The 57,671-nt window shown below is 36.9% G+C and carries 11 protein-coding genes (1 of these 11 cut by a window edge); 8 read left to right on the top strand and 3 right to left on the bottom strand.

From position 1 onward, the window contains the following. The 5 genes from F5ESL0261_RS04435 to F5ESL0261_RS04455 all read left to right on the top strand — a co-directional run. Positions 1–9,485 carry the 3' portion of an SLAP domain-containing protein gene (locus F5ESL0261_RS04435; RefSeq protein ID WP_122052309.1) on the top strand. It extends 682 nt beyond the left edge of the window, so the window shows 9,485 of its 10,167 coding nt (coding positions 683–10,167); the start codon falls outside the window, past its left edge; the stop codon is at positions 9,483–9,485. Between the two features lie 493 nt (positions 9,486–9,978). After that, entirely contained in the window at positions 9,979–20,154 is a 10,176-nt protein-coding gene (locus F5ESL0261_RS04440) for an SLAP domain-containing protein (RefSeq protein ID WP_122052310.1), read from the top strand. A gap of 552 nt (positions 20,155–20,706) precedes the next feature. Further along, the gene (locus F5ESL0261_RS04445) at positions 20,707–30,888 is read left to right on the top strand and encodes an SLAP domain-containing protein (protein ID WP_122052311.1); all 10,182 of its coding nucleotides are present in this window, start codon (positions 20,707–20,709) and stop codon (positions 30,886–30,888) included. A gap of 695 nt (positions 30,889–31,583) precedes the next feature. Beyond that, entirely contained in the window at positions 31,584–45,563 is a 13,980-nt protein-coding gene (locus tag F5ESL0261_RS04450) for an SLAP domain-containing protein (protein WP_122052312.1), read from the top strand. A 439-nt stretch (positions 45,564–46,002) separates the two neighbouring features. Beyond that, positions 46,003–50,253 carry an SLAP domain-containing protein gene (locus tag F5ESL0261_RS04455; protein WP_158595196.1) on the top strand — a complete coding sequence of 1,417 codons (4,251 nt, stop codon included), beginning with the start codon at positions 46,003–46,005 and terminating at the stop codon, positions 50,251–50,253. Between the two features lie 68 nt (positions 50,254–50,321). Here the strand turns inward: F5ESL0261_RS04455 and F5ESL0261_RS04460 are convergent, their stop codons facing one another. From F5ESL0261_RS04460 to rpsD, 3 genes are all read right to left on the bottom strand, one after another. After that, a complete protein-coding gene (locus F5ESL0261_RS04460) occupies positions 50,322–51,623 on the bottom strand; it encodes a replication-associated recombination protein A (RefSeq protein WP_122052314.1) in 1,302 nt (433 codons plus the stop codon). Further along, entirely contained in the window at positions 51,624–52,091 is a 468-nt protein-coding gene (locus F5ESL0261_RS04465; protein ID WP_122052315.1) for a YueI family protein, read from the bottom strand. 71 nt (positions 52,092–52,162) lie between these two features. Next, positions 52,163–52,774 carry a 30S ribosomal protein S4 gene (gene rpsD / locus F5ESL0261_RS04470; protein ID WP_109586202.1) on the bottom strand — a complete coding sequence of 204 codons (612 nt, stop codon included), beginning with the start codon at positions 52,772–52,774 and terminating at the stop codon, positions 52,163–52,165. Between the two features lie 421 nt (positions 52,775–53,195). Here rpsD and ezrA point away from each other — a divergent pair, with 421 nt between their 5' ends. The 3 genes from ezrA (at position 53,196) to thiI (ending at position 57,458) form a co-directional block, all read left to right on the top strand. After that, positions 53,196–54,914, top strand: coding sequence for a septation ring formation regulator EzrA (ezrA, locus tag F5ESL0261_RS04475; protein ID WP_122052316.1), 1,719 nt, complete (start codon positions 53,196–53,198; stop codon positions 54,912–54,914). Between the two features lie 161 nt (positions 54,915–55,075). After that, the gene (locus tag F5ESL0261_RS04480; protein ID WP_122052317.1) at positions 55,076–56,233 is read left to right on the top strand and encodes a cysteine desulfurase family protein; all 1,158 of its coding nucleotides are present in this window, start codon (positions 55,076–55,078) and stop codon (positions 56,231–56,233) included. Positions 56,234–56,240: 7 nt separating this feature from the next. Continuing rightward, entirely contained in the window at positions 56,241–57,458 is a 1,218-nt protein-coding gene (gene thiI / locus F5ESL0261_RS04485) for a tRNA uracil 4-sulfurtransferase ThiI (protein ID WP_122052318.1), read from the top strand. Positions 57,459–57,671 lie beyond the last annotated feature (213 nt).

Consider the following 57,671-nt stretch of genomic DNA (forward strand, 5'->3'; position numbering starts at 1 on the left):
ATGATATTGCTGCCCCAGATGGTGGTGGACGTAAGTCCATTGGTAGAGTTCCCGGAAGAACGTTGCGCATCATATCCGATGGGGATACGCGACATTTAATTGATTTTAAACGAAACCACCCTGAAATTATTCAGCGTAATTCCTTTGACGTAACTTTTGAAAATGTTGCAATGACAAGCACAGATTATTATGGCGTATTTGATACTGGTGGGCTAAATAATAATCAATATGCCAACATTACCTTTATAAATACAACATTTGAAGGTTCTCAGTTAATTTATTCTGGTCGGAACACTCACATCTTCTTTCGTGGTGATAACGTAATAAGAACGGTTAAAGGAAATTCTGACGGTGACAGCCAGCAGTTATTTCAGTTCACTGGTCAAAATTGTAGTGTTGAATTTGTAGACGGTACATTCACAGGCTCTACTTTTGGCGGTAGCGTGATTGAAATGGAAAACGATAATGACGTTGTTACGGTTGATCAAGGTGCCGTTGTTAATTTGACGCCGTTATTAGAGTATGACGGTTCTCATGGTTCAAGTGGTGAATGGGGTAGACCATTTACTGTTATTGCTATTACTGGTAAAGGCACCGTAAACGTTGCTGGTACACTAAATATTAATATGACTGATAACTCAAAGGCAAATCCATATAAGGGAACTCGCAATAACAATAAATGTAGAGCGATATATCTACGGAATTCTAACTCTAGTTTCAATATTGAAACCAATGGTACAGTAAATATTACTACTAACGGTAACATCAGTGACGCAAATGGTGGTGGCTACCTTATTTATGATGGTGGTAATTTTAACATTAAACCTAAGGGCACCTTAAATGTCAAAGGTCAGGACATGGGTGACTATGGTGGAACTTTAGTCTTGATTAAGGGCAAAGCTGATGTTGAAAACGGTGCTTTTAATATTGTTCTCGATGGTTCCACCGACATTGGTAACGGGACTGGTGCCGGAGACGGTAAAAAACCTATTACGTTAGTAGACGTTCAGGGTGGTACCTTAATTGTCAATAACCCCACCTCTCTAATTTTGAATGCGCAGGCTAACAAGAATTCAGATACCAGTATCGTTGGTGAAAATAATATTACTATAACAAACGTACGGCAACAATTCGATCTTACTAATTTAAACATTGGACTTGGCAAACTTACTTTACCGCCATTCCACGTTTTAAATGTTAGAAAACAAAGAAAAGGCACCATTCTTGTAGACAAACTTGAGCTATTGAATGGTAAAACGACGCTAACTAAAGATCTATTGGATCAATTAAAAGCCAAAATAACATCTGCTGGTATTAATTATGAAAAGTTACCAAATGATGTGAAAGAATCTTTAGAAGAAACTGCAGGCAGCAATAGCAATAATACTTTTGACGATCTTTTTATTGATATTATTCAAAGAGCATTCAACAATAGCGATAACTTTGGCTATAATAATATTGCCTTTATTCCTGCCAACCCAAGTGGTTTTCTGGATATTGACACTAGCAAGGTGACTGTCAAGAGAAATGACGATGGTTCAAATACTATTTCAGGTGCTGCAGGAAGCGTAATAGGTTATGATCCTAAAATAGATGGACCGGATGAAGATTTGAAGAATCTCAAGAATCCGTTTAGTTTGGTTATGCCGGTAGCTACTAAAGCTTACATTGCCGCCAATATTATTGACGATAAGGGCAAAAAAATTCCATGGCCAGATAAGGATGATAAGAATCATGGAGTTCCCAATCCTTATGCTGGAACTGATGATACGTATAGAGACTCTAAGAATAGCTCACTAAATCCTCTACCAACCCAGTACGCTGCTGTGGTCAATGACGATGGTTCATTTACCATTAATATTCCGGCAGATAAAACCATTAAATTTAATAAAAATTATAGTATTGAGTTGTCTCCGAGTGCTAATTTCATTGGATATGATCCGACTGATACCAGTAAGCCTGTCAGAGTAGGTTTGGATATTCTGACATTGAGTGAAGCTCGCGATCAAGCTGCCCAGGCTATTAATGATGCAATTAACACTGCTAAAAATAAAAAGCCTAATAATTTGACGGATGAGCAAAATAAAGCATTTAATGATGCAATGACTCAAGCTGCTGCTGCAGCTTCAAAGACCATCAATAGTGCTAATAAGGATACATCTGTTTACTCCTCTGATGCAAATACGATTTCGATTGTAAACAAGCGTCGGGATGCTGCTTTAAAGATTATTGATGATGCGATTAAAGCTGCTAATGGTTCAGCTCAAATTGAAACCAATAAAACTAATGCCATTAATGAGTTGAATAATGAGGCAAGCAAACAATCTGGATATTATCCTTCACAAACCCAGGCGATTAATCAAGCGCGAGATAAAGCAATTGACCAGGTTAAGGCTGCACAAAATAACGATGATGTTGCTAGTGCTAGAGACGAGGGAATAAAGGCAATCGATAAAGTTGCTCTTGACTATAAGGCTTCTATCAAATCTGATCTTAATAAGCAAATTGAACAGGTAAAAACCGATATAGCAGAAACTGCTAAAGATTCTAACTTAAGCGAAACTGAAAAAAAAGAGATTAACGGTTTAACTGATAGACTTAAACGTCCAGAAGCAATTGCTGCAGATCAAGGTGACATTGATAAGGATTCTGATGAAAATTCAGTTAAAGGTCACCAAAAAGAAGCTCAAGATACGATTGATGCTCTTAAGAACACTATCAGTGCAATTAAAAAATTGCAAGATGCCGCTAAAGATGAAATTTCTAAGCACAGCGACAAAACGACTGATATTCAAAATTCTTTAAATGATGCTGTACATAAAGTCATCAATGGCGATGACCCTGACGGCTCAGAAGGTCTTGAAGCGATCAAACAGGTATATGCAGATCAAGAAGCTGCCAATATTAATAAAGCAGCTGAAGCAGCCAAAAAGAGAGTGCAGAAATCAGGACTTGCAGCAGCAGATCAAGCAGATTACTTAAATGCAATCGATAATGCTGCTAAAGTTGCAACTGCTAAACCTGGCGCCCCAGGCTATGATGCAAGCAAATCTATTTACGGTACGTCAGATGGTGCGGCTATAAAGCAAAGAGAAGCTATAGCACAGACATCTTTTGATAAAGCTGCAGCAAAGGCTGAAGTTGCAGGTTTTGCTGTTACTAACCAAAATGATTTATCAGTTAACTCAAATAGCGATATTGCAAAAGCAATTAGTGATGGGTTAGCAAATATTGATAAGGCAGCGGACTCTAGCGCAGTAGCAACTGCAGAAGATACTGCTAAAAAGAATGTGCTTAAAGCAATTTCTAAGCAGAAATTAGCTGATGTCGAAGCTGATGTTGAAAATCAAATCAGCAACATTTCCGGCTTGACCGCTCAAAATATTGACGATGCCAAGAAGCAGGCCCAGAAGATTTTAAGCAATAATACCAATCCACTAGGATATACTCAAAGGGTTGATCAAGCTGACTCGCTTACAACAATTGACGGAGCCAGAAATGACGGTATCACTGCTCTGAACAATCTGTTGACTAAGCAGCAAGAGTTAGGTAAACGCAATAATCAGGTAAGTGACGCTGTTGCACAAATTAGGCAAAAGCAACAAAAAGCAAATGATGCTATTGACAATACGCCAAACCTAAGTGACGAAGATAAAAAGACATACCATGATCAAATTAAGAAGGTTGCTGACGACAGTATTAACGGTTTAAGCACTATTGACACTGCAAAGATAGATGATGCTGTAACAACAGCCAAAGGTAAAATTGATAGTATAGTTGCTGATGCTCAGAATAAGGGCGATAGTGTAATCAAAAAGGCTCGTCAAGAAGCTACTCAGGCAATTGACGATGCGGCAAAGGCTGCCAAGCAAAAGATTGAAAGCATACCTGACAGTCAACTTAGTCAATCAAACAAGAAACACTATGAAGATTTGATCGATCAAGATGCGCAAGCCGCTAAAGATAAGATTGCTGCTGCTCAAGATGAAGACACTGTTAAATCAGCTACTCAAGATGGTGCAAACAATATTACCAGGGACTTAAACGATGCACAGGTTTCTGCGGCACGCGCTAAAGCAATTTCTGATTTGCAAACTGCCAAGAATAAAGCCAGAGAGACCATTTCTGCAGCACATGATAAGGGTTCACTTAAAGACAAGGACTGGGAAGACAAATTAAACCAGATTGACAATGCCTATGACCAAGCTGTTCAAGCAGTAACAGGTGACCTTAATGTTTCAGATATTAATGATGATGCTGATAAAGGCAAAAAGAATATTCAAAGCATTGTTGACAGTATCTCGGATGACGAAGCAACAAAAGATTTGGTAGCAAAGCGTGATGATGCTATTAAGAAATTAAGACAGGCTCGCGATAATGCTAATACACAAATAACCACAGATCCTAATTTAAGTGTTACCGAAAAGAACGATTACTATAACCAAATCTCAAATGCCTTCAATAATGCTCAATCGGCTATTCAGTCAGCAGGTAAAGAAGACGATATCAATGATGCCCTTACAAATGGTACGAGGAAACTGACTGAGATTCAGGAAGCTGCAAACCTCCAATCTGCCAAAGATCAAGCTCTAAATGACTTGCTTGCGGAAAGAAGCAAAATTAGAGAGCAAATTGGCAATATGGATCAAGTTACGAGTGATAATAAGAATCAGTTACGTAATAAAGTTGAAGAACAATACAATCAAGCAGTCAAGAACATTAATTCTGCAAGTACATCTTCTATTCAACAAGTTACTCAAGCAGCTCAACAAGGCAAAGCAGCTATTGATGATGTCATCAGCGATGTAAACATTAATAAAGTTCTTAACAAGCAAAAACTTGATGAGTATGCTCAAAAAGCAATAGATCGCATTAGCAATGCAACTGATATTGCTCAGACAGTGAAGGACTCCACTATTGCCGGAATCAAAGCTGCTCGTGATGAAGCAAAGGCTAATGTCGATAATGCAGAAAAGATCCCAGCTTCTAATCTTGCAGAACAAAATGGTGAACTGGCAATTGATGCGGCAGAAGCAAAAGGTAACGGTCTTGACAGCTATAAGGAAAGTGCCATTGATCAAATTTCTACTGCTGCAGATGACGCTACTTCCCGTTTGACTGAAATTTATAATGGTCTTAGTGAAAGTGAACAAACAGCTGCTAAGGACGCATTTGATAACGCTATTAATACTATTCAGCAAAGTTCAAGCGATGCAATTGATAGTATTAGGAACGCAACTAATAAAGACCAAGTAGAAAAAACTACTAAAGATGCAATAGCTGCTATTAACAAGGCAGAAACAAGTGCTGACTTGGCTGCAGCCAAAGCTACCGCAATAACTGCAATTAAAGAAACGGGTGCTAAAGCAAATACCCAACTCACAAACCAAAAAGATAAGGATGCAGTCAAAGCTGTTACCGATCTTGGTGAGAAAGATATAAACGCAGCAAGTGATATTGCAACAGTTAATAAGATTAAAGGCAACACTATCCAAAGCATACAAAATATCCTTGATATTGCTTCTGCTTCTAATGCAGATGAAATAAGAGATCAACGTAATCAAGCAATTGATGAACTTGACCAAGCGCTTAATGGCGGCGGAAATTATGTTGGAGTCACTAATCAAATTGATAGCCTAACTGATCTAAGTAAAGACGAAAAGGATAAGTTTAAGAACCAGGCTCAAGAAGCGCATGATCGCGCTGTAGCCAAGGTTGATGGTGCCACTGCTGACCAGATAGATACGGAAAAGAATACTGGATTAGTCGACATTAACAAGGCACTATCTGATGCTAAATTGCAAGCAGCTAAAAACAAGGCTAAGTCTGACTTGGACCAAGCAGCAATTGATGCTGGTAAAAATGATCCAACTGACCAAGATGCTATTAACAACGAACGTGATAAGGCTAAAGACAAAATAGATCAATCAGATACTATTGACAAAGTTAATAAAGCTAAAGAAGAAGGCCAAAGTGCTATTACGGGTATAGAGCAGACAGGTAAGGATGCTCAACTTGCAAATGATAAAGCTGCAGCTAAAAATGATCTAAAAAGTGCTGCAGACAAGCTGCAACAACGGATTGATCAAGATTTAGCCGATAAGAAACTGGGTCAAGACCAATATGATAAGCTGAAAGAAAAAATTGATCAGGCTCGTTCAGATGGTGAAACTAGGATAAACTCGGCCACCGATAGAGGTAGTTTGTCTAATGCCCAGAACCAGAACAAAAATGATCTAAGTCAAATCGGCGCTGAAATTGGTAAAGAAGAATCACTGACAAATGCGTTAACTCAGTTGCAAGATGCCGTCAATAAGGCTTCTGCTACAGCAGACGAAATCGCTAAGGATGATCCAAATCTGGCTGATCAAATGAGAGATCAGATCAAAGCTGAACGCGATAAAGCTGCGCAAAACATTCAAAGTGCTAAAAATGATATAAACGATCCTAACAACGCTATGAATCAGGCCGCACAAGATGGGGTTTCAGCAATTACTGGTTTAACTGATCGCTTTGCAGCTAAGAATGAAGCTATTAACAAGTTGAAGCAGCATGCTCAAACTGCAAAGAACGGCTTGCAGAGTGATCATCTTGATGCTAATGAAATTAGCCAAGGCGAAAAAGATATCAATAACGCTCTGCAAGGCGCTATCAGCAACATATATGGCGCCAAAGATAGTGACAATTTAGATAATATTGAAAAGGCCGGCGAAAAGGCCATCGATCAAGCTAAGTTGCCAAGTGATTTGCTAGCTGAAAAGAACAAGCAGATTGCTGCTATTGATGATTATGTCAAAGGAAAAGATGATATCAGTTCAGTTGCCTCTAGTTTAAGTGATGAGCAAAAGGCTGATTTGCAAAAGCAACTTGATGAAGTTGTGCAAAGTACCAAAGACAAAATTAGCAAAGTTACCTTACCTGAGAATGCAACTGCATCTGACTTGGAGGCAGCAAAGAATAAGCTGTCTAATGTCGAAAAAGGTGTTCCAGAAAATAATGAGCCAATTAACTTCGGTGAAGCCGGTATAGATAAGATTTACGATATAGCTAAGAATAAACAGGATATCTACGAAGCTAAGCAAGATGCTATCAAAGAGCTGCAAAATATTAAGGATGAAGCTGATAAAAAGATTGAAGATTCTGGTTTATCGGCAGCTGATCAAGATACGGAAAAGCAAAAAGTACAGGATATCTTTGACAAGAGTAAGACAGAAATAAATGATATTCCTGTCAAAGGAGAGGATGGTACTACCGATAGAACTGCTGATGAAGTCAAAAACGATGCTCAAGCTATAATTGATAAGGCCAAGAACGGCTACAAAGATCCTTCAACTGGAAAAGATGTTCCTGGTATTTCAAATATTACTGATCAAGCAGATCTTGCCGGAGCCAAAACCCAGGCAGAAGGCCATTTGAAAGACAAGCAGAATCAGGCTCATGATATTATTAATAAGTCGCAGTTAACTGATTCTGAAAAGAAGGAAGCTATTAAGGCTATTGATGATGCTTATGATGCTGAAAAAGCAAAAATTGAAGCTATTAAAGATGTTGACAATGTTCCAAAAGATAAAGATCACGTTGGAACTAGCATTGATCAGATTTGGCAAAATTCTTCTGAATGGGTTGTTAAAGATAAGCATGATGCTGTAAATGGCACTAATGGTTTGCAAAATGAATATGACAAATTAACTAGTGACCAGAGAGCTAATCCAAAGTATAAGGATCATATTAAAGATATAACTGATGCTCTAGCCAGCATCAATAAGGCTGACAATATTCCGGATATCAGTTCTGCCTACGATAAAGGCATTACAGCTTTGAATAAACTTAAAGCTAAGGAAGAAATTAAAAATGCTGCTGACAAGGCAAAAACTGAGATTAACAATAATAAAGATTTAGACGATAAAACTAAGCAAGAACTTATTAATAATGTTGATAAGCACGTTACAGATAGCAACACAGCAGTTGATCAAGTTAATGCACCTAGTGATGATCCTGCTGGTAAGAAGACTAATATTGATAAGGTAGTTGACACGGCTAAAGACGATATCCAAGTTGAGATTAATAAGGCAAATAAAATCAGCAAAAACAAGGCTGATCAGGAAATTGCTGATAAAGCAAAAGAGGCTATCAACAAGATTCATAAAGAATTTGGTGAAGATGCTGATACTTCTTCAATCCAAAATGCTTTTGACAAAAACAAACACACTGAAGGCAATTCTTATGATGAGATTCAAAAGAATAAACTTGAAGCTGAAAAGGAAATTGCCAAAGGTGCCGTTGATGATGCTGCTAAGAACGCTAAAAAGGATGTTGACAATAATAAGGGCAAACACCAAGATGGCACTGACTTAACTGACGGTGAAAAACAAAAAGTTAAGGATGAGATCGACCGTCAAAAAGATAATGCCAAAGATAAAATTGATCAATCAAATAGCAGTGATGATATAGACAAGCATCGTGATGAAGGGATAGATACTATTCATCAAGACAGTTCTGATCCGTCAACAATCGACAAGGTTATTCAAAGCGGAAATAATAACGGTGGTGGTTCAGGTACTGGCGGTGGTTCTGCAGTAACTCCTGTAACTGATCCAAATAAGAAGCCTGACGACAATGCTAACAGCAATAAAGACGATGGCAAGGATAAAGATTCGGATGTTGATTTAAACAACTCTTCTGCAGTCGAATTGCTGCATAATGCATACCTGTACGACGAAACTGGCAAACGGGCTAACCAGATTACTTTAGGTGTTGGTTCAATCCTTACTATCTATGGTACTAAGACGATAAATGGTAAAGAATACTACATCTTAGTTGATCAAGGTGCCAAGAACAAGAAGTACTATGTTGCTGTGGGTAATGCACAGGCTACTAAGCAAAAGTTGACTCACAATGCGTATATCTATAACCAGCTTGGCAAGCGGGTTAAGAAGTCAGGCGTTTACAAGAAGGGGCAGACGCTGAATACTTATGGCGATGCCGTTAAGATCCGCGGTAAGAAATACTTTACTATTGGCAAGAACCGCTTTGTGAAAGCAGCAAACGTTAAATTGATAACTGCTTCAAAATCAGCAAATGAAGAAGTAGTACCAACAAATGTCAACACTGTTGAGAAACCTGTTGCAATAGTTGCTAAGAACTTGAAGCATAATGCCTACCTCTATAATGAAAGCGGCAAACGTGCGAATAAGCTGATCTTTAATGCAGGCTCGGTAGTTGAAACTACAGGCAAGAAGAAGATCAATGGTCGGACATACTATGCCTTACCTGATGGACTCTATATAGCCAGTGGCAATATTGATGCGAAGAAATTAAAGCTGAAGCATAATGCGTACACATACAACAAGTATGGTCATCGCGTAGGCAAGACAGTGCTGAAGAAGCGTAAGTCCGTTAAAACTTATGGTAATTCAGTCAAAATAAATGGTAAGAGATATTTCATTACTACAAAAGGACGTTTTGTTAAAAAAGCCAACTTTTAAATTGAAATAGCTTGAATAAAGTACCACAATTGTTGAAATAACAATTTGTGGTACTTTTTTTTAATGTAAAAGTATATTTTTCTTTTAATGAGTATATATATACTAAAACAATATCATTTTTCACAACTGGAAAAGTTAAAATCACAAATCAAGCTGTTAAGCAAATCACAATAATATCTGAATATATAAAATATTCATTTATTAAATGTATAGTATATGCAATTATATATTGAAATTAAAACTTAAAAAAGTTTATTATATAACACAAATTATATAAAAAATCAATATTTTTAATACTTGTTATTGTTATTTTTATTGCTATAAATACCGATTAGTTTTAACTTTTATGTAAACTGTTGTTATTTATAAAACTGATTTATACTGTTTTTGTTAATAAGTTATTTATGCAATACGTATAAACTATACTATATTGACATTTAAAATTGCTGGAACTAAAATTACCTCGTATTTAGGTTTTTGAGAAAGGACTATTATGCTAGGTAAAAATAATATTAAAGAAACAATTCGCAAGATGGAAATGCAATCAAAGCAAGACCATTTTTCAATTCGTAAATTGACAATTGGTGCTGCTTCCGTCTTGCTTGGTTTTACTTTTTTAGGTTTAAATAATCAAACTGTTAAAGCTGATACAGCTGCTCCAGCAAAAGAAGAAGTAAACTCCCAGTCGAATGAGAATCAAACAGCTAAGACAAAGCCAACACAAAGTGCTGCGAGTACAGTAAAGCAGTCTAGTCAACAGAAACAAGAACAAGATTTAAGCACTTTTTCAGGCTTAAGTTCGTTTTTAAAGGATAGTTCTAATACTAGCGTGACAAGCTCCACTGACTCAACTACCGTTGCTAACTCTGACTCTAAAGCTGAAGATAAGACTGATAATAAAACAAGTTCTAATTCGCAGGCTCCTGGCCAAGGAACTTCCAGTAATGATGGTCAAGATACTTCAGCAACGGGTGATAATGCTAAGACAGATGAATCCCAAAATAAAGTAGATCAGACTCCTGTTCTTAATGATCAGGATGTGAAAAGGGATGCTACTGCTAATGGCGCGGTTCAGGTTTCTAACTGGAAAGATTTTGTCGCAGCCTATCAAAATAAAAATGTTAGCGAAATAGATTTAACAGATAACATTACTGATGCTCCAAATGGCGATGATTTTGGTTTTGATGGCGGTGACATATCAGGTAGAAAACTATTAATTAAATCAATAGGGAACACTAGGTATAAGCTCGACTTCAAAGGTTATCATCCTCATCATTATGGTCCTACTTCAGCTGATATTACATACGAGAATGTAAGTATGTGGAGTGGTGACTACTATGGCGTTTATGATACTGAAGGTGTTTACAGTAATCAAAGCGTTAATATTACATTTATAAATACAGATTTTCACGGTTCTCAGATGATTTTTGCTGGTGATAATACCCACATCTACTTTTACGGTGATAATGATGCCGAAACTATTAAAACACCGTATTTCACCGGTGGACCCTATGATGGTAACGACCAGCAGCTTTTCCAATTTACTGGTCAAAACGATAGTATTGAGTTCGTTAATGGTACTTTTAATGGCTCTACGTACGGCGGCAGTGTCATTGAAATGACCGGGACTAACGATACTATTACGATTGATAAAAAAGCCACGGTTAACTTACAGCCCGTTAAGAACTATGATAATACTCACTATGCAACTGGTGAATGGGGCAAACCATTTAGTGCAGTATATATAGGTGGTAAATGTACTTTTGATGTGTATGGTTCACTTAACATCAGCTTGGGTGATAATTCGAGTGATTATAAATATAAAGGTACTCTTAACTACAGTAAATCCAGAGCTATTTTTCTAGCAGACGGTAATGCGACTTTTAATATCCAAACTAATGGTGCTGTTAATGTAACTACTAATGGTAATATTACTGACGCTGATTCAGGCAACCTCATTTTCGATAATGGTAATTTTAATATTTTGCCACAAGGTGCATTAAACGTCACTGGTCATGATATGGGTGATTATAAAGGTACTTTAGTACTAATCAAAGGCAAGGCAGACGTTGAGAATGGTGCTTTTAATATTAGTCTGAATGGTTCTGATAGCATTGGTAACGGCACTGGTGCTGGTAGCGGAGCAATAACTTTGGTAGACGTTCAAGGTGGTACTTTAATTGTTAATAACCCTACTTCTTTAGTTCTGAATGCTGCAGCAAATAAGAATCCGGCAACCAGTATTATTGGAACTATGCCAATTACCATTACTAATGTAAGGCAGGAATTTGACCTGAGTAGTTTAAATGCTGGATTAGGTATAGTTGATTTGCCGCCTTTCCACGTTTTGAAAGTAAGAAAGAATAATGGCACTATTACAGTAGACAGCATAGAACTATTGAATGGTAAAACAAAATTAACTACACAAACACTACAGGATATTGAAAATAAGGTTAAGGATGCCAAGATCGATCTGTCTAAGTTACCGTCTGACGTGCTTGAAGCCTTGCAGACTGCTGCTACTAAAGGCGGCACTTTCGACTCACTGTTTACTGATATTATTCAAAGAGCATTTAATAAGCAAAATAATTTTGGCTATAACAACATTAAATTGATTCCAGCCAACCCGAGCGGTTTTATCGACATTGATAGTACTAAAGTTTCTGTTAAAAGAAATGATGATGGTTCAAATACTATCATAGGAGAAGCAGGCAGCGTACTAAATTATGACAAGGTTAAAGATGGTCCAGATGAAGATCTGCAACATCCTAAGAATCCGTTTAGCTTGGTCATGCCAGTTGCTACTAAAGCCTATATTGTTGCCAATATAATTGATAATAAGGGTGCTAAGACAGCTTGGTCTGCTCAAGATAAGGACAACAAGCCTGTTATCGTAAGTCCGTATATAAACACAGATGACTCGCTGAGAGATACTACTAATAAAACCCCTTCTTTAAATCCGTTACCAACACAGTTTGCGGCTGTTGTTAATGACGATGGTTCATTTAGTTTCACTATTCCCGCGGATCAAACTGTCAAGTATAATAAAGGTTATTTCATAGAATTGTCGCCTAGTGCCAACTTTATTGGTTATAACCCCAATGAACTTAATAAAAATGGTCGTCCTGTCAGAGTGTCGCTGGATATTCTAACTTTAAGTGAGGCCCGCGATTTGGCAGCAAAGGCTATTAATGATGCAATTAATACTGCCAAAACTAATAAGCCAAATAATTTAACTACTGATCAAAATAAAGCTTTTACCGACGCAATGAATAAGGCAGCCGCTGCTGCATCAAAAACTATTAATAATGCCAATAAGGCTACTTCAGTCTACGATTCTAGTGCAGATTCCATTACAACTGTAAACCAACGCCGGGATGCTGCTTTAAAGGTTATTGCTGATGCAGTTACAGCAGCAGAAGGCTCAGCTCAAATTGAAACTAATAGAACTAATGCCATTAATGATTTGAATAATGAAGCAAGTAAACAATCTGGATATTATCCTTCACAAACCCAGGCAATTAATGTTGCACGAGACAACGCGATTCAGCAAGTTAACTCAGCTAAAACGACAGATGATGTGAATACTGCTAAGGGTAAGGGTATCACTGCGATTGATAAAGTAGGTCAGGACTATAAGTCCGGAATTAGAACGGACATTAATAAGCAGATTACACAAGTTAAAGATGACATAGCAGTTACTGCCAAGGATTCTAATCTAAATGACACTGAAAAAGCAGAAATTAACGGTTTAACTGATAGACTTAAGCGTCCAGAAGCAATTGCTGCTGACCAAGGTGACATTGATAAAGATTCTGATGAAACTTCAGTCAAAGCTCATCAAAAAGAAGCCCAAGATGATATTGATGCAGTTAAGAACACTATCAGTGCAATTAAAAAATTGCAAGATGCTGCTAAAGATGAAATTTCTAAACACAGTGATAAAACGACTGATATTCAAGACTCATTGAATAAGGCAGTTCACAGTGTTATTAATGGCGATGATCCAGATGGTTCAAAAGGTCTAGAAGCAATTAAACAAGTTTACGCTGATCAAGAAGCTACAAATATTAAAAATGCAGCTGCAGCAGCCAAAAAGAGAGTCCAAAATTCTGGACTGAGCGCTGAAGATCAGAATAAATATTTAACTGAAATTGATAACGCTACTCAAATTGCCACTGCAAAGCCTGGTAGTGCAAATTATGATGCTAATAAATCTATTTACGGCACAACCGATGGAGCAGTTATCAAACAAAGAGAGGCAATTGCGCAAACTGCTTTTGATAAAGCAGCAGCTAAAGCCGAGGTTTCTGGATATGCTATAACTGAGGAAAATGCTTTTGGAATCAGTTCAACCACTGATATAGAAAAAACTGTTAGTGACGGTATTGCTACTATTGATCAGGCTGCTGATTCACAAGCAGTAGCTACTGCAGAAGATACTGCCAAAAAGAAGGTTTTGAAAGAAACTTCCAAGAAGAAGTTAGTTGATGTTGAAGCAGATGTAGAAAATCAAATCAGCAACATTTCTGGTCTAACCGCACAAAATATTGACGATGCCAAGAAGCAGGCACAGAAGATTTTAAGTAATACCATTAATCCTCTAGGTTATGAACAAAGAGTAGATCAAGCTAACACGTTTGATACGATTGATGGAGCCAGAAATGATGGTATTACTGCTCTGAACAATTTACTGACTAAGCAGCAAGATTTGGGTAAGCGTAATAATCAGTTAAGTGATGCTGCTGCACAGATAAGACAAAAGCAACAGGATGCTGATAATGCTATTAACAATACGCCAAACTTAAGTGATGATGATAGAAAGACATATCATGATCAAATTAAGAAGGTTGCTGACGACAGTATTAACGGTTTAAGCACTATTGACACTGAAAAGATTGACGATGCCGTGACAACAGCCAAAGGTAAAATTGACAGTATAGTTGCTGATGCTCAAAATAAAGGCAATACAGTAATCAAAAATGCTCGTCAAGAAGCTACTCAAGCAGTTGATGCTGCTGCTAAGGATGCGAAAGCCAAGATTGAAAGCATACCTGACAGTCAACTTAGTCAATCAAATAAAAAGCATTTTGAAGATCAAATTGATCAAGATGCGCAAGCTGCTAAAGATAAAATTGCGGCTGCGCAAGATCAAAATTCAATTCAATCGGCAGCTCAAGATGGTAAGAACGAAATTACCAGAGACTTAAACGACGCACAGATTTCTGCAGCCCGTGCCCAAGCAATCAGCGACTTGCAAAATGCTAAGAATAATGCCAGAAAGACTATCTCTGACGCTCATAGTAGTGGTTCACTCGGCGATAATGATTGGCAGGATAAATTAGACCAAATAGATAAGGCTTATGACCAAGCGATTCAAGCTGTTTCCAGTGATCTAAATGCTTCAGACATTCAAAATGATGCTGAAAATGGCAAGAAAGCCATTCAAAGTGTTGTAGATAGTCTGAACCAGAATCAGGCAGATTTAGACTTGGCTAAACAGCGACAAGATGCTATTAAACAGTTGCAGACAGCACGTGATGCAACCAATAAGCAAATAACTAATGACCCTAATTTGGGTGTGACTGAAAAGAATGATTACTACAACCAAATAAACAATGCCTTCAATTCTGCCCAATCTGCTATTCAGTCAGCAGGTAAAGATGATGTCGATACGGCTCTTGCCAATGGTACCAGGAAGCTGACCCAAATTCAGGAGACTGCAAGCCTTCAGTCTGCCAAGGATCAAGCTATCAATGACCTGCTTGCTGAAAGAAACAAGATTAAAGAGAAAATTGGCGACATGGATCAAGTGACAAGTGCTTACAAGAATGATTTAAGAAAACAAGCTGACGACCAGTACAACCAAGCTGTGAACAATGTTAATTCAGCAAGTGCTTCTTCCACTCAACAAGTTAATCAAATTGCAAAAGACGGCAAAGCTGCTATCGATAATGTAATCAGTGATACGAACATTAATAAAGTCATTAACAAGCAAAAACTTGATGATTATGCTCAAAAAGCAGTTGACCGCATCAATCATGCAACTGATATCAGTCAAGATACTAAGAATAAAACTATTTCTGGAATAGAAGCAGCGCGTGACCAAGCTAAAGCTGATGTTGACAGTAAAGATAAAGTAGCTGATGCTAATACAGCTGAGCAAAATGGTGAACTTGCAATTGATGCGGCAGAAGCTAAAGGAAATGACTTTGACTCTTACCGTAATAGTGCTTTAAGCAAGGTTAATGAAGCTGCTAATAATGCTATTTCTCAATTAGGCAAAGATTATGATAAGCTGTCTGGTGATGAAAAAGATCAGGCTCAAAAAGCTTATAGTGATGCTGTTTCGGCAATTCAACAAGCAAATAGAGATGCAAGTACAAATATTAATAATGCAACTAATAAAGAACAGGTCGATAGAGCTTATAATGATGCAATAACAGCTATCAATAACGCGCATGCAAGTGCAGATCTGGCAAATGCCAAAGCCACTGCAAGTACTGCTATTAAAAATGCAGCTGGTAATGCCAAGGGTAAATTAAGTAACTCTAATGATCAAAATGCGGTTGATGCTGTTGGCAAGTTGGGTCTTAGCGATGTTAGTGTTGCTAATGATATTGAAACAGTTGGCAAAATTAAAGATAATACCTTGCAAAGTATCCAAAATGTTGTTGATAATGCAAATTCCACTAATGCAGATGCAATAAGAGATCAACGTAATAAAGCGATTGATGAACTTGACAAAGCACTTAATGGTGGTGGAAATTATATTGGTGTCGATAACCAGATTGATAGTTTAACTGATTTAAGCACTGACGAAAAGAATAAGTTTAAGTCTGAAGCTCAAGAAGCGCATGACCGTGCTGTAGCTAAGGTTGATGGTGCCGCTGCTGACCAGATAGATACAGAAAAGGATACTGGAATAGTCAATATTAATCAGGCATTATCAGATGCGAAATTGCAAGCAGCTAAAAACAAGGCTAAGTCTGATTTGGATCAGACAGCAAAGAATGCTGTTAATAATGATCCAACTGACAAAGATACTATTAATAACGAACGTGATAAGGCTAAAAACAAAATAGATCAATCAGATACTATTGACAAAGTTAATAAAGCTAAAGGCGACGGCGACAATGCCATTAAAGGTATTGAAAAGAATGCTTCTGATCAAATTCTAGCAAATGACAAAGCATCCGCTAAAAATGACTTTGAAAGTGATGTTGACAAATTACAAAATCAGATTGATCAAGACTTAGCTGATAAGAAACTGGGGCAAGATCAATATAATGATCTGAAAGACAAAATTAATCAGGCTCGTTCAGATGGAGAAACGAGAATCAATTCTGCCACAGATCAAACAGGTCTAAATAGTGCTAAGAGTCAAAATCAAACTGACTTGAATAAACTCGGTACTGAGATCGCTAAAGATGAGTCTCAAACAAGCGCATTAAAGCAGTTACAAGACGCTGTCAATAAGGCTTCTGCTGCAGCAGACGAGATTGCCAAGGACAATCCTGATTTAGCTGCACAGATGAGGGATCGGATTAAGGCTGAGCGCGATAAAGCTGCCCAAAATATTGAAAGTGCTAAGAGCAATACTCAAGATGCTAATAATGCCATGAGCAATGCCGCACAAAATGGGGTTTCAGCAATTACTGGCTTAACTGATCGCTTTGAGAAAAAGAATACTGCTATTGACAAACTAAAGGACTATGCTGAACAAGCTAAGAGTAGCTTACAAGGTAACAATCTTGATGCTAATGAAATTAGTCAAGGCGAAAAGGATATTACTGCAGCTCTGCAAAATGGCACCAGCAATATATACAGCGCCCAGGATAATGACAATTTAACCGAAATTGAAGCTGCTGGTGAAAAAGCAATTGACAATGCTAAACTTCCAAGTGATTTGCTTTCTGAAAAGAACAAGCAAATTGCCGCTATTGATGATTATGTCAAAGGTAAAGGCGATCTGAGTTCAGTAGCTAGTCACCTAAATCCTGATAAAAAATCCGATTTGCAAAACCAACTTAATCAAGTTGTGCAAAATACTAAGGACAAGATTAGCCAGGTTAACTTGCCTGAGAATGCCCAGTCATCTGATTTGGCAAATGCTAAGCAGCAATTGGCAAATATTGAAAAAGGTACTGCGGCAGATAACACAGCCAATAACTCTGGCGAAAGTGGCGTAGACAAGATTTACGACCTAGCTAAGAATCAAGAAGGAATTTACGAGGCAAAACAAGACGCAATTAAAGCGTTGCAAGATGCTAAGGATCAGGCTAATAATAATATTGAACATTCAGGTTTATCGGCAGCTGATCAAGATACACAAAAGCAAAAAGTACAGGATATATTTGACAAGAGTAAAGCAGAAATCAATAATATCCCAGATAAAAAAGCGGATGGTAGTGATCGTGATGCTGATGATGTCAGAAAAGATGCTAACCAAATAGTTGACAAGGCCAAGAACGGATATCAAGATTCTGGATCTGGCAGTTCAATGCCTGGATTCAATGATATTACTGCACAAGCAGCTTTAGCTGGTGCTAAAACCAAAGCTGAAAATCAACTCAAATCCAAGCAAAATCAAGCACATGATATTATTAATAAGTCGCAATTAACGGATTCTGAAAAACAAGATGCTAATAAAGCAATAGATGACGCTTATAATAAAGAAAAAACATCGATTGATACTATTAATGATATTAGTAAGGTTCCACAAGATTCGACAATTGGAAAAGATATTGATAATATCTGGCAAAATTCCTCAGACTGGGTTGCTAAAGATAAGCAGGATGCTTTGAAGGGAACTAATGGCTTACAAGACGAGCTTAATGGATTAACTGATAAGCAAAAAGAAAATCAAGATTACCAGGATTACATCAAAGATATTAACAATAGTATTGCTGCCATCAATCAGACAACTAATATTAAAGACATTAGTTCCGCTTACAATACTGGTATTACTGCTTTGAATAAACTTAAAGCTAAAGAAGATATTAATGTAGCAGCTGATAAGGCAATAACAGAAATTAACCATAACCCAGATATTGGAGATCAAACTAAGACTGAGTTAATTAACAATGTTAATAATCACGTTAAAGAAGGTAAAACTGCGGTTGATCAGGTCAATGCTCCTAGCGATGATCCTGCTGGTAAGAAAACTAATATAGATAAAGCGTCTGATACTGCCAACAATGACATTCAGTCAGAAGTTAATAAAGCAATTGATCAAAGTAAGAAGAAAGCTGACCAGGAGGTTGCTGATCACGCAAAAGACGCAATTGATCAGATTCACAAACAATTTGGTGATAAAGCAGATACTTCTTCAATCCAAGATGCTTTAGACAAACACCAACACACCGAAGGCAATTCTTATGATGAAATTCAAAAGAATAAACTCGAAGCTGAAAAAGACATCGCTAAAGGCGCAGTTGATGATGCTGCTAAGGATGCCAAAAAGGATGTTGACGATAATAAAGCTAAGCATCAAGATGGCACTGACTTAACGGATGCTGAAAAGCAGAAGATCAAGGATGACATTGACCATAAGAAAGATGATGCCAAAGATAAAATTGATCATTCAAATAGTGGTGACGATATTGACAAGAATCGTGATGACGGTATAAACAATATTCACCATGACAGTTCTGACCCGTCAACAATTGATAAGGTGATCAACGGCGGCGATAATAACGGCAGTGGTTCAAACACTGGCAATGGTGAAAATTCTGGAAACGCTGGTGGCGGTTCTGCGATAACGCAAGTACCTGATCAAAACAAGCAACCTGGTAATGATAACAATGCTAACAATTCAAACAACAATAATAATGATACAGATGTTAATTTAAACAACTCTTCCTCACTTGAATTGATGCACAACGCATACCTGTATGACGAAACTGGCAAACGGACTAACCAGATTACTTTAGGTGCTGGATCAACAATTTCCACTTATGGTACTAAGACAATTAATGGTAAAGAATACTATGTCTTAGTTGATCAAGGTGCCAATAACAAGAAGTACTATGTTGCTGCAGCTAATGTACAGGCTACTAAGCAGAAATTAACTCATAATGCTTATATCTATAATCAACTTGGCAAGCGAGTTAAAAAGTCAGGCGTTTACAAGAAGGGTCAATTGCTAAATACATATGGTTCAGTCCTTAAGATCCGCGGTAAGAAATACTTTACTATTGGCAAGAACCGCTTTGTCAAGGCAGCAAATGTTAAGATGATAACTAGTTCAAAATCAGCAAGTGAAGAAGTTGCTCCAACAGATACCAACACTAATGAACAACCTGTTGTAACAGTTACTAAGAGCTTAAAGCATAATGCCTACCTCTATAATGAAAGCGGCAAACGTGCGAATAAGCTGATCTTTACTGCAGGCTCAGTTGTTGAAACAACTGGCAAGAAGACGATTAATGGTCAAACTTACTATGTTTTGCCTGATGGACTCTATATAGCCAGTGGCAATATTGATGCTAAAAAATTAAAGCTGAAGCATAATGCGTACACATACAACAAGTATGGTCATCGCGTAGGCAAGACAGTGCTGAAGAAACGTAAATCTGTGAATACCTACGGTAATCCAGTCAAAATCGGTCATAAAAAATACTACACGTTAAGTAAGGGGAGGTTCGTTAAGAAAGCAAACTTTTAAATAACTAGAGCTTTAAAATATACAGCTTAAATATCACGAAAGAAGTGTCACATTTGTGGCACTTCTTTTGTATTTTCGGATAAAAGATAATAAAAGTCTTAATAAGTATTATAATTAGTTATTTTTAAAGGGGACGTGCTTTCTTCTTTTTCTGCAAAATCAAGTTAAAAAGCGTATAAGTAAAACAGATAAAAATGATATAAACAAGTCGGAGAAATGAAGTTTACCTAATTAATCGTGTTAAATAAATCACAAGCATATTCATGTATACACAGCAAAACACTATATTGTATATTATATATAAATATTATTTTTAAAATTAAATTGAATTTATAGATAAAATATAAAGTGTGTATTAATAAATGCAATTATTGTTATTTTAATCATAAATATGCCTATAAAACAGTATTTTATACTAAAGTATAGTTATTTAATAAACATAAGTTTTAAATTTTATTACATATTTAAGTGCATAATAATGTTACTAAATTGACAGTAAAAATAACAGGATTTACAATTAATATGTAATTATAATTTTGAGGAAGGATTATTATGCTAGGTAAAAATAACAATAAGGAAAGAATACGTAAAATGGAAATGCAGGCAAAGCAAGACCACTTTTCAATTCGTAAATTGACAATTGGTGCTGCTTCTGTCTTGCTCGGTTTTACATTTTTTGGCTTAAACAATCAAACAGTGAAAGCAGATACAGTTGATCCGGCAAATGAAGAAGTAAATTCTCAAAAAAATGAGAATGAAACAACTAAAACAGAACAAACTGGGGATACTGCAAAAACTGCAACTACAGAAAAGCAGTCAAGTCAAGATAATACAAAGCACGATTTAAGCACTTTTTCTGGCTTAAGTTCGTTTTTAAGAGATAGTGGCAGTGACTCAAAAGCTAGTCACAGTTTATCAACTGGTCAGAAAAAATCAGAAAAGACAACCTCTGAGCCAACAAATAGCTCGGAACAACAGTCTAGTCAGGATCAACAAGCCAATGATGTTTCATCTCCAAAAAAAGATACAACAAAGCCTGTTGATTCAACTGCTGTAGTAGATGAAGATTCAAATGCTGCTGAAAACACAGAAATAAATACTAGGGATGCTAGTGTAGCACAGGTCCATAACTTTACTGAGCTTATAGGTGCGTTTCAAAATAATAGTATTTCAGAAATTGACGTTATGAACGATATTACTGACGGATCAGAGAATGGATCACAAGCGTTCTACTTTTACGGCAGGAAAATGCTCATTAAATCCGCTGGTGACGGTAGTACTAGATATAAAGTTGATTTGAAAGGTAACCACCTCCAATTAAATAGTGGCAGTACGCAGGATTTAGATATAACCTACGACAACCTTGACTTATGGAGTGCCGATATCTGGGGCGTCATCATGACTGATGATTACAACCAAGATGGTCATTTTTCAAAAATCACATTCAATAATGTTAATTTCCATGGTTCGCAAATGGTTCACTGTGGTAATAATACTAAAATTTACTTTACAGGAACTAACTATGGTGAAGTGACGCACACGCCTTATCCAGGAATTACGATTTCAAGTGGCGATGTGCAACAACTATTTGAATTTACTGGTTCAAATAACTCAATCGATTTTAGCGGGACTTTTACGGGTAAAACCGTTGGCGGTAACGTGATAGAAATGGCTGGGAGCAACAATGTTGTTAACATTGAAAAGAACGCTAAGGTGTCCCTTTCACCGCGGATCTATATTCCTAATAATAATTTAGGTTCCAATGCTGCTGAACATACTGGGCTACCTTTAGCTATCGCCATGTTAGGTAATAATGAAGCCGTCAATGTTGATGGTGAGTTAAATATTATAACTGGTAGCGATCACTATAATGGTACAAATGACAATGATCAATCTAGTGCGATCCTGATCAATGATGGTAACTCTGTTTTTAATATTAATAGTGATGCAAAGGTCAATATTACTACTAACGGTGATATAGCTAATAACTGGGGCAACAGAAACCTGATTTATGATGGTGGAAATTTTAACATTTTACCACGAGGATCGTTAAACATTAATGGTTCAAATATGGGCGACTATTCTGGTACTTTAGTCCTAATTAGGGGTACGGCCAACATTGAAAACGGTGGTTTTAACATCATTCTAGGAACTCCAGGTCCAAATGGTAGATACGTAGATGGCGGTAATGGCCAAATACTTTTGGTAGATGTGCAAGGCGGGAAGTTATTTGTTAATAATCCTACCTCATTAATTTTGAATGTCCAGGGCAATACTAATCCTGCTACGAGTATTATCGGCACAATGCCGATTACCTTAACAAATGTGCGGCAGCAGTTTGATTTGAGTTCAACACAAACTGGGGTTGGTAAAGTAACATTGCCACCATTTCACGTTTTAACTGTTAGGAAAACTGACAATACAATTGCAGTTGATAATATTGAGTTGCTTAATGGTCAAGAAAAGCTAACTGCAGATAAATTAGCAGAAATTAAAGCACAGGCAGCAAAAGCTCATATTTCACTTGATAAATTGCCGGCTGATGTTCAAAATTCGTTGACTGATGGGATTAAGAACGGCTGGACTTACGACCAAATCTTTTCGGATATTATTCAAAAAGCATTCAATAATAGCAGTAATTTTGGCTATAACAACATTAGTTTTATTCCGGCCAATCCAAGCGGCTTTTTGGATATTGCTCCTGGTAAGGTCAAAATCACTAGAAATTCTGATGGTTCACAAACAATTTCCGGTGAACCAGGCAGCGTAATTAATTATAATTCTACTGTTGATGGTCCGGATTCAGATCCAGAAAATTTGAAAAACCCATTTAGTTTGATTCTCCCAGTTGCGACTAAAGCATATATTATGGCTAATTTAATCGATAGTATGGGAGTAAAAACTGCGTGGACACCAAAGGATCAAAATGGCAAGAATTTAATTGACAACCCATATTCGCAAACAAAAGACACCATAAGAGATTCAAGCAACAGTTCTTTGAGCCCTTTACCAACACAATTTGCAGCAATTGTAAATGATGATGGTTCATTTAGTTTTACTATTCCAGCCGATCAAACAATTAAGTTTGATAAGGGTTACTCTGTAGAACTAGCACCAAATGCTAATTTTGTTAGCTACGATCCATCAAGTGTAGCTGCAGGACGTCGCCCAATAATTAAAAACTTGGATATTCTAACTTTATCAGATGCTCAAGATCAAGCTGCTAAGGCAATTACTGACGCAATTAGTGATGCGAAAATTCATAGACCTAACAACCTATCTGAAGCTCAAGTTAAAGACTTTAATGAGCAATTAGATAAAGTTGCGGCCGCTGCATCCAAGACAATTGATATTAATAACGAAAAAACTTCAGTCTATGCTTCAAGTGCAAACACTTTAACAGAGATTAATAATCGTAAAAATTCTGCTCTTGCTGTGATTAAAAACATCGTAAGTCAGGCGCAAAATTCTTCAACGATTGAAGCATCTCATAATAATGCAATTACGAATTTAAATAATGAGGCCACATTGCAGTCAAAGAGATTTCCTACAATGATAGATGCAATTAATGCTGCACGTGATAAAGCTATAAATACTGTGAAAGCTTTTCAAACTGATAAAGGTATTTCAGAAGCAGAGAAGAATGGTATTAATGCGATTGATCAAGCAGCTTATGGCTATAAGGAGAGTATTGAAACTGATCTTAAACAAAAAATTGATCAAGTCTATGTCGATGCTTACAAGCTTTCAAGCGATCCTAACTTGAGTCAAGAAGAAAAGGACGAAGTAGTTAATTTACCTAAACGTCTGGCGCGCGCTCAGGCTATCGCTCAACCGGAAGGTGATATTGAAAAAGACCTTGATCAAGTATCAGTGGATGGACACCAAAAAGAAGCTCAAGATATAATTGATAAAGTTAACAAAACAATTCAGGCATTGAAAGACTTACAGGCTGTTGCTCAAGATGAAATTAAAAACCATGCCGATAAAACTGCAGAAATAAAAGATTCTTATAATCAAGCAGTTCATAACATTATTACCGGTGATGATCCTGATGGTTCCAAGGGTAAGGAGTCTATTAAGGAGATAAATGCTGATCAAGAAGCAAGTAAAATTAATGCTGCAGCTGCGGCTGCCAAAAAGCGAGTACAGAATTCAGGCATTAGTTTAAATCAACAGACTCCTTTACTAGATGCAATTGATCAAGCAACTGAAGTTGCAACTGCTAAACCAGGAAGTTCTAAGTATGATGAGCAAAAGTCAATTTACGGAACATCTGATAACACTGCGATCAAACAAAGAGAAGCAGCTGCACAAACTATTTTTGATCAAAATGCTGCAAAGGCTGAGATTTTGGGTTATGCGAGCGCTACTGAAAATTCGCTAGGCATCCCTTCAAACTCTGAAATTGAGAAAACAGTAGCTGATGGTTTGACTAATATTGATCAAGCCAGTGACTCTGCTGCTGTTTCGACAACCGAGGAGTCAACCAAGCGGTCAATTTTAAGACAACTTTCCAAGATCAAGCTTGCTAAAGTTGGAAGCGATATTGAAAGCCAACTGCGTAGCTTGCCTGGCTTGTCTGCAAATGATATTGACGATAGCGTGGCGGCTGCACAGAAACTGCTCAATAATTCAACAACTCCTCTTGGTTATAACCAGCGCATTGACCAAGCAGATAGTTTAACTGCAATTGATTCAGCGCGTAATGATGGTATTGCTGCCTTGAACAACTTACTGGTTGCAGCTAAAGCTAAAGGTGAGCGTAATAATTCCTTGGCTGATTCTATCAAGCAGATTAGACAAGAGCAAACTAATGCTGATAAACAAATTGACCAGACAAGCAATCTGACTGCTGAACAAAAGAAAGCATATCATGATCAAATCAGCAAGGTAGTTACTGACAGTATAGATACTTTAAACAAGGTCGATAGTTCTAAAATCGCTGAAACTGTAACTAACGCTAAAAACAGTATAGATAATATTGTTAGCGATGCCAAAGGTACGGCAAATAAGGAGGTAGAAGAAGCTAGAACAAATGCAACTCAAGATGTAGATACAGCTGTTAATGATGCAAAGGCTAAAATTGAAAGCATTGCTGATAGTCAACTCAGTCCTTCAAATAAAAAGTATTATGAAGACCAAATTGATCAAGATGCCCAGGCTGCAAAGGCGAAAATTGCTTCGGCTCAAAATGTTTCTGATATTACTTCGGCCAAACAAGAGGGTCAAAACAATATTCTTAAAGATTTAGGCGCTGCCCAAATTACAGCTACTAAAGCGCAAGCAATTAGTAAATTGCAACAGGCCAAAGCTAATGCTAAAGATGTTCTTACAAATGCGCAAAAGAATGAACAGCTTGATCCGGCAACAGTACAAGCTAAACGAGATCAAATCGATGACGGTTATGATCAAGCAATCCAAGCTATTAATAATGACCATACAGTAACCGATATTAACACTGATGCGCAGAAGGGAATTGATGCTATTAATTCTGTTATTAATTCTCTTTCGCCTGATCTCGAGGCTCAGGCTTTAACGAAACAGCGTCAAGCTGCAATCGAAAAATTAAGAGATGCGCGCGATTCTGTAAATAGTCAGATTACTAATGATCCTAATTTGGGCGTAACAGAAAAGAACGACTACTATAACCAGATTACAAATGCCTTCAATCAAGCTCAAACTGCCATTCAAGGTGCAAATAAAGATGATATAGATGCAGCATTAACTAAAGGCAAAAATGATTTAGCCAGCATTCAAACTGCAGCAAACTTGCAGTCTGCAAAAGACCAGGCTTTAGCAGCTTTAATGGATGAGCGCAATAAAGTAAAAGAACAAATTGGCAATATGGACCAGATTACAAGTGCCAACAAAGCTGACTTGCGTGCCAAAGTAGATGCTACTTATGATATTGGCGTTACTGGTATCAATAATAAAAACACAACTACTAATGAGCAACTTAATGCTATCGTCCAGAATGGTAAGTCATTAATTGACAATGTGATTAGTGACATAAATGTTAATAAGATCCTTAATAAACAAAAGCTTGATGATTATGCTCAAAAAGCGATTGACCGAATCAATAATTCGTCAGATATCACTAACGATGCCAAGACAACAGCTATTAATAATATTACTTCTGCACGTGATAATGCAAAATCCGTAGTTGATTCTACAGCTGCAGTTTCTGATGCTAATACAGCTGAGAAAAATGGTGAATCTGCTATTGACGCTGCAGAAGCTGCAGGTAATGGTTTTAATACATCTAAAACTGATACAAAAAATAGTATTGCCAATGCTGCTACCAGTGCCAAGAATCGCTTAAATGACATTTATAGCAAATTGTCGGAAGACCAAAGAAATGAAGTAAAGAAACAATTTAATGATGCAATTAGTCAGCTTGAGTCAATCCCAACGGATGCAAATAGTAAAATTGACGCAGCCACAAATAAAGAACAACTAACTGGAATTTATCAAGATGCATTAAATAAAATTAATAACATTGAATCTGCTGCCAAGTTAGCTAGTGATAAAGTTGTTGCCACCGATTTGATTAAAAATACAGCATATGCGGCTCGAGCTAAACTAAATGATTCACGAGACCAAAATGCAGTTTTTGCAGTGGCTGATTTAGGCATTAAAGATATTGGCGCGGCTAATGATAGCGCTACAGTTGAGAAAATCAAAAATAATACCTTACAGGGAATTAGTAACGTAGTTACTAATGCAAGTAAGAGTGATGCTGACGATATCCGTAACCAAAGAGATCAAGCAATTAAAGAACTTGATAAAGCTCTTGGGAAAGGCTCAACTGATACCGGTGTTCTACCAGAAATAAATGGTTTAAGTGATTTAACCTCTGATCAGCTGGGTAAGTTTAAACAACAAGCACAAGATGCTTATAATCATGCTGTTGCAAACGTCAGTGGCGCTCTATCTGAAAATATTGATACAGAAAAGAATACCGGTCTAAGCAATATTTACCAGGCTTTGGCTGATGCTAAACTGCAGGCGACTAAAAATAAGGCAAAATCTGCTTTAGATGATAAAGCCCAAACTTCAATTGATGGTGATGCTAAAGATAAATCTACAATTGAGAGCGAGCGGGATAAGGCCAAAGAGAATATTGATAAAGCTCAAAATCAAGATGATGTCCAAAAAGCTCAAGATGAGGGTGATAAAGCGATTAAAGCAATTGTTGATACAGCAAATGATGAAAAAATCACTAATGCTAAGACTTCTGCTAAAAATGATTTTGATAATTCAACTAATAAATTACAACAGCAAATTGATCAAGACTTAGCTGATAAGAAATTAGGTCAAGACCAATATAATGATTTGAAGAATAAAATTGATCAAATTCGGCAGTCTGGTGAAACCAGAATTAATTCTGCTACCACTCAGGATCAATTATCTGATGTTGAAGGTCAGAATAATGCTGATTTGGATAAAGTTAATAATGAAATTGTCAAGGCAGAGTCAGTCAATAACGCGTTAACTAAATTGCAAGATGCAGTTAACAAGGCAAATGAAGCTGCAGATAAGATTGCTAAAGACAATCCTAATCTGGCGGATCAGATGAGAGAGCGTATTAAGTCAGAACGTGATAAAGCTGCCCAAAATGTTCAAGCTGCTCAAAACAATGCGACTGACGCCAATAGTGCAATGAATCAAGCAGCACAAGATGGCAATGACGCAATTACTGGCTTAACTCAGAGATTTGAAGAAAAGAATCAGCAAATTAATACTCTGAAAGATTACGCTGAAGCTGCTAAGGCTAAATTACCAAGTTCAGGACTTGATCCAACCGAAATAAGCCAAAATGAAGCTGCAATAAGTGACGCAATGCAAAAAGGCATTAGCGATTTGTATGGCGCTGATGATAATGCAGACTTAGGTCAAGTTGAAAAAGCTGGTGAGGCCGCTATAGATCAAGCAGGTATTCCAGCCAATTTACTAAGTGAAAAGAATAAGCAAATTGTGGCTATTGATAAGTATGTCAAAGATAAGGGCAGTATTAGCCAAGTTGCCAGCGATTTAACTGATCAGCAAAAGGCTGACTTGCAAGATCAGCTTAATCAGTTAGTTCAAAAGACCAAGGATGAAATTAGTAAACTTGCTTTACCAAGCAGTCCGACAACAACAGATCTCGAAAATGCTAAACAAAAATTGCAAAACATTGAAAAGGGGCTCGATAGCGAAGGACACCCAATCAATTTAGGTGAAACTGGAATTAACCAGCTTTACCAAACTGCCCAAGATAAAGAAAAAATATATCAAATTAAGCAAAATGCTATTAATAATCTTCTTGAGCAAAAAGCAGAAGCTGATAAAAAGCTTGAAGATTCTGGTTTAGTAAACTCCGATTTACAAAAGCAAAAACAGAAGATTCAAGATATTTACGATCAAAGCAAGGCAAAGATTAACGCAGTTCCAACTACAGATAAGAACGGAAATGATCGTTCTACTGCTGACATCAAAAAGGACGTTGATCAAATTGTCAACAATGCAACCCAAGGATATTCTGATAGCGATTCTGGCAGTCACGTTCCTGGATTTACTGATGTTGAAAAAGATACTGATTTTGCTGCTGCCAAAGCAAAGGCAGAGGATATTTTACAAAGAAAATATTCAACAACTCACAATATTATTGGCTCATCTCAACTAACTGCTGCTCAAAAGAAAACATTAAACAAGATAGTTGATGATTTATATGCAACTGAAAAAGCAAGCATAGAGCAGCAAACTGATATCAATAAAATTCCGACTGATGAAAATCAAATTGGTACTAAGCTAACTGATACTTATCAAAATACTTCTGAATGGTTTGATTATAACCAAGCTAATGCCTTAAAGGGTGCTGGAAATGAAATAACAGGCCTGGAAGCTGGATACAATGGCTTAACTGAAGAACAAAAAGCAAATCCTGATTATCAAAGGAATATTCAAGCTATCCAGGATGCAATTGATGCAATTAAGCATTCAACAAATATTGGCTCTACAACCCAATCGTATAGCAAAGGAATCAATGCTTATAATGAGCTAATGGCCAAAGAACAAGTTAATGATATGTTTAATAAAGCAAAGGACACGCTTAACGATATAGATAGTCTACTTCCTCAGGATAGGGATCATTTCAAAAATAGACTTGATGGCATACACGGAAGTATCAATACTGTGCTTACTCAGGATGCTCAAGCTGATGCATCTTATGAAAATATTGCCAATCAGATGAACCATGATATTGACATGACAAGACAAGCAATTGATCAGTTAATGCAGCAAGCATTGTACACAGTTAAGAGTTCTGCCAATAGGGATATTGAGGCTGAGTACAAAGGTGCAGTTGCTCAGAATCAAAAATATTTTGGTGATTCTGCATGGATTTATGCAACTAACAGTGAGCATGACAAATATAAATATATCTCTGGTAATTCTTACGATGAAGTTTCGAATAATAGACTAACTGGAATAAGGGAAATTGCCAAGGCTGCTGTTTCTGATGCTGCTACTAATGCTAAGAAGAAAATTGATAATAACAGGGTCAAACATGAAAACGGTGATAACTATACTGATGATGAAAAAGCTGCAATTAAGACTGAAATTGATCGTATTTTAGCTGATGCTCAAACGAAGATTAATCAAAATGATAATCTATCTGATATTGACGGCAAGCGTGACGATGGCATTGATGCGATTAATAAGGCCTCGTCAGATTCAACTGTCATTGATAAAATTATTAAAGATAGTGCCGACAGCAATAATAATGGCAATAATGATAATTCCAATGGTGGTGGAGACAATTCTAATTCCAATGGTAATGGCAGTGCTTCATCTATTCCTACTAACCCTGCTGACCCAGCTAAGCAACCAACTACTGATAAAGAAAATGGAACAAATGGAACTCCAAATGATTTAGGTGAAAGCACTAATGTGACTTTAATGCATAATGCCTATCTATATGATGATTCTGGAAAACGGGCTAACAAAGTTACACTTGGTGCCGGCTCAATTCTTTCAACTTACGGTACAGTTACTATTGCAGGTCGCGAATACTATGTACTAGTTGATACACATGATAATAATAAGAAGTATTATGTTGCTGCAACAAATGGTCAGGCCACTAAGCAAAAATTGTCTCACAATGCGTATGTTTATAACCAGCTTGGCAAGCGGGTTAAGAAGACAGGAGTTTACAAGAGAGGTCAACTGCTTAATACATTCGGTGGAGTGGTAAAGATTCGCGGTAAAAGATACTTCACTATCGCGAAGAACCGCTATGTCAAAGCAGGAAATGTAAAATTAGTAACTGCTACGGGATCAGTGGGTGAAGAAGTTACTGCAGAAACTATTAATACTGCAGTTCAACCTGTTGAGACTACGACTAAGAAACTAATGCATAATGCTTATCTATATGATGAAAATGGCAAGCGTGCTAACAAGTTAATTATTAACTTGGGTTCAGAACTAGAAACAGTTGCTAAGAAGACTATTGGCAGCAAAATCTACTATGCTTTAGCAGATGGTTTGTTTGTGGATAGTGGCAACATTGACGCTAAGAGATTAAAGCTGAAACATAATGCTTATATATATAATAGGTATGGTCATCGTTTAGGTAAAAAAGTTTTGCGAAAACATAAGGCTGTTAAGACTTATGGCAATCCTATTAAAATTGGTCATAAGAAATTCTATGTAATAGCAAATGGTAAATATATAAAGAAGGCAAACTTTTAAACAGTTAATCTTTTAATACAGGCTAACTAATTGTTAAACCATAAAACACCTCAAATTTGTTTTAAATTTGAGGTGTTTTTGTGTATGAAGTTTTCGATTTAGACAATTATGTCGGTTGGTTTCTAAGAAATTCAGGTATTAAGCTTTAAAATTGAATATATCAAATCAAAAGATTACAGGAAAAATTTCGTGTTTAGCAATAAGTTTAATCATCATGTTGCACTAATAGTAAAGCTGTAAAATTAACTTTCTAAAAAATTTTTATTTAAAATAAATTACTCCTAAATTGTTCTAAGTTAGGGGTAATTTTTGTATTTAACATTTTTATTATTTTAAATAACAAATTAAAACTTATAACATTATTATAATTAATTTGCTTAAACTTTATTATAGTTATTTAATATACAAAAACATACCAGATAAATTTGTATCACAAATGTAATAAAAAAACATTTTTAAGTACATTTAAAAATATTTTTTCATTTTATATTTTTTAGTTATTTTTATTTTATTGGCTTAAATAGCTTAATAATTGCAATTTATACAAATAATAAAGTTATTATTAATAATAATTAATGTTTTTAAAAATAACAGTTATTTATAGCTTAACATATATTGCTAAATACTATATTGACAATGTATAACGCTAGTTATAAAATTCAAAGTGTATTTTTAAATTCAAGGAAGGACAACTTATGTTAGGCAAAAATAACTTTAAAGAACGCTTAAGAAAAATGGAAATGCAACAAAAGCAAGACCGCTTTTCAATTCGCAAATTGACAATCGGTGCTGCTTCTGTTTTGTTAGGATTCACTTTTCTGGGTTTAGGCAGTCAAACGGTTAAAGCCGATACTGAGCCATCAACTCAACAAGTCGATAGTAAAACTGAAACCAAATCATCCGAGTCTGATTTGAGTAAAGCTGCGTCAGAAAATAAGAAAGCTGATTCTCAATCAACTCAAAATGATAGACAAACCCAAAAGACCGAAAAAGAGCCAAAATTATCTACCTTTTCAGGCTTATCTTCATTTTTTAAAAGTAGTGATGAAGACTCGAAGTCTGTAAGCAAGGCTGGAACTACAAAAGAGCAGACAAAAAAGGATAGTAAAGAGTCTGATCAATCCACTGCTGTTAAGCAGCCGGAAACTGGTGCAAATGACGCAAACGCAGTCACACCGGCAAAGACTGATGCAACTGGTAAAGACACTAACACTGATATTACTTCAGGAGAGAATTCTGCAAATGATAGTAAATTGCCAGAAGATTCACAGGCAAATGTGATTAAACCAGAAAATGATGGTAATTCTAATAACGAACGAAATGGTGATATAGATGAAACAACTGCAGCAAATGATAAAATTCCAATATTAAAAGATGCTGGTGATGGAATATCATATCAAGTAAGTAGCTGGCAAGATTTAAAAAACGCACTAAATAATCAAAAAATTACTGAAATTGTTTTAATGAATGACGTTATTGCACCTTCAGGTATTTGGAACACTACATTTAGCGTTCCTGGACGTGATTTATTAATTAGGTCCGACGCTAATAACAAGTATACTCTGGATTTTGCTGGAAATGCGCCTATACAAACAGCTGGAACAAACGCAAATGTTACTTTTCAAAATATAAATATCAAGAGTAACGACTTTTATGGTGTTTGGGATACACTATATGTAGGCGGTTCTTTTCATACTAATATAATTTTTAATAATTGTACTTTTAGAGGTACACAATTAATATATTCAGGTGATAATACCCATATTTATTTCACGGGTAATAATGATTGTCGGAATATTAAGACGTCAAACATACTTAATAATCAGCAACAGCTGTTTGAATTTAGAAACACAAAAAATAATAGTATTGACTTTTTGGATGGCGAATTTACAGGTTCAACATATGGCGGAACTATAATTGAGATGAAAAGTAATGGCAACACTCTTAAAATTCATAGAGGCGCCACAGTAAATCTTATTCCTGTTCAAACCTATGATGGCAATGATGACGATGGTGAATATGGTTTCCCTTATAGTGCCATCTATATGGAAGGCGCAGGAACTGTACAGGTTGCTGGCATCTTAAATATTAACATTGGTGATAATACAGTCATGCCTTATAAAGGCACGAGAAATGGTGCTAGATCAAGAGCGGTATATTTGAATGATGCTAGTTCAACTTTTAACGTTATGCAAAATGGTCAAGTTAACATACAAACTAATGGTAATATTGCTGATAAAGGTTCCAACAATTTATTTTTTGACAACGGTAATTTGACTATTAATCCCAATGGTGAAATGAACATCCTGGGAAATAACATGGGTGATTATTCAGGTACCTTGGTTTATGTCACGGGGACAGCCGACGTTGAAAACGGCAGCTTCAATATTCGCCTGGGAGACATTGCTGGTTCTGGAAGCATTACTTTACTTGATGTCTCTGGTGGCACTTTCAAAGTTAATAACCCGACATCATTTGTTTTGGATGCCCACAATAACATAAATCCCAATACAAGCGTTATCGGTAATAATAAAATAACGATTACAAATGTGCGACAACAACTACAAAGCAGTACGGGTAAAGCTTTTACGTTACCACCATTCCATGTTTTGCAAATGCAGAAAACTAATACTGGTATTAATGTAAACACGATTGAAATGCTGGATGGTAACAAAACATTATCCCAAGAGCAGTTAGATGAGATTAAAAATGACCCCGAAATCAAAAACATTGTCAATGACAAGAGTTTTGTTTCGTTCTTAACAGCAGCTGAAGCTGCCGTTAAAAATCCAGGAACTAATACATTAGATAATATTGTTAAAAATGCCTTAGAGAGTGCTTTGAGTAGTAAAGATACTAGTAGCTACAATAATATAGCTTTTGTTCCCGCTAACCCAAGCGGCTTCCTGGATATCGATGAAGATGGCTTGCAAGTTATCAAAAATGAAGATGGCTCTAGAACTATCACAGGAAAGGTATCAAATTACAGTGAAGAGGTAGATGGCCCAAGTAATGACAATGCCTTTTATAAGTATTTCCCGAAAGGTACTAAGGGGTATGTCATTGTTAAATATATTAGTAGTAATCCAAATTATGATAAACAAATTCTCCAAAATGAAAATTTGAAACCGTATGTAAATACTACCGATACCTATCGTGGAAGTATTGAGGATAATATTAGCAAATTGCCCAATGTATTCTCCTCTGAGATCAATCCAGATGGGACCTTTGCAGTGACAATACCTGCTGATGTTACCTTAAACATGAATAAGGGCGATAAAGTTGAAATAATCCCAGACGCCAACTTTGTTGAGTACAGTCCAACCCTTATTGATGCAGGTGCTCGTCCAGTGCAAAAGAGTTTAGATATTCTTACTTTGTCAGAAGCCCAAGACGATGCTGCCACTACGATTAGAAATGCGGTAAAAGATGCCGAAAGCAAGAAGCCAACTAATTTAAAAGAAAGTCAATCAAAGACTTTTGAAGAAGAACTGGCTAAAGCATTGGCAATGGCAGATTCAGTCACTGAAACTAATAAAGACACAACAGTTTATGGTGCAGATACCATTGCCGAAGTCAATAGACGTAAAGAAACGGCTCTTGACCTTGTAAAAAAAGCCTTGCAAATTGCTAATGAAGAGTCAGATGAACAAAATAAATTGGCTGCAGCAAAAGAAGCTGCTAAACAGGCACTTGATAATGAGCTCAATGGTAACGGTACTTCCGGAATGCCGGGTGTAGTTAACCAAATCGCTGATTTAGCAAATAGTGGTTTAACTCAGGACAACGTTAAGATATATCAAGATCAAGCCCAAAAGGCATACGACGCTGCAAAGAAAGTTATTGATGACTGTGAAAGTTTTGATGAAATCACTAAAGCACAAGGTAAGGGTGTAGCAGACATTGATCAAGCTTTAACAGATGCTAAGGCACAACAAGTTATTGATAAGGCTGCAAGTGATTTAAAAACCGCTAAAGACAATGCCTTGAAAGAATTAGCAGCTGAAAAAGCAACTGTTGAAGATAACATTGCTAATTTAAAGAATATCAGTGATGATGCTAAAACTGCATTAAATAAAGAAGTTGAAACTTACTATAAAAACGCAGTTGACAAAGTTAACAACCCGACGCCAGCAAGCCTTGAACAGGTAGACATTGAGAAGAACACCGGGATTAGAAACATTGACAGTGTTTGGAACAAAGCAACAGCACTGGATAAGGAAATTGCTTTTGATCAGAAGAAACTTGATGATTACGCCCAAGCTGCAACGGATCGAATTAATAAAACTGACCTGTCTGATGAAGACAAGCAAAAAGCGGTTACCGACATCAACAAAGCTCGTGATGAGGCCAAGTTAAATGTGGGCAAAAAATTAACGGCTGAAGATGCAGATAAGGCCACAGATGATGGCGAAAAAGCGATAAAAGCAGCTGAAGACGCCGCTAATGCAGCCAACATTGAAGCCATTAAAACTTCTAACACTGCTAATCTTAACGCTGCTGCTGATAGCGCCATTGATCGTGTGAATAAAGCTTATAATAGTTTGACGGAAGCTGGTCAGCAGCAAAGAGCTGATGCCTATAAAGCGGCTGCAATTACAGCTATAAATCAGGCTAAAGCCGTAGCCACTGAAACAATTAACTCTGCTACAAGCAAAGATGCAATCATTAATGCCTTTAATACTGCTAAAGACAAGTTTGACAACTCGGCAACCACAGCTGAAGTTGCTTTTGCCAAAATAGCAGCTGTTGATGCTGTCAAGAAAGAAGCTGACAGCGTCAAGCCGAATTTAAGTGCAGCTGATCAACAGAAAGTTGATAGTATAGTTGCAACAGCTAATAGCGATTTCCAAAAAGCCACTACAGTCGACAAGGTCAACAGCATCAAAGATCAGGCAATTAAAGATATTGATAATGTTAAAACTACTGCTGATGTAGTTAAGGAAGCCGAAATTAAGGCTAACAAGGATACTCAGACAGCTAATATTGATGCGGCAGCCACAGCAGCTAAAAAGCGTGTAAGTGATGCTTACAATAAGTTGTCACAGGCTAACCAAACTAGTTACCAAGAATCGTTACAGAAAGCTGTAGATGATATTGACCAAGCTGCTAAATCTGCTAAAAGCAATATTCAGAACGCACAAAATGTGGAAGATATTATAGCTGCAGCTGGAACAGGCACACAGGCAATCGCTGCTATTGAAACAAAGACAGAAGTTACTTTTGCTCAAGCCGATGCAAAAGAAGCAATTGCAAATGAAGCTGCTAAGGTTAAGCCTGGCTTAAGCACAGCTGATCAACAAACGGTTGATGGCATTGTTACTGCAGCTAATGGCAAGATAGACGCTGCTACTGATGTGTCAACAATTAATAATATCAAAAATCAGGCAATCCAAGATATAGACCAGGTTAAAACGACAGCCGATTCAAGTGCAAAGGAAAAAGTTGATAAAGCAAAAGAGCTGAATAAGACTAGTATTGATGGAGCAGCTCAAGCAGCGATTGCACGGGTGGATGCTGCTTACAACAACTTAACAACTGCTGAAAAGGCAGCCAATAAGGGCACACATGACCAAGCTGTTGCAGATATTAAGAATGCCCAAACTGCAGCTGAAGCAAAGATTGCAGCCGCAACTACTGAAACTGAAGTTGCTGCCGCAGCAAGTGAAGGTACAACAAACATTAATAAGCTGGCAGATGCAGCTGAATTAACCTTTGTCAAGATTACTGCTAACGACTCAGTACAAGCTGAAGCGGCAAAAGTAAAACCTAATCTCAAAGAAACAGCCGATCAAAATAAAGTAGATGAAATTGTTAGTCAAGCAAAAGATGACATTGGTGCTGCTGAGAACGTTGATAACGTAAATAGAATAAAAGAGAATGCAATCAAGGCAATTGACAACGTCAAAAGTAATGCAGAGCAAACAATTCAAAAAGCACAGGAATTAAGCAAGGCAAGTGTTGATGCCCAAGCAGATGCCGCTAAGAAGCGGGTCAAAGATGCTTATGATAAGCTTACAGCTGATGAGCAAAAGACAACGGCAGTCCAAACTGCTTATAACGCAGCTAATAATGCTATTGATAAAGCTAAGACTGTAGCAGAGAGTGCAATAGCTGCTGCACAATCTAATTCAGAAATTACGACAGCTGTTGATAATGCTAATAAAGCCTTTACGCAGGCAGCTTCTGACGCCGAACTGGCCTTTGCCAAAGTGGCTGCGATAGATGCAGTTCAAGGCGAAGCGGACAATGTCAAGCAAGGCTTAAAGCAAACAGCTGATCTTAATAAAGTAGACAGTATAGTAAGCCGAGCTCAAACTGATTTGAACAATGCCGACAGTGTTACCAAAGTTGACTTCATTAGAGACCAGGCAATTAAAGACATTGATAATGTTAAAGCTACAGCTGATGCAGCAATTGACAATTCCCAAACAGTTAATAAAGCTAATATTGATAAAGCTGCAGCTGATGCAACTCAACGCGTTCAGAATGCTTATAACGAGTTAAGTGCACCTGAAAAAGAGCAGGCTAAGTCAGAATATAATAAAGCTCTCAGCGACATTAATGAAGCAAAGAATACTGCGGATGCGGCAATTCAAGCTGCAAAGACAGTAGATGATGCTACCAGTGCCGCTACAACAGGAATTTCTGCAGTTAATGATATTGCTAGCAAAGCTGAACTATCATTTGCAAAATTGGGAGCTAAAGTTGCAGTTAAAGCAGCAGCAGATGCTGTCACTAACGGTCTTGATAATGAAAACAAGCAAAAAATACAAGAGATAGTAACTAAAGCAAATTCTAACATTGACAATGCTACTACTATAACTGACGTGGTTAGATTTAGGGACCAGGCTATCAATGATATTAATGGTGTCAAAGCTGTGGCAGACGCTGTTAAAGAAGCACAGCTAAATGAAAACAAGAAAAACAACACCGCTAATGTTAATGAAGCTGCTGACGCTGCTAGAAAACGTGTCGATGATGCTTATAACAAATTAAATGATTCTCAAAAGAATGCCAATCACCAGACTTACCAAAACGCCCATGATGCGATTGACAATGCTGCAACTAGTGCGAATAATCAAATTGCACTGGCACAGTCAAGTGATCAGATATCGGAGATAGTTAACACTGCTAAAGCTCAGTTTGATAATGCAGCCACAAAAGCGGAAATAGCTTTTGCTAAGGTAACAGCTGTTGCAGATATTTCGAATGAAGCTAATAAGGTTAAACAAGACCTAAAGGCTGATTCTGATAAGAATCGGGTTGACAATATTGCTACCACTGCTACTACCAGTATTAATAGCACTAATACTGATACTGTAGCTAAAGTAACCAGTATTAGGGATCAGGCTATTAAAGATATTGACGCTGTTAGAGCTGAAGCTAATGGTGGTGAACAAGCCAGTCTGGAAGAAACTAAGAATAATAGGACTAGTGATGTTAACAAAGCAGCAGCAAACGCTAAAACCCGGGTTGATACGGCATACGCTCAGCTGACACCTGCTGAACAAGATGCAACAAAGCAGGCCTATACTGATGCTCTTGCTGCTATTGAAAATACGCGCCTTAAAGCAAAAAGCGATATTGCCAGTGCTGAAACTAAGGATAAGGTAAGCGATATAGCAGCAACAGCTGAGCAGGAACTTGATCAAGAAGCAACAAAAGCAGAGGTAGCATTTGCAAAAACAGCTGCTAAAGATGCGATTCAGGCTGAAGAAAAGAGTGCTATTGCCGATCTGAAAGGTCAAGACGATAAGACTTCTGTGCAAAATATCGCTAACAATGCTATTACAGAAATTGAGCAAAATTCAACAGATACTGTTGCCAAAGTAAACAGCATTAAAGACAGCGCAATTAGTACTATTAAGGCTGTTAAAAATACAGCAAATGCAGTAGATAAAGCTATTGTTGACGAAGCTCGCAAAGACAGCTCTGAGAATATTAATGAAGCAGCTGAAACAGCTAAGAAGAGAGTTGAAGCAGCATATAGTAAGCTGACGGAAACTGAACAAACAGTGGCCAAACAGGCTCATGATGATGCCATTAACACAATTGCAAGTGCCCAAAAAGCTGCTAACGATGCAATTTCTTCATCAAATTCAAAAACAGAAATTACTCAGGCAGCAACTGAGGGTATTAATAAGATTAATGCTGCTGCAACTGAAGCAGAAGTGGCCTTCGCCAAGGTAGCAGCTAAAGATGCAGTTCATGAAAAAGCCAAATCAATCATAGATCAGTTGAATAAAACTGATGATAAGAAGCAAGTACAAGCAATTTCTGATCAAGCAGATAAAGATATTGACGCAGTTGCAACGGATACTGTAGATAAAGTAAACAGCATCAGAGATAAAGCAATCAGCGATATAAGTAATGTAAAAGCAACTGCGGATGACAATGAACAGAAAGAACTGGAGAAAACAAAGGAAAATAATAAGAGTAGTGTTGATGATTTAGTTAAAGCTGCTAAAAAACGTGTTCAAGATGCTTATGACAATCTTGGAAAAGACGAAAAAGTTTTAGCTGCAAGTGATTACAGTAAAGCTATGGATGCCATTACTCAAGCCCAAGCGACAGCAAATGATGCGATTAGTGCGGCTGCAAATGCGAATGCAATTGTTAAAGCGGTAAGTACTGCATCTGCTGCCTTTGATACGGCTGCTACAACAGCTGAAGTAGCATTTGCCAGAGTGACAGCTAAGACTGCAATCCAAGCTGAGGCTGATAAAGTCAAAAAAGGTTTGAAGCAGGAAGTTGACCAAACAAAAGTCGATAACATAGTGTTACGAGCAGAAAATGATCTTGCTGCAGCTGTAAGCGTAGATAATGTAAATATTATTGCAGCTCAAGCTATTAAAGACATTGATGCCGTTAAAGATACTGCTGAAGAAAATGAGCAAAAGGATTTTGCTAAAGTTAAGGATGATACTAAGCAGAGTATTGATCAAGCTGCCGCAGCTGCAAAGCAAAGAATTAATGATGCATATAATAGTCTTAGTGCAAATGGACAATCAGCAACCAAGACGGATTATGACAAGGCAATTCAAGCTATTACTAATGCTCAGGCTGCAGCTAAAGATGCTATAGAAAAAGCAACGGATAAGGATGCCGTAAGTAAGGCTGCAGGAGATGCCGATCAGGCTTTCACACAGGCCGAAACAGGTGCTAAATTAGCATTTGCTAAAGCAGCTGCTAAAGAGGCGGTTCAAAATGAGGCAAATACTGTTAAGGGTAGTTTAAGTAAAGATACTGATAAGAAAAAAGTAGATGCAATTTCAGAGCAAGCTGACACAGCTATTGATGCTGCTGCCGATATAATAACTGTTAATAAATTAAGAGACAAGGCAATTAGCGACATCGATGCTGTTAAAGCGACTGCTATTGCTGTTGACCAGGCAACCGTGGATCAAGCTAAGACTAATGGCAAGTCCAATGTTAACGGTGCTGCTGCAGATGCTAAAAAACGTGTGGAAAATGCTTATAATAATCTTAATTCTGACCAAAAGAATGATAATTATCAAGCATATCAAAATGCTCTTACTGCAATTGACAACGCTGCAGATGCAGCAAATATCCAAATTGGTCAAGCCCAAACTGCTGACGAAGTTAATGGGTTAGTAGATAATGCTAAGACCAAGTTTAATGATATTGCAACCAAAGCTGAAGTGGCCTTTGCTAAAGTTATAGCTAAAGCTGCTGTTCAAAAGGAAGCAACAAAGATTAAGAATGATCTGAAGTCTCAAGCTGATAAAAACAAGGTTGATGGTATTGTTACCCAAGCTAATATCCAGTTTAACGATAGCAATACGGACACCGTGCAAGAGGTAAACAGCATTAGAGATAAAGCAATTGATGATATTGATGCTGTTAAAGACGCAGCTAATGGTAATGAGCAAGCAAGCCTAGAAGAAACTAAGAATAATCAAAAGAGTAATGTGAACAGTGCAGCAGATGCAGCTAAGGCTCGAGTAGAAAAAGCTTATGGGGATCTAGAAAAAGATCAACAACAAAAAACTAAGCAGGCTCATGATGATGCTATTACTGCCATTGACAATACACTTCAAAAAGCAATTGCCGATATTCAAAATGCTGAAACTAAAGATGCTGTGGTTGCCATAGCAGCAACAGCAGACCAAAAATTTGATCAGGAAGCAACAAAAGCAGAGGTAGCGTTCGCAAAAGTAGCAGCTAAAGATGCAGTTCACAAAGAAGCCGCCGATGCCCAAAGTCAGTTAAAGAACACTGATGATAAACAAAAAGTTCAAAACATTTCTGATCAAGCAGATACCACTTTTGATACTGCTGCAACAGATACGGTAGACAAAGTAAACAGCATCAAAGAGAACGCCATTAGCGCCATTAATGCCGTTAAAAATACAGCATCAGCAGTAGACAAGGCTTTGCTAGATCAAGCTCGCAAAGACAGCACTCAGAATATCACTAATGCCGCAGAAGCAGCTAAGAAGCAAGTTGATGATGCTTATGAAAAACTAAGTTCAAGTCAAAAGGCAGCAGCAAAACAGGACCATGATAATGCAATTACCGCAATTGACAATGCCAAAACTGCAACCATTGATGCAGTCAATGCAGCAACAAGCAAAGATGCTATTACTTCAGCAGCTAATGATGGAGTTAACAAGATTAACGAAGCAGCAACTACTGCAGAGGTAGCTTTTGCAAAAGCAGCTGCTAAAGATGCGGTTCAGGCTGAAGCTGCATATGTGATTAAGAATCTGAAAGATGAAAAGGATCAGGAAGCAGTTCAGAAAATCGCTGACGATGCAGTGGCAAATATTGACAATGCTTCAATTGATACAGTGCAAAAGGTCAATGACATCAGAGATCAAGCCATCAATGATATTGATAAGGTGAAGAATACTGTTGATACCACTGAACAAGCTAAGTTAGAAGAAGCTAAAGACAATAGTCAGGCAAGTGTTGATGAAGCTGCTGCAGCCGCTACAAAACGGGTTGAAGATGCATATAATAAGCTTAGTTCGCAGCAACAAGCCAAGACTGAAGCAGATCATGTTGTAGCTATTACTGCAATTAAAAATGCACAAAAAGCAGCAAATGATGCTATTGCGCAAGCAAAAGACAAGAGTGCAGTGGCTGGAGCTGTTTCAACTGCAAATACAGCCTTTGATCAGGCGGCCACTAAGGCTGAAGTAGCTTTTGCAAGGGTAGTTGCTAAAGAAGATATTAGGAATGAAGCAGATAAGATCGAAAATGGCTTGAGCCTTGAAAGTGATAGGACTAAAGTTGAAGGCATTGTCAACGAAGCTAATACGCAGTTAAATACAGCTGATACAGTGCAAAAGATCAATGATATTAGAGATAAAGCCATAGGTGACATTGATACTGTTAAGACAAACGCAGATAAGGCAGCTGCAACTGAGCTTGATAATGACAAGAAAGCTGCAATTGATGCTTTAACTAACAAACAAACTGAAGTTAAAAATGGCATCGACTCCTTGAAAAACATCAGTGATGAAAACAAGGCTGCTCTAAAAGATAAAGTAGATCGCTATTACCAAGATGCAGTTAATAAGATCAAAGACGCAGGTACAACTACTTCTGACCAAGTTAACAGTGCTAAACAAGAAGGCATCGATAACATGGGCAAAGTTCTTGAGGATGCAAAGTCCTTAGACACAGCTATTGCAAATGATCAAAAGAAATTAGATGATCATGCTTCTGCAGCAATTGACAAGATTAATAAGTCTGATTTATCTGACGCTGACAAAGAAAAGGCTATTGAATCAATCAATAAAGCTCGAGATGATGCTAAAGAGACTGTTGCTTCACAGCCAACTGTTGAAAAGGCGGACGCAGCCGCAAAAGCTGGAGAGAGTGCAATTGATACAGCTGAAAAAACGGCTACAGATACAGATTTAGGAAATACTAAACTTACCGAAAAGACCAAAGTCGAGGCTGCGGCAGACAATGCTAAGAAACAACTTGATGATGATTATAATAAACTGACTCTTGATGAGCAGAAGGAAGTTAAAGATAAGTATGACAAAGCTAAAGCAGATATTGATCAGGCTAAAGCTGATGCCGAAAAAGCAATAGATTCAGCAACTTCCAAGCAAGATGTCAACAATGCTTCTGATAAAGCTAAGACTGACATTGACAAAGCCAAGAACGATGCCGAATTAGCCTTTGCTCAAGCTGCAGCTAAGGACGCAATTAAAGCAGTTGCTGATGATATCAAGAGTGGCTTAAATAAACAAGACGACAAAGACAAGGTTGACTCTCTTGTTGCTCAAGCTAATAAAGATATTGAAGCTGCAACTACAATTGATTCTGTAAATAGCACTCGTGACAAGGCAATTACTGCAATTAAGGGTATTAAGAATTCTGCAGATCAATCAGATAAAGATAACTTAGCTGCTATCAAGTCAACTAATAAAACAAATGTTGACCAGGCAGCAACTAAAGCTAAGAACCGTGTTGATGAAGCTTATAACAAGCTTAATGACACTCAAAAAGCAACTACTAAAGCTGATTATGACAGTGCTTTAACCGCTATTGAGGAAGCTAAGAAAGCAGCCGAAGCTAAGATAGACAGTGCTACTAATGCAGACGCGGTTGCAGCAGCAGTTGACAGTGCTTCAAGACAATTTGATTCTGCGGCGACAACAGCTGAATTGGCCTTTAGCAGAGTAGCTGCAAAAGATGAAGTCAATAAAGCAGCTTCTACAGCTAAACCAAGCTTGAGTAAAGATAATCAGGATCGGGTAGATGAGATAGCAAAACAGTCAAGTGTTGATATTGATTCAGCTGAAACTGTTGCCAATATTGCTAGAATTAAGCAAAACGCTATTGATAAAATTAATGCCTTAAAAGGTAATGATGAAAAAGACTTAGCGCAAGCTATCTCAAATGCCAAAGCAGAATTGAGCAAAAAGCACGATGATGCAGTAGCAAGACTAAAAGATAAGTTTGGCAAAGATGCAGATACTACTGAAGTAGATAAGGCATTTAACACTAATAAGGACATCACTGGTACATCGGTTGATGAAGTTAAAGAGCACGAATTGGCAGCCGAAAGGGAATTGGCTAAAGGCGAAGTTCAAGACACTGGTACAAATGCTAAGAAGAAAATTGACGATTTAAAGCACAAGGATGGTACTGACTATACTCAGGCTGAAAAAGATGCTATCAAAAACCAAATTGATAAAGATATTCATGAAGCTATTGATAAGAATGGTACTATTGATCAAGCAAGTGATTCAGCAGGTGTTGACAAAGCACGTAAAGATGCAATCGACAAGATAATTGGTGAAACAGTTCCTGACAGTCAAGAAGTTAACAACATCATAAATCAAGATAAAGACGTTCTCAGTCAAAGACTAGCCGTAGCTCGCACAGCTGCTTCAAAATATTTGAAAGATAAGTTTACTCCTGACACTGATGATAGTACCATTCAGCAAAGATATGAAGAAGCGCTAGCAAAACTTAACGCAAAGCCAACCGACTTAGCAACTGAACTTGAAGGAGAAAAGCTAATTGCCCAGGGTGCATTAGCAGATGCACAAAAGGCTGCCAATAAGCTTGTTGATGGTAATTCTGATTATGATTCTGATGCTAAAAAGCAAATCAAAGAGCATATTGTGAAGGATTACAATGAATTTTTGAACAGTATTAATGCATGTTCAACAGTCAGTGAGGTAATCTCTGCGCAACGTAACCTTGGTATTGATCAATTAAAACGCGATGCCACGGAGTCTAATGTTAATGTAACCAATATTATAGAAAACGGTGGTAGCGGACAGCAAGTTCAACCGATAGCACCTGCTCAACCTGATAAGACTGATGATAAAGATAAGGAAACTGATAAGAAGAATGAAGATTCTGAAAGAGTAATCTTAATGCATAATGCCTACCTGTACAATAGTAAAGGTAAACGTGCAAATGGCATTACTTTGGGAGCCGGATCAATTCTTGATACTTACGGTATTGAAACAATTAACGGTGAACAATATTATGTTTTAGTTGACAAAGGTGCCGATAATAAGAAGTACTATGTTGCAATTGGCAATGTTAAGAGTACAGCTCAAAAACTGAAGCATAATGCTTACATTTACAATCAGTATGGCAAGCGGGTTAAGAAGTCAGGTAAACTGAAGTCAGGCAAAGTTATTAATACTTACGGCAGTAGCGTTAAGATTCGCGGTAAGAAATACTTCATCATTGCCAAGAATCGTTATGTCAAAGCAGCAAATATTGCAAGCCAAAATGTACCTTTAAAGACGACAACGGCTAAACAAACTGCTGCTGTTGAAGCAGGAGACCAATCTCATATCATTGTTAATAAAAAGATAATGCACAATGCATATCTTTATGATCAAAATGGTATTCGTGCAAATGGCTTAGTAATAAGTGCCGGTTCAAACATTGACGTAGTATCGCAAAAAGTTGTCAACAAGAAGTTATATTATGTTCTTGAAGACGGGTTGTATATAGCTGCAGGAAATATCGATGCCAAGAAACTGAAATTGAAGCATAATGCTTATGTATACAGTAAATATGGTAATCGCCTGGGTAAGAAAGTACTAAAGAAACGTAAATCAATTAAGACTTACGGTAATCCAGTAAAGATTAAAGGCAAAAAGTACTACACTATAACAACAAGTAAATTTGTTAAAAAAGCTAATGTTAAAGGGTAGTTTAACTACCTGATAACAAGAAAAGTGTCACAATTGTAAAAAATAGTGGCACTTTTTTTCTAAATATTTTTTGAATTATCAATATATAACACATTAAAACTGCAACCTACTATTTCAGTTAATTTTTAACACTAAAATCAGTTTAAAAAACTTTAAAAATTAAAATAAAATATATTTATATATTAATATAATTTATAACAAGATTATGTATAAATATATTTATTTAAATCCAAATTTTCATGTTTATACGATTATTAAAACTGCTGTCTTTACTTTAAATGTTGGTATAAAAGATAAAATAAATATAACAGATGTAATACTACTTATATTAAAATTAGTATTATTTATAATTTAATACAAAATAATATGCATTATATTGATAATAAATAACAGATGTTATACAATTTAGATGCGTCTAAATAACAAGGAAGGACTAATAATGCTAAGTAAGAATAACTATAATGAGAAATTAAGAAAAATGAAATTACAAGCAAGGCAGGATCATTTTTCAATTCGCAAATTAACAGTTGGAGTGGCTTCTGTTTTATTGGGATACGCTTTTTTCGGAGCTGGCAGTCAAACAGTTAAAGCTGATACTGAATCGATAGCACAGCAGGCCGATGATAAAACAGAATCAGTTTCTGAAAAACCTCATGTCAATGATAATGCTATCAAACTTGGTTCTAGTAAAAATACTGGGACTGATGGTGACAAGAAAAATGCCGCAAGCACTTCCTCTGTCCAAAAGTCTGCACCTGATAATACTGTTTCAGGTGTTCAAACAGACGTTGCTAAAAAAGCTGATACTGATCAAGTTGCAAAAAACGGTCTTACTAAAGAACACTTGAAAAAAGATGGATCCGATCAAGGTGATATTGAATCAGTACGAAATAATAGAAAATTTGATATAACATCTACAATTCAAACTGTGCAAATTAGAGTAAATAATGCATATAGTTCTTCCTCAAAAGATCAAGACGACTTGAACACTAAAAATGATTATTTGGCTCAGATTGATAAAATTGATAATGAACTTTTAGCTAAACTCAATGCAGGTAAAAATGTTGAAGAAATAGATTCAACAGCAGAAACTGCTATTAAGGACATTTTAAATCTTGCAGCGGCTGCAGAACTGCATTTTGCCAAAAAGACAACTATTGATGCTATTACAAGCAAAGCAAACGTTGACGAACAAGCTAATAATGCTAAAAAAAGTGTTATTAAGGCCAACGATAAAATTTATGAGAATCTTGTTGATGAAGAGAAAAAGCAAGCTGATACAGATTTTACCACTGCTGACTCCATTCAAAAAATATATTTAATAACAGATAAAACAATAAAAAATATTTTTGCTGTCAAATCAGATGCTGACCAAGCGGAGTTGAACAAGTATAATGTACTTGAACCAGATGAAATTGCAGAACTAATTGAAGATGTAACTGACACTCAAACCTTGGTTAATGAGCTGATTGACAATTTACCAAACATTAGTGCTGAAAGAAAGAGTTCTCTAAAAGATAAAGTTAACCTATACTATCAGACTACTATCAACAATATAGAAAAAGCTGGTGATTTAGGCTTAGCTGATACGGAAAAAAGTAATGGCATTATTAAAATAAATACGGTATATTCAGAAGCTTCGAATTTAAATCAACAAATTGGATTAGATCAAAAGAATCTTGATGAATATGCACAAAAAGTAACTGAAAATATTAATAATTCCAATTTATCAGAAGCTGACAAAGAAAAAGCAAAAAAGGCAATCAGTCAGGCTTGTGATGATGCCAAAAATATAGTGGGACAGCAACCTACTGTTGAGAGGGCAGATGCGGCTGAAAAAGCTGGAAAAGCTATTATTGATGCGATTGAAAAAGCAGCTTATTTAGCTGATCTTGAAAGGGCTAAACTTATTGAAAAAATAAGAGTTGAAAATGCAGCCGAGAATGCCAAGAATAAAGTTCAAGATGAATATAATAACCTGGGTCAAGATGGTAAAGATAAAGAAAAAGGCAAACTTGAAAAAGCATTAGAAGCTATTGAAAAAGCTAAAAATGATGCTGAAGCAGCAATTTCAAGTGCTACAGATAAAAATAATGTAAGCACCATATCTAAAACTGGCATTGATAAAATTAATGGTGTAACAGATGATACTTCACTAGAATTTGCCAAAGAGTCAGCAAAAGAAACTGTTCAACAAATAAGTGATATTGTTAAGCAAAATTTAAAAGACCCGAATGATCAGAATGCTGTTGATAAAATTAATAAGGATGCTGTAGAAAACCTTGACCAAGCCAGAAACATTCACGAAGTGACCAAGTTTCGGGACGCTGCTATCGACCAAATTAAACAAATTAAAAATACAGCTGACAATAAAGAAAATAATGACTTGTCTAATGATAAAAGCAGCAGCAGGAATGCAGTTGATGTAGATGCAAACGCAGCGCTTGATCGTGTCAATAAAGCTTATGAAAAATTAACCGAAACTGAAAAATCTGCTAAAAAAGATGAATACGATGCTGCTATTAAAGCTATCACTGATGCCAAGAATGCTGCCAAAGATAAGATTGACAGTGCTCCAAATGTAGATGCTATTATTGCTGCAGTAAGTAAGGCACAACAAGAATTCAATACAATTGCTACTAATGCCGAGGTCTCTTTCGCAAAACTGGCAGGTAAAGATAAGATTCAAGATGCTGCTGCACAGGCAAATAAAGTCTTAAGTCCTAAGGGACAAGCTGCCGTTAAAGATATTGTAACTCAAGCTAATAGTGATATTGAAGACGCAGAAACTGTTGCAAAAATTGAAAAAATTACTGAAGCTGCAATTAATAAGATAAAAGCACTTCAGGATAGTGAAAAGACAGACTTAGAAAATGCTATTAAGTATGCAAATGATGAGTTTGAGAAAAAATACAAAGAAGCTATTGCCAGACTAAAGAAGGAATTTAGTGATAGCGCTAAGACCACTGAAGTTGATAATGTATTTAATAAATATAAAGGAATTACTGGTAGTACGGTTGCAGAGGTTAACGCAAAAGAAATAGCAGCCGAGAGAGAATTGGCTAAAGGCGAGGTTTGTGATACCGCTACAAACGCAGAAGCAAGAGTTGATAATCTAAAACATAAGGATGGTACTGTATATACCGATAATGAAAAGAAAGCTTTAAAGAAACAGATTCAAAAAGATGTACTTGAAGCAAACGGATCTAAAGATCAGTCGGGTACATTAGATAAACCTTCGGATACAGAAGGTATAGATACTGTCCGTAATGAAGCTGTTAACAAGATTATCAGTGAAGCGATTGCTGATAGTCAAGAAGGTGAAAATGTTTTGCAGCATGATCCGGATGTATTGCTTGAGCGCCTTGCTAAAGCCCATAAGGCTGCAGTTGACAAATTACAAAAATTTGGTCCAAACATTAATCATGATCAGACTGATAAGAATTATGAAGAAGCAAAAAAGGCTCTTAGTTCTAATCCGACGGATTTAGCAACTGAACTCGCTGGTGAAAAATTAATTGCTAATGGAGCCTTATCTGATGCAAAGACAGCTGCTGACAATATTGTAGACAGTAATACTGATTACAGCTCTACTGTTAAGGATAAGATAAAGCAGCAAATTCAAAAAGATTTTGATAAAGCAACTAATCGCATAAATGAAAGTCCAGCAGTAAGCGAACTCATTACCCAAAAACGTAATGATGGTATAGATCAACTATATCGTGATGCAATTGATACTAACGTGAATGTGACCAATGTTATTAATTCGGGTGGTGGCAGCGATCAAGTCACAAATATAACTAATATTAATCCTGATAACAATCAAAACAACCAAACTCCTAATATGCCGGAAAACAGCCAGGAACCAGCTAAGACAGTAAGAGTTGTTCTAAACCACAATGCCTATCTTTATGATAATAATGGTCATCGTGCCAATGGAATTATCTTAGGGATTGGTTCGATACTTGAAACGATTGGTACTGAGACAATCAATAATAGACAATATTATGTTTTAGTAGACCAGGGAGCAAACGGTAAGAAATACTATGTTGCGGCTGGCAATGTCAAAGGTACCGCTAAACAATTGCATCATAATGCTTACATTTATAATCAATACGGCAAACGTGTCAGAAAATATGGTAAGCTTAAAGCCGGTAAGGCAGTTAGGACTTATGGCAGCTCTGTTAAGATTCGGAGCAAGAAATACTATATTGTTGCCAAAAACCGTTTCGTCAAGGCAGCAAACTTCACAAGTCATAAGGAAAAAACAACTGTAAAGAAAGCAAAAGAAGTTGCTGCAGTTGCTGCAGCTGATCAATCTCAAGTAATTATCAACAAAAAGGTAATGCACAATGCCTATCTTTATGATGAAAACGGTGTTCGTGCAAACGGCTTGGTAATAAATACCGGTTCCACGATTGATGTTTCAACTCAAAAAGTTATCAATAAGAGAGTATATTATGCACTTGAAAATGGCTTGTATATAGCTGCAGGAAATATCGATGCCAAGAAACTAAAATTGGAGCATAATGCCTATGTATACAGTAAATATGGTAATCGCCTAGGTAAGAAAGTACTGAAGAAGCATAAGTCTGTAAATACTTACGGAACAGCAGTCAGAATTAAAGGTAAAAAGTATTACACTTTAACTACCAGCGAATTTGTTAAAAAAGCAAATTTTAAGGGTTAGTTTAACTACCTGATAACAAGAAAAGTGCCACAATTGTTAAAAATTGTGGCACTTTTTGAATGTTTTTATTATTTTAAACCATTTTTCTGCATTTCATGCAAAGTTTCGTATTGTTTTTTTAACCCTTTTTCAATTTTAGAATTACCCTTGGGTTGAAAATATTGTTTTCCAACCAGATTATCTGGTAAATACTGTTGGGCTACCCAATCATTTGCAAAAGAGTGTGGGTAAATGTAATCTTTGCCATGGCCTAATTTTGTGGCACCAGAGTAATGAGCATCTTTTAAGTCCGCTGGTATTGCGCCGTAATCTTTATTTTTTACATCTTGCAGAGCCAAATCAATGGCACTAATAGCGCTATTGCTCTTAGGCGACAAAGTAAGCTCAATTACAGCATTAGCTAAGGGTATGCGCGCTTCTGGAAATCCCAGATTCTTTGCTGCTTGAATGGCAATTTGTGTGTGCTGCACAGCAGCTGGATTTGCCAAACCGATATCTTCATAAGCAATCACACTTAATCGTCGACAAATTGCGACTAAATCTCCTGATTCAATTAATCTGGCCAAATAATGCAAAGATGCATCCGTATCAGAACCACGAATTGATTTTTGGAAAGCTGATACCAAGTCATAATGACCGTCACCTTTGGCGTCAAAGTTTTGACTGCGTAACTGAATAGAATTAGTCATTTCATCTTGATTTATAGTTATTTCATCTTCATCATTTTGACCAGCTGCAATCATTTCCTGCTTGGTTGATCGCACTGCCAGTTCCAGTCCATTTAATGTGGCGCGTAAATCACCGTTGCCTTTTTGCACCAATAATTCTCTGGCATCATTAGTTAATTTTACATGGTATTTTCCTAAACCATTTTTATCATCTATAAGCGCACGGTCAATTGCCTTGTTTACGTCTTCTTTTGCCAGTGGTTTTAGTTCAAAAATCTGACAGCGAGAACGAATAGCGGGGGAGATAGCAATATAGGGGTTTTCAGTTGTCGCCCCAATTAAAATAATTTGTCCTGACTCTAAAAGTGGCAGGAGAAAATCCTGTTTCGTTTTATCTAACCGATGAATTTCGTCTAGTAACAGTATGACAGTTCCACTTAATTTTCCTTCTGCTGCTACTTGTTCTAACTGCTTTTTGCTATCAGTAGCAGCGTTAAGCTGGCGAAAGGCATATTTAGTGGAGCCGGCAATAGCACTGGCAATACTTGTTTTGCCGATTCCAGGGGGGCCATAAAGAATCATCGAAGATAGCATTTTGGCTTCGACCATTCTCCGAATAATTTTTCCTGGACCAATTAAATGTTGTTGACCAACAACTTCATTCAAATTTTGCGGTCTCATTCTATAAGCTAATGGCTTCATTTAATTATCTCCGTGGAAAAGACTATGCCAAAAGCCAGCTTTTTTTTGACTTGTATCAGCAAGCTGAGCTTTAGGCATTTCTGGTGGATAAACTTGACTTATTTCAATGCGCATTTTGTTAATGGCACTGGAAGCTACCACTAATATTGCTGAATCATCAGGACCAGTTTTAGCTGTCTCATTATTAACAATGGTAAAAGAAGTTTCGTATTTGCTACAATAAGTTTCTACCTGATCAACAAAATTATCATGCAAATTACCGTTTATCAGTATATTGTAACCGACATAATCTTTGAAATGTTGTAAAAAAAGGCTGGTTAATTTGGGATCCTGCACTTCAGAATTAGTCATTCTAACCAAAACGCGTTCACGAAGAGACCCTAAAAACCTTCTGCGTTCGTCAGGTTTTGTCTGTGGCGTGATGCCTTGTGCAGCATTTGAAACTCTGGTATTTAAATCTTCAGTCATTGATGAGATTTCCTTTCGGGTAGCAAAAACCCCTCTCCAAGTAGGAAAGGGGTTTTGTGAAAATGTAGAAATTAAAGTAACTTGTTGTAGTATTCAACAACTAGAGCTTCGTTAATTTCTGGTTCCATTTCATCACGTTCTGGAAGACGAACAAGTGAACCTTCTACTTTGTTATCATCGAATGAAACAAAGGATGGACGGGATACAACTGCTTCCAGTGCATCCTTAACTTGTTGCAAGTTCTTTGACTTTTCCTTGAGACCAATGGTTTCACCAACCTTGACTTCGTATGAAGGAATATCAACACGCTTGCCGTTAACAGTAATGTGACCGTGGTTAACCAATTGTCTTGCTTGCTCTCTTGTAGTAGCAAAACCTAAACGGTAAACGATGCTGTCTAAACGGCATTCAAGTAAAGCCATGAAGTTAGTACCGTGTTCACCTTCACGAATCTTACCAGCACGTTTGAACAAAGTTCTAAATTGACGCTCGTTTAAACCATACATCCAACGCAACTTTTGCTTTTCGTGCAATTGCTCGCCGTATTCTGATAAACGACCACGTGAATTAGGACCATGTTGACCAGGAGCGTAGTTACGACGGCTAAGCTCCTTACCAGTACCTGAAAGTGAGATTCCTAATCTTCTGGAACGTTTCCAACTTGGACCTGTATATCTTGACATAAAATCCTCCAATAAAATCTGATAACAGTTTTTGGAGTAAAATAATTACGTATAAGTTTAACATTCGTGCATCTTAATTTTCATTTTCGCCTATTGCAGCGTCGGTTACTCGTTCACTAAAACGTATTAAGATGTTGACGTTCTTGCCACTTATAGCTGCAAATATTTTACACGTTCTATATTATAGTTGTATTGACTTATTAAAGCAAGGAAAACATTGACTGCTTTAATATTATAGGAAGAAAAAGGAAATTTGGTTTATAAAGACATATAAAAATCAATATTTTGTTTAAAAGTAATGTAGTTTTTATCAATACTACATATCAATTTTTATAGCATAATGAAATGTGCTAGTTTAAAAAACTCTTGCCCACAATAATGTAGAAGTTTGGTATAATTGGGGTAGTTTTGGAGGAAGAATATGTCATCGACTCAATCCATAGTTGTAATCATTGCAATTTTAATCATTATTATAATTATAGCACTTATGATCATAGTCAATCGACGCCAATTAAGGCAGATTCTTGAATTGGACGATTTGATCACTAAAATTGCCAAAATGCATTTAGAAACAGACATTATTAATCTGGATAAAATGGATTTAGCAGGTGAGAGTCTGACCACACTGACTACTTGGCGCAAAAGCTATGAGCAGGCATCAACTAAAAAAATTCCTGCTGCACAGAGCTTTCTTGAACAAGCTGCTGACCAAAACGCTCATTATCAAATATTCAAGGCTCACAAAAATATTAAACAGGCTCAGGAAATCATGGGTTCAACTTATAAAGACGCTAAAAACACAAAAGAAGTTTTTACCGAATTACTTGAATCAAACCGTGAAAACCAAAAGCAGTATAATGACTTATTCAATCAATTTAAAGAATTGCGTAAGGGGGTTTTGGCAAATTCATACGAATATGGTACTGCACTTGATAAAATTGAAACTGATTTGACCAATATGGAAACTGACTTTTCAGAAGCCAAGAGTTTGACTGCTCAAGGAGACCAGGTTGAGGCAAAGCGTATTTTATCAAAGATTAAAGTAGCTTTGACAAATATCAGTTCCGTTCTTCCAGAAGTTAAAAATGCGTGTCACCAAATTGATACAGTTTTTAAAGACCAACTGGATGAGCTATCTGATAGTTATAAGAAAATGATGTCTTCAAAATACTACATTACTCAAGTTGACGTTTTAGCCGAAATTAAAAAAATTCGCGGTCAAGTGGCTGATGCGGCAAGATTACTGACAGAATTAAAAATATCTGATTTAAACACAAGTATTGCAAAAATCAAAAAGGAAATTGCTGCTCTATACGATACTTTGGCTAATGAATATAAGGCAAGACCTTTTGTAGAAGAAAATCAGGACAAAATCCAGAGACTTCTTGTTCATGAACAGGTTGAGTCCAAAAACTTGGTGGCCAAATTGCGTCACATCGATGAGAGTTACGAGCTTACGCATAATGAGCTTGCTACCAGCAGGCAACTAGAGCAGGAAGTCAATGACATGGAACGGCAATATACAGTTGACACGCAAAATGTTGCTGACGGCAAAGGAGTTTATTCACAAATCAAGTCATCGTGGTTAAACATGCTTGACCGTCTACGTGAAATTAGCAATCAGCAAAAGACAATGTCGCAAGACGTCGATGGCCTTTATGATTCGGAGAATGTCGCTAATGATTCAATTAATCGTTTTAAACAAGAAGTGTCTTTAGTTTATCGGCGGTTAGAACGTAAAAATTTGCCAGGTAACCCGGATTCTTTTGTTCAAATGTATACACTAGTTGTTAATGAAATCGGTCATGTAGCAAAAGAATTGAGTCAAGTTCGTTTAAATATGGAAAAAATTTCTCAGGAATTAATCCAAATCTCTGATGACGTTGAAAGACTAAAAAGAGAAGCTGATGACATTATTAATTCTGCGGATTTAGTCCAACTGACTTTGCAGTATTCAAACAAATATTCTGACAATGGTTCAATACAAAGTGCTCAGAAAAAGGCAATGGATCTTTATGAGCAAGACTATAATTATAAGGATGCTCTTGATACCATTGCAACTGCTATTGAAAAAGTGGAACCGGGTTCATACCAGCGTTTAGAAAATTTATATTATTCGGATAAGAAAAATAATGACTAAATTTTATAAACTTTTGTCAAACAAAAATCTCAGCTTTAAAATTTGTAAAGGATTTTAAGGCTTTTTTATTGCTAATGAATAAATAATTGAAGCTTAGATTATTTTAAGTTACAATTTATAAGTTAATAGCTGACCTTGTAGTGTATTGGAGGAGAAATTCCGTGATTTACTTTGACAACAGCGCCACGACCAAAATTGATCCTGCTGTTTTAGCGACTTATGATAAAGTAGCACAAACTATTTGGGGTAATCCATCTAGTTTACATAAACTGGGAGACCGAGCTTACCAACTTTTGGAAAGCTCGCGTAAACAGATTGCTAATCTTTTGGGTACAAAGCAGGATGAAATTTTCTTTACTTCCGGTGGTACAGAATCAAACAATTGGGCTATAAAGGGCACAGCATTTCAAAAACGTCAATTTGGCAAGCATCTCATTACATCGAGTGTTGAACATGCTTCTGTCGCTAATGCTTTTAATGCGCTGGAGTACATCGGTTTTCGCGTAACTCACTTGCCAGTTGATAAACAAGGGCGTGTCAATGTCAATGATTTGCGCAATGCTCTTGATTCTGACACCACATTAGTTTCAATAATGGGTGTCAATAATGAGATTGGTTCAATCCAGCCAATTGATGAGATCAGTGATTTATTGTCTAACTATCCGACTGTGAGCTTTCACGTTGATAATGTTCAGGCATTGGGTAAAAATATTTGGTCACGAGTTTTTACTCCTCGTGTTGATTTCTCTAGCCTTTCCGCCCATAAATTTCACGCACCAAGAGGTACTGGTGTCCTTTATAAAAAAGAAGGCAAGATGCTGGGTCCTCTACATGATGGCGGGGGACAGGAAAAAGGTCTTAGATCTGGCACGGAAAATTTGCCGGCGATAGCAGGAATGGCTAAGGCTGTACGCTTACTTTTAGAAAATGAGCAGGAAAAAGCTGCAAGAGAGGCTGCTATTAAGGAAAAAATAGTAAATTATTTGCAGGGCAAGCCTGGTATAACTATATTTTCCCCTGTCAATGACAACTTTGCGCCTCATATTTTATGTTTTGCACTTGAGGGCATCAGAGGAGAGACTTTAGTTCATACACTTGAAGAATATGACATTTATACTTCCACTACTTCCGCATGCTCCTCGACAAAAGTTGATCAAGCCAGCACATTAGTAGCAATGAATGTTGATGATAAAATTGCCACCAGTGCAATTCGTCTCAGTTTTGATGAATCCAATACGCTTGATGAAGCGGATGAGTTTATAAGAGTTTTTGACAAAATTTACCGTCATTTTGCCCCAATTAATCATTTAGGAGAATAGATTTTTTATGAAATATACTGAAATAATGGTGCGTTACGGTGAGCTTTCAACAAAAGGAAAGAACCGGAAAGATTTTATCGGTCGCTTAGCCGGTAACGTTACTAAAGTGCTGCGTGAATTTCCACAGGTTGAAATTCACCCACGCCATGATCGGATGCATATTGTTTTAAACGATGCACCTTTTGAAGAGGTCGATCAACGCTTAAAAAAGGTTTTCGGCATACAAACTTATTCACCAACAATTAAAGTAGAAAAAACGCTGGCGGAAATTGAAAAAACTGCACTTGCTTTAATGAAAGAAACTTTTAAAAAGGGAATGACTTTCAAAGTTAACACTAAGCGTAGTGACCACCAGTTTTTATATGATACTAATGAATTGAATAAAATGGTGGGTGACTACCTTTTTTCGCACATGGATGATTTAAAGGTAGAAATGAAACATCCTGACATTGTGCTTAGAATTGAAGTGCGTAAAGATGCAGTTTATATTTCTAACCAACTGCTTCATGGTTCTGGAGGGATGCCTGTTGGTACAGGCGGTCGAGCTGTCATGATGCTATCAGGAGGCATTGATTCGCCAGTGGCATCTTATCTGGCCTTAAAACGTGGTGTTGATATTGACATGGTGCATTTTTACAGTCCGCCATATACTACCGAGAAAGCTTTGAATAAAGCTAAAGAACTAACCGGTATTTTGGCTAATTATGCTGGTAAAATCAATTTCATTGCAGTACCGTTTGCAGAAATTCAGGAAACCATTAAGGAAAAAATTCCCGAGGGCTACTTGATGACTGTGCAAAGAAGATTTATGTTACAGCTAGCTGATAAAATTAGAGCTAAAAGAAGAGGATTGGCTATTTTTAATGGTGAGTCTGTTGGGCAAGTCGCTTCACAAACTTTAGAGTCAATGGCGGCAATTAACGATGTAACCACTACACCGGTCGTCAGACCAGTTGCTACAATGGATAAAACCGAAATCATTAAATTAGCAGAAGAAATTGGAACATTTGATTTATCTATTCAGCCATTCGAAGATTGCTGCACCATTTTTGCACCTCCTCGTCCCAAAACAAAACCAAAAATTGAGAAAGCACGTGAATTTGAAAATCGCCTTGATGTAGATGGCTTAATTGAACGTGCACTGGCAGGCATACAAGTGACTTCGATTTATCCAAATGATAAGTTTTTAGCAGATAAAGCAGAAGAAGATGCTTCACTACTTTAAAAAGTATGTTATAATACGCCCAAAGCAATAATTGAGAGGTATTAACCTTATAGATAGAGAAAGGCTCGTTGATGGTGAAAAGCCGAATGAAGGTTAATTGGTAGCTCGATTGGACTGGTTGGCTGAACTGAAAGTAAGCTAATCCGGCAAATGTGCCGTTATCATTTTTAAGAGAAGCAGAATTTATTCTGCTTAACCTTAGGTGGTACCGCG

The organism is Lactobacillus sp. ESL0261 (assembly GCF_003693025.1).
GTDB lineage: Bacteria > Bacillota > Bacilli > Lactobacillales > Lactobacillaceae > Lactobacillus > Lactobacillus kullabergensis.

Excerpts from the sequence above, each read along its gene's own strand:
- ezrA (WP_122052316.1), top strand. The coding sequence starts at position 53,196 with ATGTCATCGACTCAATCCATAGTTGTAATCATTGCAATTTTAATCATT.
- F5ESL0261_RS04445 (WP_122052311.1), top strand. The coding sequence starts at position 20,707 with ATGCTAGGTAAAAATAACAATAAGGAAAGAATACGTAAAATGGAAATG.
- thiI (WP_122052318.1), top strand. The coding sequence starts at position 56,241 with ATGAAATATACTGAAATAATGGTGCGTTACGGTGAGCTTTCAACAAAA.
- F5ESL0261_RS04455 (WP_158595196.1), top strand. The coding sequence starts at position 46,003 with ATGCTAAGTAAGAATAACTATAATGAGAAATTAAGAAAAATGAAATTA.
- F5ESL0261_RS04440 (WP_122052310.1), top strand. The coding sequence starts at position 9,979 with ATGCTAGGTAAAAATAATATTAAAGAAACAATTCGCAAGATGGAAATG.
- F5ESL0261_RS04465 (WP_122052315.1), bottom strand. The coding sequence starts at position 52,091 with ATGACTGAAGATTTAAATACCAGAGTTTCAAATGCTGCACAAGGCATC.
- rpsD (WP_109586202.1), bottom strand. The coding sequence starts at position 52,774 with ATGTCAAGATATACAGGTCCAAGTTGGAAACGTTCCAGAAGATTAGGA.
- F5ESL0261_RS04450 (WP_122052312.1), top strand. The coding sequence starts at position 31,584 with ATGTTAGGCAAAAATAACTTTAAAGAACGCTTAAGAAAAATGGAAATG.
- F5ESL0261_RS04460 (WP_122052314.1), bottom strand. The coding sequence starts at position 51,623 with ATGAAGCCATTAGCTTATAGAATGAGACCGCAAAATTTGAATGAAGTT.